The sequence below is a fragment of the Rhodococcus sp. HM1 genome (genome assembly GCF_023218075.1).
Taxonomy (GTDB): domain Bacteria; phylum Actinomycetota; class Actinomycetes; order Mycobacteriales; family Mycobacteriaceae; genus Rhodococcus.
Map to the genome: position 1 here is coordinate 1 of NZ_JALPTB010000015.1, position 57,671 is coordinate 57,671.

Annotated in this window: 54 protein-coding genes and 3 pseudogenes (1 of these 57 running past the window's edge); 34 read left to right on the forward strand and 23 right to left on the reverse strand. The window is 66.0% G+C overall.

Annotated features, from left to right (window positions below):
• From M1M07_RS10450 to M1M07_RS10475, 6 genes and pseudogenes are all read left to right on the forward strand, one after another.
• A pseudogene (locus tag M1M07_RS10450) lies at positions 1–938 on the forward strand (hypothetical protein); the annotation flags it as partial.
• A 372-nt stretch (positions 939–1,310) separates the two neighbouring features.
• Positions 1,311–1,791, forward strand: a pseudogene (locus M1M07_RS10455) (dihydrofolate reductase family protein); the annotation flags it as partial.
• Between the two features lie 767 nt (positions 1,792–2,558).
• Positions 2,559–3,341 (forward strand): ParA family protein, encoded by a 783-nt coding sequence (locus M1M07_RS10460; protein ID WP_044475753.1) that lies wholly within the window; start codon positions 2,559–2,561, stop codon positions 3,339–3,341.
• A 149-nt stretch (positions 3,342–3,490) separates the two neighbouring features.
• A complete protein-coding gene (locus M1M07_RS10465) occupies positions 3,491–3,643 on the forward strand; it encodes a hypothetical protein (protein WP_006933579.1) in 153 nt (50 codons plus the stop codon).
• A gap of 134 nt (positions 3,644–3,777) precedes the next feature.
• Positions 3,778–4,848 (forward strand): DUF2637 domain-containing protein, encoded by a 1,071-nt coding sequence (locus M1M07_RS10470; protein WP_248674089.1) that lies wholly within the window; start codon positions 3,778–3,780, stop codon positions 4,846–4,848.
• A gap of 210 nt (positions 4,849–5,058) precedes the next feature.
• The gene (locus tag M1M07_RS10475; protein ID WP_248674090.1) at positions 5,059–5,259 is read left to right on the forward strand and encodes a hypothetical protein; all 201 of its coding nucleotides are present in this window, start codon (positions 5,059–5,061) and stop codon (positions 5,257–5,259) included.
• A 475-nt stretch (positions 5,260–5,734) separates the two neighbouring features.
• Here M1M07_RS10475 and M1M07_RS10480 read toward each other — a convergent pair whose 3' ends face one another.
• A complete protein-coding gene (locus tag M1M07_RS10480) occupies positions 5,735–6,280 on the reverse strand; it encodes a hypothetical protein (RefSeq protein WP_248674091.1) in 546 nt (181 codons plus the stop codon).
• Here M1M07_RS10480 and M1M07_RS10485 point away from each other — a divergent pair.
• The 7 genes from M1M07_RS10485 (at position 6,268) to M1M07_RS10515 (ending at position 13,250) form a co-directional block, all read left to right on the forward strand.
• A complete protein-coding gene (locus tag M1M07_RS10485) occupies positions 6,268–6,759 on the forward strand; it encodes a hypothetical protein (protein WP_248674092.1) in 492 nt (163 codons plus the stop codon). The genes M1M07_RS10480 and M1M07_RS10485 overlap by 13 nt on opposite strands.
• A gap of 1,023 nt (positions 6,760–7,782) precedes the next feature.
• On the forward strand, positions 7,783–8,304 hold the full coding sequence (locus tag M1M07_RS10490; RefSeq protein ID WP_248674093.1) for a hypothetical protein: 522 nt from the start codon (positions 7,783–7,785) through the stop codon (positions 8,302–8,304).
• Positions 8,305–8,458: 154 nt separating this feature from the next.
• The gene (locus tag M1M07_RS10495) at positions 8,459–8,767 is read left to right on the forward strand and encodes a hypothetical protein (RefSeq protein ID WP_210063347.1); all 309 of its coding nucleotides are present in this window, start codon (positions 8,459–8,461) and stop codon (positions 8,765–8,767) included.
• Between the two features lie 360 nt (positions 8,768–9,127).
• A complete protein-coding gene (locus M1M07_RS10500; protein WP_248674094.1) occupies positions 9,128–9,406 on the forward strand; it encodes a hypothetical protein in 279 nt (92 codons plus the stop codon).
• A 9-nt stretch (positions 9,407–9,415) separates the two neighbouring features.
• Positions 9,416–10,444, forward strand: coding sequence for a YhcG family protein (locus M1M07_RS10505; RefSeq protein WP_248674095.1), 1,029 nt, complete (start codon positions 9,416–9,418; stop codon positions 10,442–10,444).
• Positions 10,445–11,271: 827 nt separating this feature from the next.
• Entirely contained in the window at positions 11,272–12,132 is an 861-nt protein-coding gene (locus M1M07_RS10510; protein WP_248674096.1) for a hypothetical protein, read from the forward strand.
• A gap of 386 nt (positions 12,133–12,518) precedes the next feature.
• Positions 12,519–13,250: an endonuclease/exonuclease/phosphatase family protein gene (locus tag M1M07_RS10515; RefSeq protein ID WP_248674097.1), complete on the forward strand. Its 732-nt coding sequence runs from the start codon at positions 12,519–12,521 to the stop codon at positions 13,248–13,250.
• Positions 13,251–13,422: 172 nt separating this feature from the next.
• Here the strand turns inward: M1M07_RS10515 and M1M07_RS10520 are convergent, their stop codons facing one another.
• A complete protein-coding gene (locus M1M07_RS10520) occupies positions 13,423–13,776 on the reverse strand; it encodes a hypothetical protein (RefSeq protein ID WP_248674098.1) in 354 nt (117 codons plus the stop codon).
• Positions 13,777–14,047: 271 nt separating this feature from the next.
• On the opposite strand from M1M07_RS10520, the gene M1M07_RS10525 reads away from it, so the two are divergent.
• Positions 14,048–14,284 (forward strand): hypothetical protein, encoded by a 237-nt coding sequence (locus tag M1M07_RS10525; RefSeq protein WP_248674099.1) that lies wholly within the window; start codon positions 14,048–14,050, stop codon positions 14,282–14,284.
• Positions 14,285–14,953: 669 nt separating this feature from the next.
• Here the strand turns inward: M1M07_RS10525 and M1M07_RS10530 are convergent.
• The 8 genes from M1M07_RS10530 to M1M07_RS10565 all read right to left on the reverse strand — a co-directional run bounded on the left by M1M07_RS10530 (position 14,954) and on the right by M1M07_RS10565 (position 22,004).
• A complete protein-coding gene (locus M1M07_RS10530) occupies positions 14,954–16,180 on the reverse strand; it encodes a bifunctional 3,4-dihydroxy-2-butanone-4-phosphate synthase/GTP cyclohydrolase II (protein ID WP_248674100.1) in 1,227 nt (408 codons plus the stop codon).
• Positions 16,177–16,629 (reverse strand): flavin reductase family protein, encoded by a 453-nt coding sequence (locus M1M07_RS10535; protein ID WP_248674165.1) that lies wholly within the window; start codon positions 16,627–16,629, stop codon positions 16,177–16,179. The genes M1M07_RS10530 and M1M07_RS10535 overlap by 4 nt, the downstream gene beginning before the upstream one ends.
• Positions 16,630–16,793: 164 nt before the next feature.
• On the reverse strand, positions 16,794–17,342 hold the full coding sequence (locus M1M07_RS10540) for an isochorismatase family protein (RefSeq protein ID WP_248674101.1): 549 nt from the start codon (positions 17,340–17,342) through the stop codon (positions 16,794–16,796).
• Positions 17,343–17,362: 20 nt separating this feature from the next.
• Positions 17,363–17,872, reverse strand: a complete 510-nt coding sequence (locus M1M07_RS10545) for a 3-isopropylmalate dehydratase (RefSeq protein ID WP_248674102.1) — start codon at positions 17,870–17,872, stop codon at positions 17,363–17,365.
• On the reverse strand, positions 17,869–19,116 hold the full coding sequence (locus M1M07_RS10550; RefSeq protein WP_248674166.1) for an aconitase/3-isopropylmalate dehydratase large subunit family protein: 1,248 nt from the start codon (positions 19,114–19,116) through the stop codon (positions 17,869–17,871). Before M1M07_RS10550 ends, M1M07_RS10545 begins: the two co-directional genes overlap by 4 nt.
• 5 nt (positions 19,117–19,121) lie before the next feature.
• Positions 19,122–20,021, reverse strand: a complete 900-nt coding sequence (locus M1M07_RS10555; RefSeq protein WP_248674103.1) for an isocitrate lyase/PEP mutase family protein — start codon at positions 20,019–20,021, stop codon at positions 19,122–19,124.
• Positions 20,018–21,187: an LLM class flavin-dependent oxidoreductase gene (locus M1M07_RS10560; RefSeq protein ID WP_248674104.1), complete on the reverse strand. Its 1,170-nt coding sequence runs from the start codon at positions 21,185–21,187 to the stop codon at positions 20,018–20,020. The genes M1M07_RS10555 and M1M07_RS10560 overlap by 4 nt, the downstream gene beginning before the upstream one ends.
• A gap of 43 nt (positions 21,188–21,230) precedes the next feature.
• A complete protein-coding gene (locus M1M07_RS10565; RefSeq protein ID WP_248674105.1) occupies positions 21,231–22,004 on the reverse strand; it encodes an SDR family NAD(P)-dependent oxidoreductase in 774 nt (257 codons plus the stop codon).
• A gap of 196 nt (positions 22,005–22,200) precedes the next feature.
• On the opposite strand from M1M07_RS10565, the gene M1M07_RS10570 reads away from it, so the two are divergent.
• A complete protein-coding gene (locus M1M07_RS10570) occupies positions 22,201–22,866 on the forward strand; it encodes a GntR family transcriptional regulator (RefSeq protein ID WP_248674106.1) in 666 nt (221 codons plus the stop codon).
• 382 nt (positions 22,867–23,248) lie between these two features.
• A complete protein-coding gene (locus tag M1M07_RS10575) occupies positions 23,249–23,842 on the forward strand; it encodes a hypothetical protein (protein WP_248674107.1) in 594 nt (197 codons plus the stop codon).
• Between the two features lie 98 nt (positions 23,843–23,940).
• Here M1M07_RS10575 and M1M07_RS10580 read toward each other — a convergent pair whose 3' ends face one another.
• The 5 genes from M1M07_RS10580 to M1M07_RS10600 form a co-directional block, all read right to left on the reverse strand.
• A complete protein-coding gene (locus M1M07_RS10580) occupies positions 23,941–24,174 on the reverse strand; it encodes a hypothetical protein (protein ID WP_248674108.1) in 234 nt (77 codons plus the stop codon).
• Between the two features lie 641 nt (positions 24,175–24,815).
• Positions 24,816–25,727 carry a hypothetical protein gene (locus tag M1M07_RS10585; protein ID WP_248674109.1) on the reverse strand — a complete coding sequence of 304 codons (912 nt, stop codon included), beginning with the start codon at positions 25,725–25,727 and terminating at the stop codon, positions 24,816–24,818.
• The gene (locus M1M07_RS10590) at positions 25,724–26,749 is read right to left on the reverse strand and encodes an ATP-binding protein (protein WP_248674110.1); all 1,026 of its coding nucleotides are present in this window, start codon (positions 26,747–26,749) and stop codon (positions 25,724–25,726) included. The genes M1M07_RS10585 and M1M07_RS10590 overlap by 4 nt, the downstream gene beginning before the upstream one ends.
• Positions 26,737–28,767 carry a Mu transposase C-terminal domain-containing protein gene (locus M1M07_RS10595; RefSeq protein ID WP_248674111.1) on the reverse strand — a complete coding sequence of 677 codons (2,031 nt, stop codon included), beginning with the start codon at positions 28,765–28,767 and terminating at the stop codon, positions 26,737–26,739. Before M1M07_RS10595 ends, M1M07_RS10590 begins: the two co-directional genes overlap by 13 nt.
• Before the next feature lie 71 nt (positions 28,768–28,838).
• Positions 28,839–29,468, reverse strand: a complete 630-nt coding sequence (locus tag M1M07_RS10600) for a TnsA-like heteromeric transposase endonuclease subunit (protein ID WP_248674112.1) — start codon at positions 29,466–29,468, stop codon at positions 28,839–28,841.
• 591 nt (positions 29,469–30,059) lie between these two features.
• Here M1M07_RS10600 and M1M07_RS10605 point away from each other — a divergent pair.
• The 7 genes from M1M07_RS10605 (at position 30,060) to M1M07_RS33005 (ending at position 38,589) form a co-directional block, all read left to right on the forward strand.
• Complete coding sequence (locus tag M1M07_RS10605; protein WP_248674113.1) at positions 30,060–30,797, forward strand: TnsA-like heteromeric transposase endonuclease subunit; 738 nt, start codon at positions 30,060–30,062, stop codon at positions 30,795–30,797.
• Positions 30,797–32,908, forward strand: coding sequence for a Mu transposase C-terminal domain-containing protein (locus tag M1M07_RS10610; protein ID WP_248674114.1), 2,112 nt, complete (start codon positions 30,797–30,799; stop codon positions 32,906–32,908). Before M1M07_RS10605 ends, M1M07_RS10610 begins: the two co-directional genes overlap by 1 nt.
• Positions 32,905–33,933 carry a TniB family NTP-binding protein gene (locus M1M07_RS10615; RefSeq protein WP_248674115.1) on the forward strand — a complete coding sequence of 343 codons (1,029 nt, stop codon included), beginning with the start codon at positions 32,905–32,907 and terminating at the stop codon, positions 33,931–33,933. The genes M1M07_RS10610 and M1M07_RS10615 overlap by 4 nt, the downstream gene beginning before the upstream one ends.
• The gene (locus M1M07_RS10620) at positions 33,930–34,910 is read left to right on the forward strand and encodes a TniQ family protein (protein ID WP_248674116.1); all 981 of its coding nucleotides are present in this window, start codon (positions 33,930–33,932) and stop codon (positions 34,908–34,910) included. Before M1M07_RS10615 ends, M1M07_RS10620 begins: the two co-directional genes overlap by 4 nt.
• 77 nt (positions 34,911–34,987) lie before the next feature.
• On the forward strand, positions 34,988–36,172 hold the full coding sequence (locus M1M07_RS10625) for a site-specific integrase (protein WP_248674117.1): 1,185 nt from the start codon (positions 34,988–34,990) through the stop codon (positions 36,170–36,172).
• 4 nt (positions 36,173–36,176) lie between these two features.
• Positions 36,177–37,208: a hypothetical protein gene (locus M1M07_RS10630; protein ID WP_248674118.1), complete on the forward strand. Its 1,032-nt coding sequence runs from the start codon at positions 36,177–36,179 to the stop codon at positions 37,206–37,208.
• A gap of 352 nt (positions 37,209–37,560) precedes the next feature.
• On the forward strand, positions 37,561–38,589 hold the full coding sequence (locus M1M07_RS33005) for an AAA family ATPase (protein WP_248674119.1): 1,029 nt from the start codon (positions 37,561–37,563) through the stop codon (positions 38,587–38,589).
• Between the two features lie 59 nt (positions 38,590–38,648).
• Here M1M07_RS33005 and M1M07_RS10640 read toward each other — a convergent pair whose 3' ends face one another.
• A complete protein-coding gene (locus tag M1M07_RS10640) occupies positions 38,649–39,311 on the reverse strand; it encodes a TetR/AcrR family transcriptional regulator (protein WP_248674120.1) in 663 nt (220 codons plus the stop codon).
• Between the two features lie 449 nt (positions 39,312–39,760).
• On the opposite strand from M1M07_RS10640, the gene M1M07_RS10645 reads away from it, so the two are divergent.
• The 9 genes from M1M07_RS10645 to M1M07_RS10685 are packed head-to-tail and all read left to right on the forward strand — an operon-like array spanning position 39,761 to position 47,597.
• Positions 39,761–40,873, forward strand: a complete 1,113-nt coding sequence (locus tag M1M07_RS10645; protein WP_248674121.1) for a hypothetical protein — start codon at positions 39,761–39,763, stop codon at positions 40,871–40,873.
• Complete coding sequence (locus tag M1M07_RS10650; protein WP_229582175.1) at positions 40,870–42,036, forward strand: thiolase family protein; 1,167 nt, start codon at positions 40,870–40,872, stop codon at positions 42,034–42,036. The genes M1M07_RS10645 and M1M07_RS10650 overlap by 4 nt, the downstream gene beginning before the upstream one ends.
• Positions 42,037–42,081: 45 nt before the next feature.
• A complete protein-coding gene (locus M1M07_RS10655) occupies positions 42,082–42,555 on the forward strand; it encodes a Zn-ribbon domain-containing OB-fold protein (RefSeq protein ID WP_248674122.1) in 474 nt (157 codons plus the stop codon).
• Positions 42,556–42,557: 2 nt separating this feature from the next.
• Positions 42,558–43,025 (forward strand): hypothetical protein, encoded by a 468-nt coding sequence (locus tag M1M07_RS10660; protein WP_248674123.1) that lies wholly within the window; start codon positions 42,558–42,560, stop codon positions 43,023–43,025.
• Complete coding sequence (locus M1M07_RS10665) at positions 43,025–43,444, forward strand: MaoC/PaaZ C-terminal domain-containing protein (protein ID WP_248674124.1); 420 nt, start codon at positions 43,025–43,027, stop codon at positions 43,442–43,444. The genes M1M07_RS10660 and M1M07_RS10665 overlap by 1 nt, the downstream gene beginning before the upstream one ends.
• 43 nt (positions 43,445–43,487) lie before the next feature.
• Positions 43,488–45,011 (forward strand): class I adenylate-forming enzyme family protein, encoded by a 1,524-nt coding sequence (locus tag M1M07_RS10670; protein ID WP_248674125.1) that lies wholly within the window; start codon positions 43,488–43,490, stop codon positions 45,009–45,011.
• Positions 45,008–45,382: a Zn-ribbon domain-containing OB-fold protein gene (locus M1M07_RS10675; protein WP_248674126.1), complete on the forward strand. Its 375-nt coding sequence runs from the start codon at positions 45,008–45,010 to the stop codon at positions 45,380–45,382. Before M1M07_RS10670 ends, M1M07_RS10675 begins: the two co-directional genes overlap by 4 nt.
• 29 nt (positions 45,383–45,411) lie before the next feature.
• Positions 45,412–46,536 (forward strand): thiolase family protein, encoded by a 1,125-nt coding sequence (locus M1M07_RS10680; RefSeq protein WP_248674127.1) that lies wholly within the window; start codon positions 45,412–45,414, stop codon positions 46,534–46,536.
• Between the two features lie 41 nt (positions 46,537–46,577).
• Positions 46,578–47,597 carry a TIGR03617 family F420-dependent LLM class oxidoreductase gene (locus M1M07_RS10685; RefSeq protein ID WP_248674128.1) on the forward strand — a complete coding sequence of 340 codons (1,020 nt, stop codon included), beginning with the start codon at positions 46,578–46,580 and terminating at the stop codon, positions 47,595–47,597.
• A gap of 159 nt (positions 47,598–47,756) precedes the next feature.
• On the opposite strand, the gene M1M07_RS10690 is transcribed toward M1M07_RS10685, so the two are convergent.
• Positions 47,757–48,161 (reverse strand): transposase, encoded by a 405-nt coding sequence (locus M1M07_RS10690; RefSeq protein WP_248674129.1) that lies wholly within the window; start codon positions 48,159–48,161, stop codon positions 47,757–47,759.
• A gap of 187 nt (positions 48,162–48,348) precedes the next feature.
• Positions 48,349–48,591 (reverse strand): hypothetical protein, encoded by a 243-nt coding sequence (locus tag M1M07_RS10695; RefSeq protein WP_248674130.1) that lies wholly within the window; start codon positions 48,589–48,591, stop codon positions 48,349–48,351.
• Positions 48,592–48,677: 86 nt separating this feature from the next.
• On the opposite strand from M1M07_RS10695, the pseudogene M1M07_RS10700 reads away from it, so the two are divergent.
• Positions 48,678–49,117, forward strand: a pseudogene (locus tag M1M07_RS10700) (transposase); the annotation flags it as partial.
• Positions 49,118–49,639: 522 nt separating this feature from the next.
• Positions 49,640–50,671 carry an IS110 family transposase gene (locus M1M07_RS10705; RefSeq protein WP_248674131.1) on the forward strand — a complete coding sequence of 344 codons (1,032 nt, stop codon included), beginning with the start codon at positions 49,640–49,642 and terminating at the stop codon, positions 50,669–50,671.
• Between the two features lie 527 nt (positions 50,672–51,198).
• Here the strand turns inward: M1M07_RS10705 and M1M07_RS10710 are convergent.
• From M1M07_RS10710 to M1M07_RS10730, 5 genes are all read right to left on the reverse strand, one after another.
• Entirely contained in the window at positions 51,199–52,836 is a 1,638-nt protein-coding gene (locus tag M1M07_RS10710) for an NAD(P)/FAD-dependent oxidoreductase (RefSeq protein ID WP_248674132.1), read from the reverse strand.
• Between the two features lie 241 nt (positions 52,837–53,077).
• Positions 53,078–54,109 (reverse strand): NAD(P)-dependent alcohol dehydrogenase, encoded by a 1,032-nt coding sequence (locus M1M07_RS10715; protein WP_248674133.1) that lies wholly within the window; start codon positions 54,107–54,109, stop codon positions 53,078–53,080.
• Between the two features lie 152 nt (positions 54,110–54,261).
• Complete coding sequence (locus tag M1M07_RS10720; RefSeq protein ID WP_248674134.1) at positions 54,262–55,461, reverse strand: acyl-CoA dehydrogenase family protein; 1,200 nt, start codon at positions 55,459–55,461, stop codon at positions 54,262–54,264.
• A gap of 69 nt (positions 55,462–55,530) precedes the next feature.
• A complete protein-coding gene (locus tag M1M07_RS10725; RefSeq protein WP_248674135.1) occupies positions 55,531–56,343 on the reverse strand; it encodes a mycofactocin-coupled SDR family oxidoreductase in 813 nt (270 codons plus the stop codon).
• A gap of 66 nt (positions 56,344–56,409) precedes the next feature.
• A protein-coding gene (locus tag M1M07_RS10730; RefSeq protein WP_248674136.1) for an AMP-binding protein crosses the window boundary here: on the reverse strand, positions 56,410–57,671 show its 3' portion. Its footprint extends 379 nt past the window's final position; only the last 1,262 of its 1,641 coding nucleotides appear in the window; its start codon lies off the right edge, out of view — the gene reads right to left on this strand; its stop codon occupies positions 56,410–56,412.

Genomic DNA, 57,671 nt, shown 5'->3' on the forward strand with positions numbered 1-57,671 from the left:
CCCGGGCACCGGTCGACGACGAACTCGACCGCATCGAGACCGCCATCGGAGCCGACCCCGCGCACTGGGCCCGCCCCGGCGGCGCCAGCGACGAACGCATCCTCTACGCCCTCCTCGCGCTTGCCCGCACCGCGCGCACCCGCGTCCTGGACATCGACTGCCGCCGACTCGCCCAGGCCGCGGCCGTCGACGCCTCCACCGTCTCCCGGCGGCTGCGGGTGCTGGCTCACGAGTCCTGGGTGCGGTGTGTCCGAGCCGGCAGCGGAACCCGTGCCGCCACCTGGCAACTCGAACTTCCCGAACTGGTGGTATCGCTACCGGTTGCAACACAAGGGGAACCCGCCCCCGCTCCGGGGCACCCCTCTGCCTTACTGGACCACCACACGCACGATCTCTGGGCGAACCGGTCCGGGCTGGGTGGGGCAGCTGCTCGTATCCACTGGGCTGCGATTTCGGAAAAACCCATTATTTCCGGAGCGGGCAGAAATTCGATTGAGGTGGCTGCCCTGACGGGGTACAGCCTCGTCACTGTCACTCGTACCCTGTCTATCCTCGCCCGATTGGGCGTGCCCACCGAGGCGCGAGCCGATATCCCCTCTCTCCGAGAGAAACTCGATGACGCGGCTGATCGTGTCGGAGCCGCCGGTGTCGGAGCACAGCGGGTCCGACGTCATCTTTTCGATCGGGAGCTGCACCGTTGGTGGCTCGAAGAGCAGGAATGGCGCTGCCGACGCGGGAAGAAGACCGGCGTACGCCGCACGGTTTCCCTGACCATCGCCCTGCCCATCGACGCGCCCGCTCGGCTGCGGTACGGCCGATTTCCGGTGACCGATACCGGCCGCGCCGACTATCGTGCGGCGCGAGCCGTGGTGACCCGCTTATTCTCCCTGGTCGGGACTCCCCCAACGGAGTCAGGTCAATGCAATGAGGCGGCTTGAACACCCTCAGGCATCTACTTCGTGAGATCGGTACGAGTCCACTTCGGCGATCTGAGCGAGGATGAGCGCAGCCGAGGCCCGCGATTCCACGATTGGAACGATCGCAGGCCCAGTTACGGATTGCCAAGCCGCAGATCGCGCCGGTGACTTGCGAGGACGGTGGCCGCCGCGCAATTACAAACTACGTGCCGGTGCGCCGCCCCGACCTGGTGGCGTGAACAGGGCAAGGACCCCCGACCGCGGGAGGGGGTGACCGATGCACCGCGCAAGGCGGTGACACACGAAGCAAGAGGTCGTTGCAGCGATGAGTCTGCCCCACGCCCGCAGTTTATCTCTGCGACCGAGACATCCCACTTCATTGGGAGCCGAGCCATGGGCCTGATCCACTGTTCGTTACCCTCGACCTCGTCGGGCAAACGCCCGGCGGCCCCGACGAAGACGGAGTGGACTTCCCGTTCGGCGGCCGGCAGGCACCCCTGCTCGTCGAGACCACGGGCGCGCAGATCACTGCCGGCTACCAGAGCACCGACTCCCTGCTGCTCGGTCTGCGGACCTACGACATCTTCGCCGCCTGTTGGCCGTACCAGGACAGCCGGCGAGGACGACGAGATCGCCACACTCTTTAACAGCGTCCCCGAGTACGTGGCCTCCCGCGGCCGGCCAGACCTCTCCTGGTCCGGCTCCGCGCAGCTGTCCAGATCTCGTCGGCGCGGTGCGCGAGATCCGGGACCGGTACGAGCACATCAAGGGCGTCGGGAGCCTGAGCCTGGTTCAGCCGCTCCTGCGCGAGAAACTCTTCGACCGTCTCGACCTCTGGGTGCATCCGATCGTGCTCGGTGTTGGGAAGAAAATGCGCGGCCGCTAGAAGCATGCACGGCACGGCATGCAACGCATGCCGTGCATAGGGATTCATCCGTTGCATGTGACGCATGCAAGCCGCGCTCTGCATGCAAACGATGCGCTGCATGCAAGGGATGCACTCCCATGCGAGCAAGCTCTCCAGGCAGTGCAGGCGAGCACTGCGGTCTTGTGATGCGTTGCATGCATGCCTCGCACGCAGAGCGAGGCATGCATGCAGTGCACGCCTTGCGTGTGACGCGAAGTTTGCATAACGTGCGGCGTGTGCACGAGGCGCATGCCGTGTTGCACGTGCAAACTGTGCAAGGCACGTCTGCACCGCACGACGTGCATGACACGCACTTCTTGCCCCCTTTCGCTGTACCGGATCGCGCCCTCGTGGACTCGCATGCATGCGGTGCGTGCGCGGCGGTGAAAGCATGCAACGCATGCCGTGCATAGGGATTCATCCGTTGCATGTGACGCATGCAAGCCGCGCTCTGCATGCAAACGATGCGCTGCATGCAAGGGATGCACTCCCATGCGAGCAAGCTCTCCAGGCAGTGCAGGCGAGCACTGCGGTCTTGTGATGCGTTGCATGCATGCCTCGCACGCAGAGCGATGCATGCATGCAGTGCACGCCTTGCGTGTGACGCGAAGTTTGCATAACGTGCGGCGTGTGCACGAGGCGCATGCCGTGTTGCACGTGCAAACTGTGCAAGGCACGTCTGCACCGCACGACGTGCATGACACGCACTTCTTGCACTGACCGAAAGGCTTGCAATGCAACCGCGCAAGATCGCTATCGCCAACCAGAAAGGCGGCGTAGGGAAGACCGCAACGGCCCTCGGGCTCGCAAGTGCGGTGTCCGCCAAAGGTGGCAAAGTCCTGATCATCGACGCAGACTCGCAGGGCAACGCAACCAACGGCCTTGGCGTCACCGTCGATGCAGGCATGCTCACCACCTATCACCTGATGAACCGCACGGCGGAAGGAAGTGCCGCGGACGCCGTGGTTGCAACAGAGTGGGAAGGCGTCGACCTCATCCCGGCAGACGAAGAACTAGGCAAGATCGAATCGGACGGATCGAACGATCTCGTGTTCCGCCTGGACGTCGCCTTCGAGGGTCTGGATCTAAGCCCCTACGACATCGTTCTGTTCGACTGCGCGCCCAGTCTCGGCAAAGTGCTGTTCGCGGTCCTTATCGCCGCGGACGGGGTAGTGGCCGTCACCGAGCCAACAATCGACAGCGTGCAAGGCGTTGAGAAACTCGACGAAACCATCCGCACCGTCCGCAAACGCGCAAACCCGAAGCTGGCTTTCGACAAGGTAGTCCTCAGTAGGCGCCGCAACACCGGGGAGCATATCTTTCGTGAGCAGGAACTTCGGGACAGCTACGGCGATCTCGTCGCTCGCACGATCATCCCGGAGTTGGCGGCCCGCCAGGACGCCCACAGCCTCCGTCAGCCCATCCATCAGTTCCGTGGCGGACGCGCTCTTTCCCTCCAGACCGCATACAGCGATCTCCTTACCGAACTCGCGATTCTTTCCGGAGGCACACAGTGACGGCTCAACGGCAACCGGCGATCCGCAAGACTCACCCGGCCGAAGACCTGCCGGAGCGGCCACTCCGGTCAGATGTTGCACCCATTCCATCTCCCGCGGTGCCGGCGTCGACCGTCATAGCGGGGGAGCAGGGACCAGAAGGTCTCACCATGACTCACAACACGCGGATCCGGCCCAGCCTCAAAGCGCGGCTTCGCAGGGGAGTGGACAAGCTCCGCTACGAAACCGGGGATCGGACAATCAGCGAGGCGTCGCTTACCGACAAGGCCCTTGAGGAATACCTCGACAAGCACGGACTGTGACCATTGCATGCACGCTTTGCATGCCTTGCATGCAGTGCGTTGAACGCATGGCTAAGTGCACTGCAGTCAAGCTGGTTTGCGCTGCCTCCAAGACCCGACCGCAACGGCACTCTTAAAGGAAGAACAACTTCGCCATGAAGGACGATCTCGTGCAGAGTGCACGCCGCCGATTGCACTCGAAGACCACGGCCCTGGGTGCTGTTGCAGCGATGACGCTGGTGCTTGCAGCGCTGGCGTTCACCTTGTCGTTCGATGCGTTGCGTCAGCTCACCTTGGAAATCGGCGTGCGCCCGGAACTGGCCTGGATGGCGCCGGTGGCACTCGATGTTGCACAGGCGGCCGCCGCCCTGGCTCTCGTTGCGTTGGGGACCGACGACGAGTTCCGCGGTGCCCGTTTGTACTGCAAGGCCCTGGCCACGGGCACGGTCCTGCTCAGCGTGGCCGGCAACGGCTACCACGCCTTCCGTCTGGCCGGGCAGCGGCACGCGCAGGCCGCGGCCGGTGTCGATGTCGGGTACCAGCCGCAACCGGCTGCCATGGCCGCCTGCATTGCGATGATCGTGCCGCTGCTGTTCCTGGCCCTGTTGCATCTGTTCACCACGATCGTGCGGGCGCTGGCCGTCGAACGCGGCCGCTACAACGAGGCGGTGCACGACGCGCACCTGATGACCCCCCAGGAGCAGCCCGCGAGCACACCCGAGGCATCGGAGGTGCACGACTCTGCAGAGGATGCACCCGTCGGGCACGACGTGCATTACCCCGGTGCACGCGTGCACACCGATGCCTCCGCCGTTGCCGCCGAGCCTGCAACGGTGCAGCCGCAAGGCACCGGGCGCCACGGCGAGGATGCATCGGGGGAGGCCGTCGTGCAGGCCCCGGCTCCTGTCGATGCACCGCCCGAGCCGAACCTTGCGCCGACGTTCGGTGGCTATCGGCAGACGGTCGAGGGCCTGCGCGAGTTCCTGGCCGGGTGCACGCTGCGCAGTGAAGAGAAGGAGGTCGCGGCGATCCTGCTGGACCGCCCGCAGCTGACCTATGCGCAGGTGGCCACCGAGCTGGAGGACACCCCGTCCCCGTCGACGGTGTGCCGGCGCTGGCAGCGCTTCAAGAACGCCGCCTACGCCGAAGGCTTCGAAATCCCGCCGGTGGTGCCGCTTCCGCTCGACGCAGTCACTCCCCGCGAGGAGCAGTTGGTGCCAGTGTGACCAGACTCCACCCGGGGTTGCACGCCAGGCCGTGCGGGTAGGTGCCCGGAGCACCGAACGAACCGTGGGCCGTGGCCCGGCGAGGCGGGTGGAGAACGCAATGACGCCCGGACGGCGCTTCCCCCGCCGTCCGGGCGTCGAGTCCTACTCTAACAGAGCTGTTCGAACATGTGTTCCCATGGGTGGGGAAGTGGTGCGACCATCATGTGTGTGGCTCTGCAGGAGCGAGCGCCGACGATCTGCCCCGTCGGCCATCGCCTGATCCCGAACTGGGTTCTGGTCGGCTGGATCCCGTGCGACTGCACTCTCGGCGCCGGCGGTCACCGTACCTGGACGTGCGGCATCTGCGAGGTCACCATCGGCTCGCCGCCCCATGTCGGCCCGCCGCGGCCGGGAGTGCGGTGGTCCTGAGGGAAGGCGAGTGCCCCGGTGCGTTGGGTGCCGGGGCGCTCACCGGGCAGCGTACGACGCCGGTCCGACATTCCGTCCCGGCGTGTGAGGCAGCGTTGGTTCCGTGGGGCGTTGGTTCTGTGTATTGTCGCCAGGTCGCGCACGGTCCCCTCGGACGTGCGGGGCCCGCGTGCCCCGGCGCTTCACCCCCCGCCGCCGGGGCACCGGCCTACCTGGAGGATGCAGCGCCCCCGGGCGGATGGTGGCTCGCGGGGACGATGATGCCCGGTCGTGTCGAGCACCCGGGCGGCCATATAGGGCGCCGGCCGGTGTCACGGTGACGGTCCGCTCCCGGGTCCCGTGGGCATTCCCGAATACGTGGTGCGGGGCGGTTGGGGGAGTGGCCCGCTATCGTTGAGGGTGTCCTGGCGAAGAGTCAGGAAAGTGAGGCCGGGAGCCCGCACGTTGTGCGTGGTCGCCCGGCCTTTGCGCTTGTCTACCGCACCCGAGCCGCGGTGACCAGCGAGTCGATCGCGCGCCGCAGCTGCCCGTCCGCGGTGTCGGCGTAGGCGATCAGGTCTGCGGCCCCCAGCAACTCGTGCGCGTGCCGGCGGTCCACCATCGCCCGCACCGTCGTGGGCGCCCCGATGTGGGCGAGGGCGCCGGTGAGCACCGCGAGATCCTGTTTGTCCTGGGCACAGGATTCGACCAGGATGCGGCGCGCCCCGAGCTCCGTACTGTGTATCGCCACCGCGGCCGGCAACCGGCCTGGGACCTGCCGGTGCGGGCGACCGGCGATCGGGGCGGTGAACAGGTGGGCCTGCCGGATCTTCCGGTGCGCGAGTGAAGGCCGCCACGATCCGCCGCCGCTTCTCCGGGCGCTCGTCGCGGCGGTGCAAGCGGTCGGCGGTTGTGCGGCCTCGAGCGTCCGCATCGTTGTGCGGGCGGGAGCCGGATCCTCGGAAACCGCCACCACCGCGCAGATCAGATAGTCCTTGGTCTTCGCCTCGTCGACGACGATCTCCCCGGTTGCCCGGCGCACCTTCTTCCTCCGGTATCCGGCCCACGGCATGGTCGCCGATCACCTTCGCCGCTCACCGCGGCCCCCTCCTGCCCACCGCATCCACCGGTGGTCCGCGACCCTGCCCGGTCCGGACGGCTTCCGCCGAGGCCCGCCGCGCCGTGCCGGTGCTGTCGGCACGGCCCACGCACGACCCCTACCTGGCCGGAGCCTCCTCGGCGCGCCTGCCGGAGAATCCGTGCCTGCTCGGCTACCGTCGCGGCAGCTCACGAGTTGAGGGGCGAGAGCGCCCCCGGGTCATCGAGGGGGCGCCCGGCATGGAGACCGACGAACAGCTGCACCAGTGGGCGTGGCAGCTGCGCCACGACGGCCGCGACTGGAGCGAGGTCGCCACCGAACTCGGCTGCACCGAAGACCTCGCCCGCGCCATGGCCGACCGGCACCGCCGCGACATCGAAACCCAGGCTCAGGCCGACCAGTTCTCCCTGTTCGACCTGTAACCCCCGGCCGGATCGGGCACCCCTGGGGGCGGCCATCGCGGCGCCCGGCGGGGCCGTAGACGACGTCGGTACGCTCACCGCCGTCCGCAGTGGAACCGGCGTGTACCGCACCGAGGGGACCGGGTCCGCGCCGATCGGAGAACCCCGCGAGGACGGCCACTCGCTGCGCGGCGCAGCCCGCACGTGCATCACGCCCAGGTCTTTGGACAAAGATCTCCGGGCTGGTCGGGCCGCCGCGGTGCCGCCGACCGCTAGCCCAGTCGCCGGTGCGCAGGAACGTAGCTCCGGCATGTTCTTTCGAGGTAGTGGCCGGCGGACCGCTGCCGCCTCGGGCGCCGATTCGGGCGTTGTAGCGCTATAACGCGGGAGGGCAGGGTGCCATCCCGGTCGTGCGCGCCACTACGGGATACCGGGATCCCCAGCTCCGCTGCGCATTTCCTCGCAGGGTGCCCGATCGTGCAGTCCGGCCTCTGTCGGCGGAGGCCGCCCCGCCCTGGGTGAACGAGACCTGCCGCCGGGCCGTCACCGATCGGCACACCCCAGCGGCATCGGCGCAGCGCGGGGGAGAGGGGCGGCCGGCTACGCCGCCGGCACGGCCGCTGCCGCCCACGCCAGAGGGAAAACGGGGGGTGGCCCGGCGGGGTGCACACGAGCAGCTGCGACCGCGATCCCGCTGCGCGCACCGACGCGCTCCGCCGGCGAGGGTGTCGGCGACATCGGGCGCGGTCCTCGGTGCGCCTGCGGCGCACACCGAATCGAGCTCCGCTGCGCTCCGCCCTGCACAAAGACCCTGATTTGCCCTTCTGGCCTTCCGATTTTGACCGGCGGTCCGCTGCGCGCAACCCCTGGGCGCTACGCGGCCTGACGGCCCGGAAAATTCTCTTCTCCGCTGCGCTCCGGCGAGATTTTTCCGTCCCAGAAGTTGCACTCCACGGCCCTCATGCCGGTCCAAATTCTCCCTGCCAGAAGGGCAAAAGAACAGGCGGACCCGCGCCGGTTCTCACCTCCAGCAGGAAGGTCGCCATGACCCCGTCGCAGACCCCGAGCTTTCCGAGCTTGACCACCCGCACCACCATCCTGATCGCCGGAGCCTCGCAGGAGGTGCGGCTGGATGTGACCAGCGCCCTGACCGCAGCCGCGGCGGTGTTCGCCACCATCGGCGCGGTGCGGATGGTCTTCACCGACCCGGCGGTCGCCCGGGGCCTGGTTGCGGTGCTGCGCCGCCCCGCCACCGGCGGGTTTCTTATGGCACTGCCCGAGCAGTTCCTGCTGCGCCCGGACCGCTTCACGACCGACGAGCATCTGGTGACGGTGAACTGGTCCCAGGTCCCCACCTCCAAAGTCACCGCCGGTGGAGCGTTCGATTCGCAGCGTCGCCGTCACGTCCACTGGGTCGACGTCGAGGCCGGTCCGCTGACCTTCCGGTTCTTCGACAAAGCCGGACACACCGCGTTCGTCGCCGAGCTGGCCCGCACGGTGCAGGTGGCCCGGTCGGTGCTGCTCCCGGCCGACGAGAAGGCCCTCGCCCAGGGCGGTGGCCGCTGACCCCTCCAGCGAATTGTCCACAGTGAGTTGTCCACAGTAGGGCCGGTTCTCCACAGAACCGGCCCTACCGCCTGTGTGCGCCCCGGTCGCGGCCGGGGCGGCCGGGCACACTGGCGTGCACCGAAGCAGTACCGACCAGAAGGAGGACGCGCTCGTGCACACCTGGACTGTCACCTGCGATCCGGCCGTCGCGCAGGCTTCCGGCACCGCCGCCACCGAAGTCGACGCCGTGATCGCCGGCGCCGCCGCATTGCGCCGCCTCCTACGTACCACCCGCCAGCCGGGGCAGGACTCACCCTTCGTGCATCTGAGCATCGACACCCGTCCCCGGATCGGGATCACGGTCGGGGTGGACGGTCCCGGCGCCGTGCTCGAGTGGATCGACGACTACGAACACCAGGCCACGCTGGCGGCCGCGGTCAACGACAGCATCCTGGACCGCACCCACCGCGAGGCGAGCTGACCCCGGATCCCACGCCGACCACGACGAGGACCACACGAGGAGCAGCTACCACCGGCGCGGACACCGAGCCGGCTGCGCGGCGCCCGGTCTCGCTGTTCCGGTCTCGTCGCCTCTCGTGGCCGGCGGCCGTACCGGAGAGCAGCAGAGGACCCCGAGTACTCGACCGGGTCCGGCGCCTTTCGGCGCACCGATGCGTCCGCGGGCCGCGGCTGTCGGACCGGGGTGCCTCGTCTTCTCGCCGGGGCCGCAGGGCGCCGCGTCGGACCACCGTGGGGTGGGGAGGTCGTCCTCGAGGGCGACGGTCGGACGAGGCGCACCGCGCGATGGGGAGGACACCCCTTCCTGAAGGACCTTGCCGCAGTGTCCGACCACGACGGTGGGGGCGCCGACGCGTTCGCAGAAGCGGTCGAGCCGGGTCGCCTCGACGGCGGCCCGGGGGCTGCCGCGCCGGGACGGGTCCTGGAGCGGGGTGAGCAGTTGTCGGTGCAGGTCGTCGAGCTCGGCGGCCGGCTCGCCGATCGCGCGTGCGGTGAACCCGGTCGGCGCCGCGGACCGACTGCGCCCGCCACCCGCCCCGTCCGGGTGAGCGGTTCCGCCGCCCCCGGGAGGGGCCGTGGTGGGGGCGGCGAGGTCCACTAGCGTCGAGGAATGTCCTCCCTCGTCCCGACCGACTACGCCGACACGCTCGAGAGCATCAAGCGGCTCGTGCACCAGGCGCGCTACATCGCCCAACGCCGGGTGAACACCGAACTGCTCCGGCTCTACTGGCAGATCGGCGCGACGATCATCGAGCGACAGAAGACAGCCCCCTGGGGCAGCAAGGTCCTGGCCCGGCTCTCGGCGGATCTGCGCGCCGAGTTCCCCACGGTGAAGGGGTTCTCCCCGGCCAACCTCAAGTACATGCGCCGGTTCGCCGAGGCGTGGCCTGACTCCGACGCAATTGGTCAACGACCCGTTGGCCAATTGCCCTGGGGGCACGTCATCGAGTTGCTCGAAAAGCTCGACGACGCCGAGTTGCGCGACTGGTACAGCGCCAAGGACCTCGCCCACGGCTGGAGTCGGCCCGTGCTGGCCCACCAGATCACCACCGGGCTGCACCTGCGGGAGGGCGCGGCCCCGTCCAACTTCCCGCACGCGCTCGAGCGCCCCGATTCCGAGCTCGCGCAGCAGATCACCAAGGATCCGTTCACCCTCGAGTTCCTCGCCATCGACGGCGACGCCGTCGAGCGAGAGCTCGAGGATCGGCTCGTCGAGCGCATCATCGACACCCTGCGCGAGCTCGGACCCGGGTTCGCGTTCGTCGGCCGCCAGGTCCACTTCGAGGTCGAGGGCGACGACTTCTTCGTCGACCTGCTGTTCTTCCACGTCGAGCAACTCCGGTACGTGGTCATCGAACTCAAGACCACGAAATTCGACCCGCGCGACGCCGGGCAGCTCGGCTTCTACGTCACCCTGGTCGAGGACCGGCTGCGGCGACCGCAGCACCAGCCCACGGTCGGGATGCTGCTGGTCGCCGACAAGAACGAGTCCGTCGTCCGGTACGCCCTCGCCGGCACCACCCAGCCGATCGCCGTCTCCCGCTACGACCTCACCCCCGCCGAGCAGGCCGCGCTCCCCGCCGAGGACGCCCTCACCCGCGCGGTCGCCCTCGAACTCGACGACCACGCCCCGCAGTAGGCGCACCCCCGGCACCACACGTCACGGGGTGGATCCGGTGAGTGAGGAGGGACATTCGTGTCCGACCAGGGGGGCGTGCGGTCCGACAGCGCCCCCGCCGGAGCCGCCACGAGAGCTCCCCCTCACACCGGGGGACAGGACCGGCGACATGGCCCCACGGGGAGTCCCCGCCGGCCGGCTCCGCGCCGTCCCTCCACGGCAGCGGCGTGGTGCACACCTCGCGCCGCCAGGTCGCCACCGCCTCGGCTCAGCAGCAGGGATGCGGGCAGGACGGCATGGCACGGTCGCCCTCGCGCGTCCCACGGCCCAGCCACCACGGCTGCGACCCGATGCCGACCACCGAGGTCTCGAAATCCCACGCCACCAGATGATCCCGCTCAGCCCCGATTCGGACCCCCGCGCTGCCGGCCCGGCGCCGGCCGGCACCAGCCCCCGGAAAGCTCCGCTGCCCGCGATACGACGGGAACGAGCGCCCCCGACCGACGCGGCTCGTCGACCGCCGCCGGCAGCCACTACCCCACGGCACCCGTCGCTCCACACCGCTCTCGGCCATGGCACCGTCTCGACCCCGTCAGCCCAGCAGCCCTCCTCTGCATGTCCCAGCACCGGGGCATCATCTCCGCCACATCCGTGAGAAACGTGCCCTACCCCGGCGCCCGGTCCGGTGAGAAACGCGCCAGCCCCCCCGGCAAGAACCGACAGCCGACTCCCCGGCCTGGCATCAGGTCGGGCAACCCAATCATTCGTACGTATCATATTACGTACGAAACGATACGTTTGAGATAGCATCATGCCAGGGCTCAGGCGGCGATCGGGAGGACGGAGCGATGACCGAGGGCAATAGGGGAGGGCGGCGCCGCGAGTACGCCTCGGACGCGGAGCGGGTCCGGGCCTGGCGGCAACGACAGAAGGAGGCGGCCCGCGCCGAGCGGCTCGAGGCGGCCACCCCGACCGATCCGGCGGCGGCCGTGACCACCCTGGCCGAGGCGGTGCCGCTGCTGCGGCAGGAAACCCAGGCCGCCTTCGAGCGGCTGAGCGAGGTGGCCGCGTCGATCACCGCGGCCACCGCGCTGCTGTCCGACCCGGCCGCGCTCGAGGCACACCTGCGCCGGGTGCAGGCCGACGCCGACAAGGTCCGCGCCGACGCCGGCGCCGAGATCGCCCGGCTGCGGGAGCATCTCGACGCCGCCCTGGACGAGCGCGCCGACGCCGACGCGGCCGCGGCCGCCGCGCTCGCGCAGGCCGACGACGCCGCGACCGCGCTCGCTGCGGCCCGCCGCGACCACCAGAGTGAACTCGACCGCCTGCACGCCGATCACACTGCGGCCGTGGAGGCGTGGACGACCCGGTTCGAGGAGTCGGAGGCGGCGCACCGTCGGCGCACCGCCGAGCTCGAGGCCCTGGTCGAGGAGCAGCGCGACCAGCTCGCCCGGCTCCGCGCCACCGCCGATCAGGCCGCCGCCACCGTCGGTCGGCTCGAATCCGACCTGGTCGCCGCCCGCGCCGACGTCGCCGCCGAGCGGGAGCGCACCGAGGCCGTGCGCGCCGACCTCGCCGGCGCCCGCGCCGAGACCGCCACGGCCCGCGCCCAGGCCGACGCCGCTCGCGAACGCGCCGACGAACTGCGCGCCGAACTGCGCGAGGTGCGCGCCGGGTCCGCGACCTCGGGCTCGACCGAGGCGAGCTGACGGCTGCCCCTCCCGGGGCGGGCCCTTGCGCCCGGCATCGGCGCTGTGGGAACGGGCGAATCGGTGCCCGGCCGGGTGTCGGCGCTGCCGGTCCGACCGGGCCCACAGAGGAGATAGGCTGCCGGCCGCTCGGTCGACGCGGGGAGGACTACAGCGGAGGGGCGCAGGGCCCTCACATCAGCACATCGAATTCTGCAACATACGGAGATGATTAATTCTCCGAATCCTCTCTCCCTGACCTGCGCCCATCAGCACGGGACCGTGCAGCTCGCACCTAGCCACGTCCGAGCGATGGTGCCGGTCCGACGACCCGGCCGTTGCTCCCCGTGAGGGGAGGATTTCGGATGGTCCCCGGGGTAGTGGCCAGGCCCTCGTAGGGTTCCGGCGTGGACAATGTGGACAACACCGAACTCATTGTGGCGACCTGGAACACCATGTGGGCGAGCGGATCGACCTTGCGCGCGGTGCGAGTACGCAGCCGCCTCCGCGAGGTGGATGCGGACCTGCTGGTGGTGACCGAGGGCCAACGCGACCTGCTCCCGGACGGCGGCCATGTCGCCGACGCCGGCACCCACTGGGGGTACGACATCACCTCCCATCCCCAGCGGCGCAAGACACTGCTGTGGTCGCGGTGGCCGCTCACCGAGGTCGCGGCACTGACGACCGGAGCGGGTGCCGGCAGGGTCCTGACCGCACAGACCGCGACCCCGATCGGTGCGGTGAGGGTCGTGGCGGTGTGTATCCCGTGGGCGAGTGCCCATGTGAGCACCGGGCGGCGGGACGCGACGACCTGGTCCGAACATCTCGAATGTTGCGCTCAGATCGAGCAGCTCGCGGCGCAGTTCGATCCGCGGATCCCCACTGTCGTCGCCGGCGATTTCAACCAACGTGTTCCTCGGCGTCGGCAACCGGTCCGGGTGTCCACGCGCCTGAGCGAGGTGCTCGCACGCTGGACGCTGCACACCGGGGGTGAGGTCGAGCACGGCCCGCTGATCGATCACATCGCCTCGGACCTGGACTGCACCACGGTGCGCACCTGGGCGGGCAGCGACGAGGAAGGCCGGTTGAGCGATCACGCCGGGGTGGTGTGCACGTTGCGTCCCGCTGGTGTGGGGTAGGTGCGGCGGCGGTCGAGGAGTCCTTCGACGGGTGGCACGTGCCACCCCGCCGTGCCGCGACGGATCCACCCCGCCGTGCCGCGACGGATCCACGCCGCGGATGCCGCTCACCGAGCGCGTCGTCTCGGGTAGGGGTCGGTGCCGGTCGCGGTCCGAGTGGTCCCGTCAGTCGCTACTTCTTCCGGGTCTTCTTCGCCGCCGATGCCCCGGCGATCAGCAGCACGAGCGAGGAGATCGTCATCAGCCACAGTCCCCACCCGATCTGCAGTCCGAGTCGCTGGCCGACGAACGCGGTGCCGACCGAGGCCACCTCGGAAAGATCGAGCATCGCGATGATCAGGCAGAGGGCTCCGATCAGCGGGCTGGCCCACCGGCGCCCGAACCCCGCGGTGCCCCCGCCTCGAACAATGGAGATCAGGGCGGCAGCTGCGAGTGCTCCCAGGACCAGGGTGACGGCGCCGTCACCTTCGATGCCGTGTGTGGACAACGCCAGAAAGCTCGCCCACGGGCCGACGCTGCCGATCATCACGCCCACACTGGCAACCAGCGAGACAATCACCGCTGGCAGGTAGGACAACCGCGTGCCCGCACCCGTGGGGCTCGCTGCCGGCTCTGGCCGGGGGAGCGGCGCCGCACCCCCACCCGCCCCGGGGGTCGGTGTCGGTGGGCCCACCGGGAAAGCCTCCGTCGGAACGTCCGGCACTCCGGGCGCGCCGGCGGGGGCGGGCATCGTGCGGGTGGACCAGTGCTGTGTGACAACGTCGCCCCGCACCTGACCACCCGCAAGGTGTCGGCGGGTGGCGAAGTGGGCGCAGGCGAACAACGTGGAGATCGCCTACACCCCAACCAACATTTCCTGGATCAACCGGATCGAGGCGCAGTTCACGACGCTGCGGTGTTTCGCCCTCGTCGGCACCGACCACGGCAGGCATCGGGAGCAGGCGTCGATGATCCGTCGTTACATCATCTGGCGCCACAAGCACGCCGAGGACGAGTGGCTACGCGAGATCGTCGACAGGGCAAACGTGGCGTGATGCGGCACCAGCTCTGGCGTTGCACGCGTCGTCCCAGTCCTGCGCTTCGATCGGACTGGTGGTCAGCAGACGGTCGAGAACCACGATCGGCACAGCCAGCAACCATGTCATCGGAGTTACGAACAGTTTGTCAAGCATGGTGTTCAACGCATCGCTCCTTATTGGGGGCCGGCTGGGGCGGTCCGCTCGTCAAGGATTTCGTCCGCACATTCCGTGGCGAGCACACCGTCGTGCCGAGCGTCGAGCACGGCCACGGCCTTCTTCGACTACTGCGGTAAGGCGTTCTCGGGCATGGTCGTAGACAGATTCAGATCGTTTTGTGGGATGCACTTTACGGTGGCCACCGGCTACGACAGGCTCGCCGTGCGGTATCTTGCCACCGTCTACGTCGCCGCCTGCAACCAGTGGCTATGAATCAGCGGGCATTTGAAGCACGCCCTGGGTCTGTCCGTTCTTACAGTCCCTTCCTCTTCTGCTGACTGGGTCGGCGTTATGTGCGGTCGAGAGTTGGTGCATGGGGTTCGGCGTCGTCATGCGCGGTCGGAGTGCGATGGTCGGGTTCCGGACCGCGGGATCGGACGTTCGCGACGCATCTTTGCAAATCCCGTGGTCCGGCTCCGTCAAGTTCGGAAGTACCCGTCCCCGATCAGGTGCGACGTGGAGTAACTGTCAGGGATTGGTCTGGAGTAGGTGTCCGAGACGGTCTCGCTTGGACTGTAGGTAGCGACGGTTGTGGGGTGTTTCCACAGGAGCGTGACTGACACGTTCGACGACGTCGATGCCCCACTGCTGTAGCTCGGTGGTCTTGGTGGGATTGTTTGTGATCAACCGGATTCGCTGAACCTGCAGATCGGTGAGGATTCGAGCGGCGGCTTCATACGACCGTGCGTCGACGGGGAGTCCTTGGACGGTGTTGGCGTCGACGGTGTCCAGTCCCTGGTCCTGAAGCTCGTAAGCCCGGATCTTGTTGACAAGCCCTATCCCGCGGCCTTCGTGTCCTTGCAGGTAGATGAGGAGACCGCAACCGTCTTCCGCTATTGCTGCGAGCGATCGGTCGAGTTGTGTGCCGCAGTCGCATCGGCGGGATTTCAGGACGTCACCGGTCAGGCATTCGCTGTGGACCCGGACCAGCACTCCTCTGTCGGACTGGCCGACCTCTGCGATATCACCCTTGCAGAGAACAACGTGTTCGGTCCCGTCCGCTTCGGACCGATAGGCATGGACTTGGAACTCCCCCCACTGGGTAGGCAAGACCGTGCTTGCGGACCGAGTAACGGATCGTTCGCTGTTTCGCCGGAACTCGACGAGGTCGGCCACGGACAGCAAGGGCAGGCCGTGCACGTCGGCGAAGGCTTTCAGATCGCCGCCCCGACGCATGGTTCCGTCGTCGGCGATGATCTCGGCGATGATGCCCACACCGCTGAGTCCGGCCAGTGTCGTAAGGTCGACAGCGGCTTCGGTATGTCCGGGCCGTTCTAGGACGCCGCCCTCGCGAGCGCGTAGGGGGAACACGTGCCCGGGACGGCGGAGCATGTGGGGCATGGAATGCGGATCTGACAAGGCACGAGCGGTAAGTGCACGGTCGGGTGCACTTACTCCGGTGCCGGCGTCGACATGGTCGACCGTGACGGTGAACGCGGTGTGGTGAGTGTCGGTGTTCTCCCGCACCATGAGGGGAAGCTCAAGCCGATCGGCGCGCGCACCGGACATCGCGGCACAGACGATGCCGGTGGTGTGGCGGACGATGAACGCCATCTGCTCTGACGTGACGAACTCGGCGGCCACGATCAGATCGCCTTCGTTCTCCCGGTCTGCGTCGTCGACGACGATGATCATCTCTCCCTGCCGGAGAGCAGTGATCGCCTCCGCAACTGTGGTCCTGGTGGAACTGATCATGACGTCGCCTCGAGCGGGGCGTGAGTTCCGAAGGCGCGGTTGTGATACGTCAGCGGCGGCGTCTCGGACGTGATCGCGGCGAGCACATGACCGAACACGATTACGTGATCTCCACCGTCGACCAGTTGAAAGACCTCGCATGCAATCCATCCGCTGTCCCCGTGCAGCCTCGGGGAACCTTCGTGCAGCGTCCACGGGACCTGAGCGAACTTGTCGAACCCTTTCTTGGCGAACGTGGTCGCCAGGTTCGACTGGTGCCGGCCGAGGATGTTGACGCCGAAGCAGTTGGATTTGCGGATGATCTGCAGCAGCGTGGACTGGCGGTCGAGGCAGACCAGGACCAGCGGAGGCGTCATCGACAGGGAGACAAAGGCACTGACGGTCGTACCGTGGGGTCTGCCTTCGTCCATCGCGGTGATCACGGACACGGGAGTACACACTCCTGCCATGACGTCTCTGAGCTGTGCGGATGTTGCGTCGATTGTGGTGTTCACTGTTGCTCCCGAGGATTGTGGATACATCGCGGCTCAGGCGGGGTGTGCTGGGCCAGCCTGCGCCGGGTGCCTGTCGTCCGTGTCACCGCGAGGTGGGTTCGAGCCGGCTTGCCAGGGGCTTAAAGCAGCGAGAGCACTTCCTTCAAGACGTCCTGATCGGGCGAAACGGTGAAGTCGCGGATCACGCCGGTGCACAGGCTTGGTACAGATGTCAGGTGGGCGCCTGCCTTCTCGAGCTGCCGCAATGCCGCTTGTTCGGTGCGTGCGCTGAGCCCCCCGCACAGGTCGACGGGGAGGTGCACCTGGTATCCGGCGGCGAGAGCCTCGAGCCCGGTGTGCAGCACGACGATCTCCGTCGCGATGCCCCCCAGCACCAAGATCGGCCGGTTGTTCGCCTCCAGTCGCTTGCGGGTGGTGTCGTCGAGCAGCGCGCACGGCGACAGTCGCGGGAAGCAGGTGTCGGGATGTTCGACGGCGATTTCGGGGATATTGCCGTGTTCGGAGCTGGCGAGCACGGACGAGGTCACCGGGATCTCGAGCAGTCGAGCGACTCGGGCCAGCACACTGGCAGAGCGCGTGATGGTGTCCGGGGCGTTCGTGGCACTCAGCGGCAGATGGTCCGGCTGGATGTCGGCGAACAGGACTTGTAGGTCGGTCGCGGTGTGCATGAAGTGCTCCTGTGATTGGGCTATTGCGTTGTGGAAGGGATGAATCCGTCTGCTGCCAACTTCCCCATCAGACCGTCGGCGGCCAGGATGTCCAAGACGAATGTGGGGAGCGGATCTGTGGTGGTGCGGTAGCCGGTGTCGACGTTTTCGACCGTCCCGGTTGTCAGGTCGATCCTGACGTGGTTGCCGTCGCGGACGTTGCTGGCGATTCCTGGGGCGGTGACCGCAGGGAGCCCGTAGTTGATGCTGTTGCGGTAGAAGAGCGAGTTGAACTCGTCGGCGACCAAAGCGCTGATGCCGAGGAACTTCAGCAGCGCCGCTACGGGCCGGCTCGAGCCGAGGCCGAAGTTGCGGCCTGCCACGAGGATGTCACCGGGTCGGACTTGTTCGGTCCATCCGGGCCGAACGGCGTACAGCACGTGTTGTGCGGCCTCTTCCAGCGGCAAACGCATCGCGAACCCGGGATAAAGGGCATCGGTATCGACCGCATCGCCCAGAACCCAGGCACGACCTTCTATTTGCGTCTTCATCCGACGGTCACCATCCTCGGATCGGTGATGCGGCCGGTCAACGCCGAGGCGGCAACCGTTGCCGGTGAGGCCATGTAGACCGGAGCGTCCGGGCTGCCCATCCGTCCCGTGAAGTTCCGGGTGCTGGCGGTCAGCGCAACTTCTCCTGCACCGACAACCCCCATGTGGTAGCCGAAGCAGGCACCGCACGTGGAGTTGGTGACCACGGCCCCCGCGGAGGACAGGGTTTCCAGGTAGCCGAGTTGGAGCGCTTGCAGATAAACCTTCTGGGAGGCCGGTGTGACGATCAGACGTATCCCATCCGCCACCTTCTTGCCGCGAACGATCTCGGCTGCAATGCGCAGGTCTTCAAGCTGTCCGTTCGCGCAGGATCCGATGAAGCACTGGTCGACGGCGACGGAGTCGGCGAGGTCGGTGACGGGTATCGCGTTGCGACTGACACCGCCGGGAAGGGCGATATGGGGTTCGATCCGGTCGAGATCGATCCTTCGCACATCGTCGTAGTGAGCGTCCGGGTCCGGGTCCGCAGGGGTGTAGGGGCGATCGGTGTGCTCGTCGAGGAACCGGCGGCACACCTCGTCCACCCCGAAGGTGGCGAAATCCGCCGAGATCTCCGCCGCCTGAGTCGCGATCGTGCGGCGGTCGTTCATGGGGATGGTGTGCATGCCCGGACCGCCGAACTCGAGGTTGCGGTTGGTGGCGTCCCCGAATCTGCCGGCGATGTGCAGAAAGACGTCTTTTCCGCTGACCATCGGTGCCATTGCGCCGTAGAAGTCGTAGCGGATGGTCGGTGCGACTGTGAACCACGTCCTGCCGGTGCACATAATCGAGTACATCTCGGCCATGCCCAGGCCTCGGGCGGCGCAGTTGTAGGCGCCGGCTGCGCAGGTGTGCGAGTCGGTGCACGCCAGGATCTCGCCAGGACGAGCCAGTCCATTCTCGGCGATCACTTGGTGGCAGATGCCGTGCCGACCGACGTCGAAGAACCGCTCGATGCCGAATCGCTTCACGAAGGCACGGGCCCGGCGTCCTGCGTCCGCGTCGGTGATCGATGGTGCGGGTACAGCGTGATCGAGAATCACGGCCATTCGGGTGGCATCGGCAATTCGGGTGGGGTCCTGCCACCCCAGGCCGAAGCTCAGGTCGAGCATGACGGCCATGTCGACGTCACAGACGATCGTCTGTCCTGCGGAGACCGAGTCCACGTCTGCGGAACGGGCGAAGATCTTCTCGACCATCGTCATCCCGGTCACGGTTGCTCCCCGAGATTGCTGACACGGAACTTCTCCCCGATCTGGGCCCATTCGCGGAGTCCGACCAGTTCGAAGAAGGCAGTCGGCGACGTACCGGCATCGTCGGCGATGCCTCGCGCCCCTCCGAGCTTCTGCAACTCCTTCTGCATGGCGGTCGTTGCGGCCAGTAAGGGGGTGGTGGGGTGAATGGCAAGGCGGTAGCCCAGAGCGCGCAGCGTCGACTCGTCGACGGAGGGTGTCAACCCGCCGATGACCACGTTGAGGAGAAGTGGTGCTGAGACTTCGGTGGCGATCCGAGCGATTTCCTCGTGGCTGCGGGGGGCTTCGACGAAGATGACGTCAGCGCCGGCTTCGGCGTACCGGTTGGCCCGGGTGATAGCTTCGTCCAACCCCAGCGGTCCTCGGGCGTCGGTACGCGCGATGATCACCAGGTCCGGATCGGTTCGTGCCTCCAACGCGGCGGCCAGACGATCGCAGAACTCGTCTGCTGTGATGAGCTCCTTGTCGGGAAGGTGCCCACACTTCTTGGGGAAGGCCTGGTCTTCGAGCTGGATAGCCGCTACTCCGGCCTGTTCGTACTCCCGGATGGTCCGGGTCACATTGACCACGTTGCCGTAGCCGGTGTCGGCATCGGCAATCAGAGGAATCTCGCCGAGGGTGGTGGCGAGCATGCGGGCCCGATCGACCATTTCGGCAAGGGAGGTCAGCCCGATGTCCGGAAGTCCGAAGCCCGAGGCCGCGACTCCGGCGCCGGTCATGTATGCCGCCGAAAATCTCAGGGCACGCACGGCAGAGGCCGAGATGCCGTCATAGACGCCGGGTGCGGTGATCAGCTCGTCGGTGGCAAGGAGGTGCCGCAGAGTGCGGGCCGGGCTGGTCGTGGTTGAACGGTTCACAGACCCACCGCCGCACGAACGTCACCCTGAGAGGTGCTGTTCTTCACCTCTGCGCGAAGCCCCGCCTCCACGAGCAGGGGCAGGATCTGCTCCTGGTATTGGGCGATGCCTTCGTCGTAGTCGACCCAGCTCAAGGTGCAGCCGTCGAGCCCCGCCCGGGACAGGCCGAGGATCTTGTCGACGATCTGCTCCGGTGTTCCGATCAGAGGCTGCGCCGTGTAACCGGCAACCATGCTTGTCATCGCCGCTCGGGTGCTCATGTCCATCGCTTCGATGTTGGCCGCGGCGACGCCCATCATGTTGGCGGCGCCCTCCCAGTCACCGCGCTGATTGACGTAGTAGTCGAAGTAGTCCTGTGCTTCCTTTTCGGTGTCGGCACAGACGACGTACCCCATGCCCATCACCGCGATTTCGCGGCCGAACTCGCGAGCGGATTGCCGTACCACTTCGGCCTTCTGAGCATGCCCTGCAAGGTCGGGTGCCTGGATGAAGTTGACGTCCGCATGCTCGGCTGCAAAGGCCAATCCCTTACCGCTCGCACCGGCGCTCATGATCAGAGGGCCGGGTGCCTGCACCGGCTGCGGGGAAGAATGAAGGGCCGTTCCGCGGAAGTACGTGCCCTCGTAGTCGAACGTGTCCTCGGACCAGAGCCGCTTGATGATCGACACCCACTCGGCGGCGACGTCGTAGCGCTCGTCGTGCGGACGCTGGGGGATCCCGAACATCGCCAGCTCAGGTTCGTTCCAGCCCGCCACGACGTTGAGGCCGAATCGGCCTCCGCTGATGTGGTCCACGGTGGCTGCCTCCTTCGCGATTCGCAAAGGGTGCGCCGTGGGCACCTGGATGGTAGCGAGCACCTGGAGTCGCTCGGTGACGGCAGCAACAGCAGCGGCCCAGGTGAAGGCTTCGAAGGAACGGTCGTTGAAGTTGATGGCTCCGCCGGGCCCCTTCCAACGCGCTACAGGGACCATGGCATCGAGGCCGGCCGCATCGGCGGCGCGAGCGATTCGTTTGGTCTCGGCCCAGTCGACCTCGACGGTTCCCTCCGCGGAGGTCATCGAGCAACCGGAGCTCACGTTGACGCCGAATACTGCCAATTTGAACGCATTCTCGTTGTTCAGCAGGGGGGCATCGGTGCGGGATGTACTCAAGTCTTTCGTGCTCATTGCAGGCCTTTCCTCAACTCAGGGGCGTGGGGTTTAGACAGGGTTACGACGCGCTCCAGCCGCCGTCCACAGGGACGGCAGCTCCGGTCATGAAGGAGGCGTCGGACGACGCGAGGAAGACGACGACGGCGGCGACTTCGTCCGGAGTGCCCATACGCTTGATCAGTTGCCGGGCCACGAAGACCTCTTCCGCCTCCTTTTCGTGTCCCGGCCCCAGTGCTGCCTCCGCGTAAGTCCATGGCATGGGGGTGTCGATGGTTCCGGGGCACACGGCGTTGACACGGACGCCGTGAGGAGCAAGGTCCGCAGCCAACGCCCAGGTCAAACCGACAACTGCGGCCTTCGACGAGACGTAACTGGCTCCCGAGACCATGCCGACCAGACCGAGGACGGACGACTGATTCACGATCGCGCCCTTGGTGGCGATCAGGTGGGGCAGAGCCTCCTGCACGAGGAAGAACGGAGCGCGGGCGTTGATGCCGTAGATCCGGTCCCAGGCTTCCTCGGTGATCGAGTCGGGAGTACCACTGACCATGATGCCCGCGTTGTTGATCAGGGCATCGAGACGGCCGAACTCTTGGATCGATCGCTCCACCAGGCGAGCGCGGAAGGCGGCGTCGGTGATGTCACCAACCTCGGCCACCACCTTCCCCCCGAGGTGCGTCACCTCCCGGGCCACGTCGAGCAGCCCTTCCGGATCCACGTCGGTGAGGGTCATCGAGACGTTCTCGGCCGCCAACCTCCGTGCGATCGCACGACCGATCCCGCCCGCGGCGCCTGTCACCAGGGCCGATGCGCCTTCTTCGAATCTGCTCATGTTCTCTCCTGTCGGTACGGCTCCGGTCATTCCCAGAGAGGGGACTGCAATCGCCGAACCCGGTAGTTGTGATCCAAGACTCAACGATCGTCCTACGAAATCTAGGGACGTTTTAGTAGGCTGTCAATGGGTAAGTTGAGTCGAGGAAGAAACGTCAACGACCACTGACGCAGCCGATTGCCCCAAGGGGGTAGAGATGACGACGGAGACAGCCAAGCGACCCACCGCGGTCCAACGGGCAGTAGAGGCCATACGCGAGGGCGTACGAGTCGGACGCTTCGTCCCTGGCCAAAGGCTGATAGAACCCGACTTGATGCAGGAGCTGGGCGTTGGACGCAACGCTCTACGAGAGGCCCTGGCCCAGCTCGGCAGCGACGGGTTGGTGAAGCTGGAGCCGCATCGCGGTGCATCGATCCGTCGACTCACCCGCGAAGACGTCGCTCACTTCTATCAGGTGCGGGAAGTCCTCGAAGGTCTCAGCGCTCGACTCGCCGCGCAGAACATCGACGCCCCAGGACATCGCGAACGAGTGCTCTCCGCCATCGACAAGTCCCGTTCGATCGCTGCGGCCGGAGATCAGCCCACCTACTTCGACGAGAACTTCCGATTCCACCGGATCATCGTCGAGCTCAGCGGAAACCCAAGGTTGATCGAGTTGACCGATCGTCTCGAAACGCAGACCTTCCGGCTGCAGTTCCGCTCGGCAAAGTCGAACTTCGTCGACTACTCGATCGCAGAACACGAAGAGATCGCCGAAGCGATTCTGGCGGGAGACGGAAACCAAGCGGAGGATCTGATGCGCGCCCATCTGCGGCACACCTGCAGCGACATACTCAAACTTCCAACTCACGATTTCGCATGACGGGGACTCAGCGGCTGAGCGTGTACGCCCAACGACTCAATTACGGCACGGCCGGTATAACGTCCCCTTCGACGGGTGGCCATTGCGGATGGCCAATTCATCCTGGCGCTGAAAGCACGGGACACCTGACCCGAACTTCCCATAGCCCACCTCGACTTCAAGGGAGTGATCGCCGCGGGAGTGACCGGGACCTTGACTCCTCGGCGCTGCTTGCGACTAGAGATGGGGGATGCTCACCTCGCCCCGTTCGAGCGACGGTGCCAGTCCGACGACCCGGCCGTTGCTCGCCCGCGACGGGAGGACGCCGGATGGTTCCCCGAAGGGGTTACCAGGCCCTCGTGGGGTTCCGGCGTGGACAAGGTGGACAACACCGAACTCACTTGTGGCGACCTGGAACGCCATGTGGGCGAGTGGATCGACCTCGCGGGCGGTGCGAGTACGCCGCCTCCGCGCGGTGGATGCGGACCTGCTGGTGGTGACCGAGGGGCAACGTGACCTGCTCTCGGACGGCGGCCATGTCGCCGACGCCGGCACCCACGGGGGGTACGGCATCACCTCTCATCCCCGCCGGCGCAAGACCTTGCTGTGGTCGCGGTGGCCGCTCACCGAGATGGCGGCGCCGACGACCGGGGCGGGTGCCGGCCGGGGTTCTGACCGCACAGACCGTGACCTCGGTCGGTGCGGTGAGGGTCGTGGCGGTGTGTATCCCGTGGGCGAGTGCCCATGTGAGCACCGGGCGGCGGGACGCGACGACCTCACCCCCGCCGAGCAGGCCGCGCTCCCCGCCGAGGACGCCCTCACCTGCGCGGTCGCCCTCGAGCTCGACCTCAGCCCGCAGGAGGGGAACCCCCAGCGGCAAACCTCACGTGGTGGAGCCGGCGCTGCGCAAACAGAAGATTCGTGTCCGCTGGGGGCGTGCGGTGCGACAGCACCCCACCGGATCCGCCACGAGCAGCTGCCTCCCCGGCGGGGATAGGGGCCGACAACGTGCCTCGTGGGGTTGCCGCCCCGCTTCGCGCGGTTCATCCACGGCATCGGCGTGGCGGACAGACCCGAACGGTCGGGTCGCCGCCTTCAGTTGGTGGTCGGGATCACCGTGAGCGTGCCGGTGTACCCGGCGGTGCTGTTCGAGCCGAACGGGGTGTCGTTGACGACGGCGGCCGACCCCTGTCCGGAGACCTGCTCGAAGGCCATCACCGGGGGGTCCGTCGAGAGATCGATGGTGCCGTTCATCGTGGTCTGACTCGTGCTGGTGGTGGTGGTGGTGAAGGAGTGCTCGCCGGTGAAGGTGACGGTGGATCCCGACACCGTGTAGGTGCCTTCGAGGGGGTCGTTGTCGCCGGTCTGGTAGGTGAAGCGGCCGGAGTCGTAGAAGCTCCATTCTCCGTCCGCAATTCGGTTGTAGGCGTTCGCTTCCCATTGGGGTTGGCCGGCGGTCTGCCGGCCAGCATGTCGCTAGGCGACCAGCTTTGAACTGCGGAAACGCCGTGAAACCGCCATCCGCTCGCTCGAACAGCAGATCCGGCACATTCCGGTGCGTGCGGTTCCGCTCGGAACCGCACAGCCACATCGGCTGCGCCGCGATCCACATCACCTCGATGTCGAAATCGGCCAGCCACAACCGATCCAACTCCAACGGCTCTCGTAGAGGACATGACCGCCGTTGGTGGCCGACCAGAACATCCCCGCATAGTGCCGCCGACGCCGGTGACTCCACCCCCGCCGCACCGGCAGCCCCCGGATCATCCGACGCGGATCCGCCGCAGCGATCGTCGTCGCGACAGGAACACCGGTGTCCTGCACGTACCTGACCTCGACCTCGCTGGTCCGGGGCACTTTCCCCGGGTCCGCCACTGACACGAAATCGAGAAACTGACACCGGCGGTGAGAACCTACATGTCCTTTGCCATTTGATCTGAGGCACGAGAAGGTCGCTCACCTGCGGTGCCTCAGGAATGTGGCAAGACCGCTTGCTGGTGTTCTTGCCAGATTCTTGAGGCAAGTGGACGTCTGCGGGTGCCGGTGGGGTCGGATCGGTAGCGCTGGAGTTCGAGGGCGTGCTGCTGTTGGTTGACCCAGCTGACCAACGGGTCGTCGATGTTGTCGAACCGGATGTCGAGATCGAGGCGACGGCCGACCTCGGTGTAGAACTGGCGCAGTGTGGTCGTGCGGGGTGCGAGCGAGACCGCCTTGCTGGTCCAGGTGTCGGAGATCAGCAGCGCAGTCAGGGCAACTACTTCGGGGTAGTCGGCCATCTCGGTTTCGGGCCAGCCGGGTCGGTCGGGGAAGCAGATCCGCAGGCGGCGATCACGGTGGCTGGTGTGCTCTCCGCTGTCCGTCCAGCGGCGGATGATGCTGGTGGCGTCACGGTAGGCCGCTTCCGCGGCGAGCGTGCCGTGCCGACGGGCCAGGCGCCGATGCGTGCGTTGCGCGGTGAGCAGCTCGGGAATCGGGGTGATGTCGTACTGCGGCGTGCTGTGGCTGCCTCCGATCCAGAGTCTGTGGCGAGGGCAGACGTTGACGTGCCTGTCGGGGTAGACGATGACCGTGTCGAACACGTTGCGGCGGGCCGCGCAGAGTCGACAGAGGGCGCTGGGATAGCGATGTCGCGGTTCGGGTTCGGTCAATCCGCGCAATCTGTCGACCAGGGCGGCCACCGGCCAGCCGGTGACGATCGACAGCCACCGCGGGTCGGGGCGTTTTCCCGTCGTCGACCCGAGGAGGGGCTGCAGATCGGTGACGGTGATGTGGTTGACCGCTGCCAGCCGGCCCAGAAACGAGTGGAGCGCTTCGCCGCGAAATAGCGCGGTGGTGCGAGGAAGTTGTTGTCGAGGAACGAGGTCGAACCAGCGCTCGGTCATCGGTGTGTGCTGCTGGCTCGGCGGGTGGCCGATTCGACGGCGTGGTCGACGCGGACGGTGTCCATCAGGGCCCGGGTGATCTGTTCGGTGCCGTCGAGCACAGCGCGAATGGCGCTGGCGCGGATGAGGTGGCCGAGGCTGCCGATCATGCCGCCGGTGCGTTGGTGCAGGTATTTCGCGGCGGCGACCAGGGTTCCCTGCTGATGACGGTGCAGCCGCAGCGTCGCTTCCAAGCCGCCGACGAGCTGTTTCCACTCGGTGGTGCAGGGAAACGGTGTGGTGTTGATCAGCAGGGAACGGCCGGCGATCTGCTGACCGCGCACACCGGTGAACAACCCGGAGCGTTCGACGTCGATACCCGCGTAGACGAAGGTGGCCGGGAGGTGCTCGGTGAAGTACTTGAGGTGGTCGGACAGGTCCTCGCCGGCGCTGGTGGCCAGGTTCATGTTGTGGATTTCGTCGACCACGACGACGTCGGTGCGGGCGTCGATGAGGACCTGGCACACCGCGTCGGCGATGTCGGTGACGTTCTGCCGGGCGCGCATGGGTGGCAGCCCGAGGAAGCGGGCGAACTCCATGGCGAGCTTGCGTGGTGACCCCTTCGGGGGTGCGGTCACGTAGACGACGGGGATGCGGTTCGTGCCGGGGAACCGCATCTGGGTCCGCAACTCGTGGAACCGGCCCAACTGTTTGATCGCGGTGGTCTTGCCGGTGGCAGCGGGGCCGGAGACGATCAGTCCCCGTCGGGCCCCGATCTCCCGCTGGTTGAGCAGCGTCAGCAGTCGTCCCTCGTTGGTGATCTCGGTGATCGTGGAGGTGGTCACCACGACCAGTTCGGCGTGGTGGGCGATCCTCGCCTCGTCGTAGGCGACCCGTTCACGGTCGTCGAGGCTCTTCCAGTCCTGCTCGGGGAGCAACTCGAACTGCGACGGTTCGGCCTCGATGAACCGTCGCCATCCTTCGAGTGTGGTGGTCGGTTGGCGGCGGTTTTCCAGTTGGCTGACCGGGGTCAAAATGGCCACAATTCGGCTTCCTTCCGCGCATCGAACGTGGGCAGGGCGATGACCGTCGCGCACGGTTCGTCGGGGCCGGTGGCGGCCTCGCCTTGTGCTGTCTCGGCAGGTGAAGTGTCGACGGCTTCCGGTTCGGGATCGGGTTTCGGCCAGGACGGCTCGGTCGTTGCTCGGGTGCGTCCGGTGACCTTGCGATCACGCGGTGAGCGCCGCTCCGTCGAGGCCGCGACCGCTCCGGTCGGTCCCTGCTCGGCGCGGTCGAGCAGCTCGGCGGCGACCTGGGCGATCTCGGCTTCGGTGGCTTTGTCCTGCCCTCGTCGGTCGAGGATCGTTCGAGCGTGTTGCCAGGCCAGATCGCCGAAAGGCGCTGGAGCGGTGCGCAGGTGTGTCCACGTCGCGGTGATCCATCCGCCCTTGTGGTGGTTGCGCACCCAGATGCGGGAGATGTCGTACGGGTCGTGATGGATCTCCCAGCGGCCGGAGTGGGCCGTGATCCCGGAATGCTGGCGCCGATAGGGGTTCAGGGCCCGGGCATCGTAGGTGCGGCGATTGATTCGGATGCCGTAGGTGTTGATCGTGCGCCAGGTCATCGGGAGCAGTTCGATGTAGTCGTCGGCCGAGAGGGGCACCGGCACATAGCCGGCGACCTGCACAAGGGCGGCGTACTTTTCGTTCGGGGTCAGGGCGGTGCCCGGGGTGATGGGATCGCGCAGCCCGTCGTGGGGGCGGTGCTGCCAGACCGCGACCAGCCATTCGTCGAGTAGCGCTTGCAGTTCGGCCATCGACCAGACCGCGGATCGTTCGGCGTTCTTGCCGCGTCGCTCGACCGAGGAGCCGACATAGCCGGCGACGTACTGGGCGAACAAGGTGCTCACCGTCTGCAGGGTGCGTTCGACGACGGGTTTGTCGGTCGGGGTGTCCGGATGCGCCGGCTGCAGGCTGATGCCCAGGGTTCGGCAGGCCGTCCGGAAGGTCTGCGACAAGAACGCCTTGCCGTGGTCGACGACGATCGTCTCCGGAGCGATCACCGGCCGGGCCGCCGCGTCGGCCAGGCGCTGATCGACCTGGGTGAGGGTTCGGTGCGGCAGCACCGACCGGGACATGCGCAGCGCATCGCTCCACCCCGGCCGCATCGGTTCCGGTGTCAATGCTCGGCCCAGCAGCAGTGCCGCATCCACCGCCTTCGTCGTCGGTCGCAGCACCGCGGCCGGGACCGTGCGCGTGGCCAGATCGATCATCCCGGTCAGCTCGACCCGGTCCACCGTGCCGTCGTCGAGGACGACACGCACATCCAGTGGGGTGGAGTCGATCTGCACGATCTCCCCGGGTCGGGAAGTGGTGACCAGGCCGAACGGCCCGTCGGGTTGTTTGGCCAGGGAGCGGCGGGTGCGTGCCGAGCCGAAGGTGTGCTGACCCGCCGACAGGCGGGCCACGAGACGGTAGAAGGTGCGCTGCGCCGGCAGCGCGGGCGCGTCGGGACCATGCAGTTCGGTCAAGAGCTGACCGACGCGGCGATGCAACCGCGCCACGGTGCCGGTGGACCGGTCCGTTTCCCCGGCAATCGCTGTGCGGGTGGCCTCGACGATGCGCGGATCGATCCGGCCCGTCGGAGACATCCGTCGCGCGAAACGTCGGTCGACCAGGCCCCAGAGTCCGTCACGTTCGTAGGCCAGACGCATCCGCTGCACGGTCGCCAGGCTGACCTCGGTCCCCGCAGCGGCCAACTCCCGGACCTTCGCCTGTTCTCGCTGCCGCATCGTCGTGGTCGCCGGGTCATAATCCTTGGTGCCCGCGGCCGTGGGCGCAGCGTCCGGTGGCCGGCCCGTAATCAGCTCGAGGACGTGACGTTCCCACCACCGGACCTGCTCGGCGACCTCGGCCGGCAGGTCGGCCAACCGACCGGAGGGCGGCAGCGGCGCATGGCGCGAGGTCAGCAGCTCGAAACTCGCATCGGCCAGGATCTGCCCGGTCGGGACCGTGGACACCACTCCGGCCACGTCCCGGATGCGGACATCGAACCCGATCACCTCGACCACCTCGTGGTCGCGTCCACCGACCCGGAAAAGACAACCCGGCGCAAGCACGTCGGCTCGGGCGGTCAACGGCCGGGCCCGATCAGCGAGGTGGGCCCGAGCAACTCCGTGTCGGGCAAGGTCACCAGCTTCTGGTGCCAGAGCAGGTGAAACAGGGTCGGCAACACCTCGATCGGATCGCCTGCATCCTCGGCGCCGAGCCAGAGCGGCCGCGGCACGGCGAAGATCTCGGCCAGCCTCGTGGCCAGCCCCGCCCGTCGGCAGCGGAGGTGCCGATAACCCGACAGCCACCGTAGATTCGCCGCCCGCACCCGGTTCATCTCACCGAGTCGGCGGTACTGCCAACCGAGCAACTCGCACACCGCCGCCGTCGTGTCGAACACCATCTGATCCTCGGCGTCGATCCGAGTATCGGCGCGCACGTCCACCACGACCGCTCCGCCGTCACGCAGCCGCAGGAAGTAATCGGGAGTGTGCCGCTTGATTCTCTTCGCTCGCCACGACAACCGAAACGGCTGCGAACCGATCCCCGTCACCTCAGGGCACGAGTCGAAGGCGATCAGCCAGTCCCGCTCCATCCAGGACTCGAACCCGACATGCGAACCCGTCGTCGCCGACCACCACAGGCCGGGAAAGCTCCGCTGCCCCCGATACGACGGGAATCCGCGCACCGGCGGCGCATCTTCGAACCGCACCGTCGCACACGTCAACAACGGAACCTCACACCGCTGTCCGCCCGGGCCCACGAACTCGACTCGATAGTCCTCCCCGGCCCCTACGGCAGCGACACCAGCCAAGGCAACAGCCTCCAGAACACGCAGGTAGGAAACGGTCTGCCTCAACTTAGTGGCAAAAACCCGGCACTTGCCTCAGACACACTGGCAATGCCTCAGCTCAACTGGCAAAGGACACTACAAAAACGGCGAATCGGACGCTTTTCGCGAGCTGGGGGTATGTCACTCCCGGTTTGTGCGGGGTCGGACATGAAAATTCCCATTTACGCAGTTATCTTCGCGAACCCCGAGGTGAGCACACTTTCGGTCGCCGGGACGGTGTCGGCGCCGTCCGGTACCGTGCCCACCCGTGGATATGGAGACCGAACCCGCTCGCGGTACCCGCGACCCCGGCGGGTGTCGGTTCCCGATCGAGGTGGCGGATTCCCATGAGAAGTGGCGGGTCGGTGGCGGGTTCCCACCTGAAGTGGCGAAGATGTTCCGGTGCTGACTGCTTCTGAGCTCCGAGACGATGCGAGTGCCTGGGGTGATTCCTGGGTCGAGGTGGAGTTCGTGACGTTGTCCGGTGACCGGCGGAGGCTGCCGTGGCAGTCGTTTCCGCAGGTCGCCGCGGAGATCGGGGGTCCGGTGCGGTCGTTCTCGTCGTACCGGGGCCAGAAGAACTTCCCCGGCTGGTACTGGTCGGCGACGCTGGGCCGGCGGATCGGGTTCGAGTCGTGGGTGGAGCGGGATCATCTGGTGGCGTTGGATTTCGACCCGGCCGTGTCGGATGTGGTGTCGCAGCCGTTCACGCTGCTGTGGGACGCCGGCACGCGCCGGAAGCGGCGGCACACCCCGGATTTCCTGGTCCGGCTCGACAACGGGCGCACCCTGGTGCTGGATTCCCGGCCGTCCGAGCGGATCAAGGACCGGGATCGGGAAGCGTTCGCGGCGACGGCACGGGCCTGCGGCGATGTCGGCTGGGAGTATGCGGTGTGGGACCGGCTGGACCCGGTGTTGGCGGCGAACCACCGTTGGTTGGGCGGCTACCGGCATCCCCGCTGTTTCGACGAGCCGACGGCGCGGGACCTGCTGCAGGTGTTCGCGTGCCCGCGGCCGCTGCTCGACGGTGCGGAGGCGGCCGGGGATCCGCTGGGCACCTTGCCGGTGCTCTATCACTTGATGTGGCGGCGTTGGCTGCTCGCGGATCTGGCGCTGGTGTTGTCACATCGGACGGTGGTGCGGGTGTCGCCGCACGTGGCGGATCCGGCGAGTGCCTGGTCGGTGACGGTGTCCGAGCAGGCGTGGTGATGAGGTCGCAACGTCCGGTGGTGTCGGTCGGCGACCAGGTCGTGTTCGAGGGCATGGCGCACGCGGTCGTCGCGATCTCGGGTACCAAGATCCGCTTGTTGTCCGAGGCGGGCGAATCGAGCGTGGTGGCGTTGTCGTTCCTGCTGGCAGCGGAGGACTTCGAACTGGTCGGTGCGGCTCCGGCACCGAAGATCGAACCGATCAACTTGCTCGCATCGCTGCCGGAGAAGGTGCTGGAGACGGCCAGGGACTGGGAACGTCACGTGATCGAGGTCGAGACGGGCCGGCTTCCGGACGCTCCGGAGGATTCGGAGCCACGGCGGGGTTACGACCCGACGGTGTTCTCGCTGAAGTCGCGGCAGACGCGAAAGGCCGAGGAGCTGACCGCGGCCGGGCGCAAGACCAGCGCCCGCACGGTCGAGCGGATGCGGCGGCGCTACCGTGAGCAGGGGTTGTGGGGGCTGGTCGACACCCGCTACACCAGGACGGCCGAGCCGACCGGGCAGGTCGACCCGCGGGTGATTGCTGCGGCGACGGCCGTGATCGACGCCCAGACCGGCACGTCGACGGGCACGAAGTCGCGGGTCATCGCGAGGGTGCAGCGGATGCTCGACGACGAGTACGGGCCCGGGGTGGTGCCGATTCCGTCGAGGACGACGTTCTACCGGCTGCTGGAGGTGCTGGCCAAGGGCCGGCACACGTTCGGTTCGGCGCTCACCCGCCGGTCGGTGGCGCACAAGCCCGACAAGGTCTACACCCCGGCCACCGCGGCGCGGCCGGGGGAGCTGGTGCATCTGGACACCACCCCGATCGATGTGATGGCGGTGATGGACAACGGGGTGATCGGTCGTGCCGAGCTCGTGCTGGCCGTCGATATCTCCACCCGCAGCATCTGCGCGGGAGTGCTACGGCCGGTCGGCGCGAAGGCCGTCGATGCTGCGCTGATGCTGGCTCGGATGACCGTTCCCGAGCCGATGCGGCCGGGCTGGGACCAGGCGCTGGCGCTGGCGGCGTCGCGGATTCCGTATCAGCGGCTGGTGGCGCTGGACGCGCGGATGGCGATGGCGGCCGCCAAACCGGTGATCGTCCCGGACACCGTCGTGATCGACCACGGCAAGGTGTTCATGTCGGAGGTGTTCGCCCGCGCCGCGGACACCTTGGGCATCTCGGTGCAGCCCGCGCACGTGCTGACCCCGACCGACAAGGCCATCGTCGAACGCACCTTCGCCTCGATCAATACCCTGTTCTGCCAGCATGTTTCCGGCTACACCGGCCGCGACGTCACCCGACGCGGCACCGACGTCGACGAGCGCGCCACCTGGTCGCTGGCGGATCTGCAGGAGTTGTTCGACGAATGGGTGCTGGCCGGTTGGCAGACCCGCCCCCACGAGGGACTGCGGCACCCCTTCACCCCCACCGAGAACGCGTCACCGAACGATGTCTACGCGGCGCTGATCGCCGCGGCCGGGTATGTCCCGGTCACCTTGACCGGCGAGGACTATATCGAGTTGTTGCCGGCGCAATGGCGCGCCATCGGCGATACCGGTGTTCAGATCGACTACCGCACCTACAACAGCAGCGAGCTGCGGGGTTTCGCCGGTGAATCCTCGGGCATCGTCACCAAGGGCGGCCGCTGGGAAGTCCATTACGACCCCTACGACGTCTCGCGGGTCTGGGTCCGAAACCACCGCGGCAGCGGCTGGATCACTGTCCCGTGGACGCACCGGAACATCGTGCGGCAGCCGTTCGCCGATTTCACCTGGCGCGCAGCACGGAAACTGGCAGCGCAGCGCGGCGTCGACGACGCCAACGAGATGGCGGTCGCGCTGATCCTGGCCGCGCTGCTGCGCCGCGCCGAAGCCGGACCCGACACCACCCGCCGTCCGCTGGCTCGCCATGTGTGCACCCGCGAGATGCCCAACCACCTGCCCGTGGAGGTCACCGAGGTGGGCCGATGGCCCACCGCCCTGCCCGAACCGGCCAGGCCCCCGGCCTTGCCGCCCGCACCGCCGGCCCAGGCGGAATCGGATCCGACGATCGAGGCCGACGCCGAGACCGTGGTGCCGTTCGGGCTGCTCGATGCCTTCGACGAGCAGGAAGGCCGCTGGTGAGCTCCATACATCTCGATGCCCGGCACCCGCTGGCCACCAAGGAGGGCTGGTCGTCGTTCGTCGGCACGGCCCATCCTCAACCACCGCAGATGCTCTCCGGCAGCGATCGTGAGCGGATGGACGAGCTCGAGCGGGAACTCTACGACGAGGCCCGGCAGGACTATCACTCGTCGTTGCTGCTGGTCGCCACTCCCGACATCCGCAAGGTTCTGCACACCGGGCAGAAGCTGATCGTCAACAACCGCGGCAAGCAGCTCGGCCGGCGGGGATTGCTGGTCTCCGGCGGCAGCGGCACCGGAAAATCGACGTCGATCACGCATTTGGGCCGGCGGTTCCAGCTCGACTTCGAACGCCGCAATCCCGGGATCCCCGACCGCATCCCGGTGGTCTACATCGTGATCCCACCCGACGCCGACCCGAAGGCCCTGGCCGGGGAGATGGCGGTGTTCCTGGGACTGCCCGTCGGCCGCCACGACTCCCCACAAGCCCTCGCGCACGCGGTCGCCGCGGTGATGCGCCGGGCCGGCACCCGGCTGGTTCTGGTCGATGAGATCCACCGGTTAGATCTGTCGACAAAGAAGGGAAAAGATGCATCCGACCAGCTGAAATACTTCTTCGACTCGATCTCCGCCACGTTCGTCTACTCCGGTCTGGACCTGGAAGAAACCAACCTGTTCTCCGGGGTCCGGGGCCGGCAGATCGCCGGCCGGTTCATCCCGGTCACCACCGGGCCGTTCTCCTACCACACCGTCGCCGCCAAGAACGACTGGAAGAAACTGGTCGCCACGATGGAGCAGTCACTGCGGCTGCACCACCACACACCCGGAACCCTGATCGCCTGGGCACCCTACCTGCACGCCCGCACCGGCGGCATGATCGGCAGCCTCGATCAGCTGATCTACGAGGCCGCCAACGACGCCATCAGCGACGGCACCGAGAAGATCACCAAAGCCCACCTCGAAGCGGTCATCCTCGACATCGCTGCGGGCAATCAGTACGACCCGCGTCGCAAGCCGCTGTCATGACCGTTCTCGCGCTCTGGCACAAGCCCGCCGTCCCGCTGCCGTTCCGGGTTCGTCCCGTCCGCGGCGAGACGACCCTGTCATTCGTGTTCCGGCTCGCTGCCGCGAACGAACTGGTCAGGCCGACAACATTGCTCCGGTCGATCGGGCACCCGGACAACACCAGCCCTGACCAATTCATGGTCCTCAAGAACTGGGACGCCCAGCTCAACCTCGCCGCCCGAGAACGGCTCGCGATATTCGCCGGCATCCCGCTCGAGCGGCTGGCACGCAGCCTGCCGATGCCGGGCCTGCGGCACGGCACCACCGCCCTCGCCACACCCAGCCTGCATTTCGCCGGTGTCCGCGCAACTACGCGGACGCACTGCCCTCGCTGCGTCGCACAGATTCCCGGCACTCCCGTGATCAGGGTCTACTCGTCGGCGGCCGACAGCTACTGCCGTCGGCATCAGCTCTGGCTCGGGGAGTGCGCCGCCCAGCCGCCGGTGAACCTCAGCTCCGCACCCGAGATCGCGAAAGCGCTCCACCGCCGCGACAAGCTGCTTCGCAGCGACGACGACCCCGACTGGATTTCCAGCCACGTCAATACCGCCCAAGACATCATGCTCGCCTGGCGGTGCAACCCCGATCCGCTCCTGCAACGGCGGCTCACCCGGCGATGGAACGAGCGTGACGCCACGGTCAAGGCCGCCAACCACGCCCACCAGCTGCTGCCGACCCGACTGCTCGTTCTGCCCGAATCGGTGATCCTCGCCGAGATCCTGACCGATCCGACCTGGCGTCGCCGGATCGGGCTCGCGGAGCTGGTCCACGAACAGCGACCGTTCTACCTGCACATCGCCCACCGTCTCGGATTCCGCGGCTGGACCGCAGGCCTGCACACCGCCAACGACCCCCTACGCCGCTGGGTCGACCAACACCAAGCCCAGCACCGAAACACCTACAGATTCACCTCCCGACACCCCGCCCCGGTCCGATGACACACCCAGGACCGCCACGCGCACGAATCGACCACCCCGACCAGAAATCCGCCACTTCAGATGGGAATCAACGACACATGGCAGCACGGACCCCGCATGGCGAGCCGCAGTTCACCGAGGGTCAGCCTCGCCACACCAGACGGGACCTGACAGCGGGGCCCGCGCTGCCGGAGATCGCGCCCGCCGCGGCGGCGCGGATCGCGGAGTCGGTGGCGTCGGCGCGGGCCGCCGGCACCCGCCGCACCTACGCCTCGGCGTGGCGGGCCTTCACCACCTGGTGCGCCCATGAGGGCCATGTCGCGGTGCCGGCGCATCCGGTCACCGTCGCCGCCTACCTGATCGCGTGCGCCGACACCGTCACCGAGGCGGGGGAGCGGGCCTACGCCCCGGCGACCCTGGCGCATCGCCTCGCCGCGATCGCCCACCACCACCGCACCGCCGGGCACCCCAGTCCCACCGGGGACGATCTGGTCCGCCAAGCGATGTCCGGGATCCGCCGCGGCTACGCCACCGCCGGCGACCGTCCCCGTACTCCGCGGGCGCCGCTGCTCACCGCCGACATCGTGGCGATCGTCGACAAAGCTCGCGCCGACTGCCAGGGCTGGGCGGACGAAGTGGTCGAACGCCGTGATGCTGCGATTCTGCTGTTGGGCTTCGCCGGGGCGTTCCGGCGCAGCGAACTCGTGGCGCTGAACTGTGGAGATGTGGCGTTGCACCGGCTCGACGGGCTGCATATCCGCCTGCGTAAATCCAAGACCGATCAGGAGGGACGCGGCACCGTCCGGGCCCTGCCGTTCACGCACGGCCACACCAGTTGTCCGCCGTGCGCGTTCGTGCGGTGGGCGCAGGTGGTCGCCGCCCACGACGCCGGCGGCCGGCCCGCGGTGATCCGGCTGCTGCGGACTGCGGAGCCGTTCGCGGCGCACGTGTGCCGCAGCCCCCGCCCCCGCACCACGTTCGGGGCGCCGTTGCTGCGCGCGATCCGCCGCAACGGCAACCTCTCCGACACCGCGCTGTCGGGGGCGGCGGTGCACCACGCGATCCGCCGCCGCGCCGAACAGGCCGGCTACGACCCCGAGCTCGTGCAGCAGCTCGGTGGGCATTCGCTGCGGGCCGGGTTCGTCACCCAGGCCTTCCGCAACGGCGCGAGCGCGCACGCGATCATGCGCCAGACCGGGCACACCACCCCCGCCATGCTCGAGACCTACGCCCGCGAGCACGCCCCGCTCCTGGGCAACGCTGTCACGAATTTGGGTTTGTAGAACGATGAGTACCTCCCCCGAGCGACTCGGCGACTCCCCGGAAACGGCGTCAGGCCTGCGGATCCCGGGACGGTATCGGCACGACTGGGCGCTGTTCGCCGACTGGTGTATCGCCACCGACCACCGGCCCATCCCCGCGAGTCCGGAGGCGCTCGCACTGTTCCTCCACGAGCACCCCGCCGCGCCCGCGACCCAGCGCCGCTGCGTGTCGGCGATCAACACCGTCCACACCCACCACGGCCACCCGGCGCCGGGGCGCAGCGAAACCGTCCGCCGCCGGCTCGACACCGCCCGCGCCACCCGCCTCGACCGCCTCGCCGCGCTGCTGCACCGGCGCGCCGCGCAGCTGCCCACCACCGGCTGGCCGAGCGGGGTGTTCGGCCGCCGCGACGCCCTCCTGTTGACCCTGGCCGCGACCGGGATGCCGTTCGCCCGGCTCGCTCGGCTGCGCCGCGGCGATCTCACCGTCGACGCCGGCACCTTCGTCGCCACCACGACCGACGGCGAACGGTTCTGCCTGCCCCCGGAGTCCGCCGCCGCGGAGAGCCCGGCGGTGGTGGTGTACCGCAGGTGGGCGGAGGTCCAGGCGTTCCTCGACGCGTACCCGAACACCGACCTGCTCGCCCAGCACCTGACCGACCCGATCGAGGTCGAGCAGGGCGTGCTCACCGACCGGCAGGCCCGGCAGCCCCTGCTGTCCCCGATCGACCGCTGGGGCCACCTGCCTCTGATGCCGCAACCGATGACCGCGCAGTCCCTCGCCGCGATCGTGCGAGACCATCTGTCCGGACGGGCACCGGCCCGCACGCCGCTGCCGCTGCCGCTGCGTAAGCAGAGCGACCGCGACGAGGGGCCGACTGTGCGGATCGAGTCGGAGATCGACCTCGATCCTCACTACTACGAACGCGGAATCGCAGCCCGCCGCCACGCTCAGAACGACCTGGAAGGCCTCACCGACCTCTTCGACGACATCGAGGACCGGACCGACCAACTCCTCGACGAATTGACGTCCCTCCTGGACAACCTGGGACCTTGACTGGAAACCGTCTCGGTCCCAAGAGAGCATTTCGGCGTGAGGTACCTCCGGGGTTCCGCTCGACCACGTGATCTTCCAGGCCAGGTCTATTCGCGCGGCCATGCGTGCACGCTGAGGTATAGATGTCTTTCATGAGTGAGTACGAGACCAAAGGCCGGGCTGGGATGGATCGACTCGAAGCGGTGGGCCGCCGGCTGATCGTCGATGGGTACGTGCGAGGCGATTCGGTGTTGAGCCCCGGTCGGCCGATCTGGTCGCGTGGACACTTTGCGGAGCTGAAAGAGCTCTACATCGATCGCTCGGATGCGAACCCGGACAGGGGCTTTTCGAGAAGCTGTCGGAGCAGTTCCGAGTGGCCAGCGACGGCGCGATCCAGCTTTTTGCCGAGCTGCTCCTGGCCAACGTCCTCCCGCTGTCGAACCACCTGGGCAAAACGAAGGTATCCCATGTTCGGCAGGTGCTCGACATGATGGAGCAGCCGGTCACCGTTCCCTACGAGGTCGTGACAGCGGTGCAGGTGGGTGCCTTCAACGGCGGGACAGCCTTCGGCGTTCGTCGCTGGTCACAACTGCGGCTGCTCATCTACTTCGGCCTGCACGTGAACTCGTTGAATGACGCCGAGCGAGACAAACTCGCCGCGGATCCGCTGGCCTTCCGCGCCGCCTTGGCCGAGGCGCCCTCGCCCAAGGAACCGGCGCAACGTGCTGTTCTCCGCTACCTCACCTTTCCGAAGTACTTCCGACCGATCGTCAACCCCACGCACCGACGCTTGATTCGAGACACCTTCGCGTCGTACCTCTCCCGCCCGGTCTCCGACGATGTCGATGTCGACCTCGACGAGATCACCCGCGCACCGGAGGCGGAGCAGGGCGAGCCGATCGACTACTACACCGACACGTGGAAGTCGATGTGGAAGCCGGTGACGTCCCCCCAGGTTCGTGCGGAGGAAGACGACGCCGACGAAGACGACGATCTGCTCGTGGCAGGTGCAGAGTTCCAGATCGGGGACCCGGATCAAGAGTTGGCGGATTCGCTGCATGTGGATCTCGAGTGGCTCGCCCGGTGTGTGGACCTGCTCCGCGACCGGCCTCAGTTGATCTTCTACGGACCGCCCGGCACCGGAAAGACCTACATCGCGAAGGCCTTGGCGCGGTACCTCGCCGGCGAAGACAACGTCAAGATCGTGCAGTTCCACCCGGCATACAGCTACGAGGACTTCTTCGAGGGCTTCCGTCCCGTGCTGCGGGGCAACGGGCAGGTCGCCTTCGAATCCGAGCGAGGAGATCGCGGCCGCCTGGATCGAGGGAGGAGCGCTGGCAGGAGCAGGACCAGTCCGACCGCGCCCTCGCCGCCCTCACCGCGCTGTTTTGCGGTGTCGTGAATCCCGGCGCCCCGCCTCCGACTGTGAAAAATGATCCTGGACAATACAATACGCTCAAACTATCTGCGGCTCTGGGCGACCTCGTCCGTCTGTGGCATGTCCTCCGTGTCGCTCATCGATACGAAGTCGATGGCGTGGGGTGTGACCCCGAGTACTCGGCACGCGCAATCGCGGAGTGCGACGGCGACTTCTGGTTCATTCAGTGTGCTGGTGAAGCTCAGTATGGAATGAATGGAACCGATTGCGGATCGGACGAGTATTCGCGACAGCTCTGGACTGATTGTCGGGCGTAGGGAGCACAGGGCGTCCTCCCACAAGGCGACGTAGTGTCGTTGTCGCCAGCGAAGCCTCAGCTGGTCGCTTTCGGGTAGATTTCGTGCTTCGCGGACGTATACCTGGCAGAGTGCGCGACGGCGCAGCACCAGCTCCACCTGGTCGTTGATCAGGATTCCTAGCGTGACCTCGGGGTTGGGTGAGAGGGCGAGTGACTGTTCAGCGCTCGACACCAGATGGTCGACTACGCGGTCGAACATTTCGACCAGGATCGCGCCCTTGTTGTCGAAATGCCGATAGATCCCTGAGCCGACGATTCCCGCAGCGGAGCCGATATCGCTCAAACTGACGCTGAGGTAGCCGTGGCGTGCGATGAGTTCGGCGGCAGCATCGAGGATGCGCTCTCGTCTTTCGGGGTCTCGTACGCGCGGGCCCGCATTTTTCGGCACTGGTGTGGCTCCTCTTCTCATCTGCCTGCCGCTGGGTGCGGCAGGTGCTGTGCCGGCCGGTGCCGCCAGCGGCACACCCTGCGGTCGTCCGGGTCGGTGTCTTGCCGGCAATTGTAGATGCACGGATCACTAACGTCACCCCTCAAGGGGGATCACGACGTAAACGCCCAGGAAAAAATGCTTGTTTACAAATGTGCGCCCCGATCCTATAGTCGCTAGTGAAAGCTCAATCACTAATGATGTGCGGTGCCGCTACGACCACGTCCATTCGGGTAGGTACCCACGAGTCGGCCGATCGGCCGGCGGCGATCCGGCCGAGATAGCACGAGTTACGGCTTCCACACCCACCGTGCCGATCGAGAAGACGGCCGCTCGTCGAACGCACATCGATCGAGAATGCGAGGCAAAGATGACGAAAATGCAGAGCCCAGCAGGAAGGGCCGGTACCGATGAACGATGACCTCTATGTAGTAGGCGCAGCCTGGTCGGACGTCTCGGACGACACCGATCTCCAACTCGACGAAGCCGTTTTCGCCAGCTGTTCGGAGGCGCTTCGAAACGCCGGCATCCGCAGGCACCAGGTCGGCTTCTCGGTGACCAGTTCCCTGGACCTCTACGACGCACGGTCGATCTCGAATGCGTTGACCGCTCCCGCCGCGGCGGCCTACCTCGGTGACGAGGTGCGGGTGGAGGGGGACGTCAGTAACTCGATCATGCTGGCCTCGGCCACCCTTGCTTCCGGCAGCGTTGACTTCGCCATCGTCGTGGCAGTGCACGTTCCAGAGATCGGAAGCGTCGCGGAACAGGATGTGGCCAAGCTTCGCGAGCACGTCAGCAGCTACACCTTCGACTCTCACCTCGATCGACCGGTGGGGATGACCTCCAACGTCACCCTGGGTCTGCATGCCGCGTCGCTACTCGATGACGGGGCTGTCGACTGGGCCGAAATGACCGAGCGAACCGCCGGCGACATCAACCGCGGCGCCCGACGATCGCGACCGCGCCGAGGCCCCGTTTCCGCCGCCGATGTTGCACAATCCCCGATGGCGGTGGCGCCGCTGACCCAACTGATGCTGCCGGCCTCATCAGCAGGTGTCGGAGCCCTGATTCTGGGACTCGGTGTGTCGGCCAGGCGCTGCCCGCAACCCTTGGCGCGTCTGACCGGCTGGGGTACGGCGACGAGCCGTAACAGCTCGGATCCGCGATGGCTGTCCGATCCGTCGGAGGCCGCCCGCACCGCCCGAGAACGGGCGTATGCGAGAGCCGATATCACCGACCCGGCGTCTCAGGTGGGATCGGTGGAAATGACAGACCTGAGCCCGGCACTGAGCCCCAGCTTGCTCAAAGCTCTGGACCTCGAGTCACTGCCCGGAGACCGGGTCAACCCCTCAGGCGGAGTGCGCAGCAATTACCCGGGCATTGCGAACGGAATGCTCCGCGTAATCGAGGCGACCGACAATCTCGCCTCCGGCATAGAGGGTGCCGCTGTGGTGCACGCCGCGGACGATTTGTGTGGGCTCGTGACCTCGACGAGCAATGTTCTCGTATTGGAGGCACCGTGAAGGATCATGCAGTAATCAGCGGCGTCGGCCTCACCAAGGCCACCTCACCGCGGCGTCAGACGATGTCGAAGTACGAGCTGTGCCGGTTGGCCGTCGACCGAGCGATCGAACATTCGGGTGTTTCCCGCGGAGAGATCGACACAGTCATCATCGGTGACATCGCCGGGTTCGAGGCATCGAGTGTGTCGGCCAAGACGATCGCCCCTCATCTCGGACTCTCGCCCATGACGACCGTCATCCCGATTTCGACGGGCGGCACGTCGGGCGGTCACCTGCCCAACCAGGCGGCCACCTTGATCAAGGCGGGGTTCGCCGAGCGGGTGCTGTGCGTCGCGCCGAATACGTTCGACGGCCCGGTCGATCTGCAAGCTGTGATCAACACGAACTCTCCGATGATCATGGAGCAGCCGCTCGGGATGGGCGCCTCGCATATGGGTGCGTTCTTTCCAGCCGCGTACCAGGAGACATACGGGATCAGCGACGAGGATCTGATGCTGATCGCGAAGAAGAACCGCGCAGATGCCGACTTCAATCCGTACGCGCACGTAAACAGCACTCTCGATGACAAGCATGCAGATCGGATGATCTCCACCCCCCTGCGCCTGGGTATGACGTGCCCGGTGTCCTCGGGAGCGATTGCGCTGGTCGTGACCGCAGAGAGCCTTGCGCGGGCAGAATCGCCGAATCCACTGGTGCGCATCTCCGCACACGGTTCCATCAGCGACGGCTACCTCGGCGGTAAGCGTCGCGATTTCTCCAAGTTCGAGGTCGTCGAAATCATGGCCCGCCGGGCGTACCGAGAGGCCCAGATCCTGAACCCGTTCGACGATTTCGATGTCGCCGAGCTGTTCAATCCGTTGGCGCCGATGGAGTACATGATGATGGAGGCTTTCGGGCTCTGCGAGTACGGGACGGCGCCGACGCTGGTCAAGGATGGAGCCACGCAATTCGGCGGAGCGCTGCCGGTGAACCTGTCGGGCGGCATCGTTTGCACGAACCCCGGGCTCGCGGGTCAGATCGCCCCTGTCGCCCACGTGGCCCTGCAGCTGATGGACCAATCGGTTACCCGCCAGGTCGAGGGCGCGAAGCGAGGCCTCGCACACAGCGCCGGCGGCACCTTCTTCCAGTTCCACACGGTAACCGTTATGGAGCAAGTTGCCTGACGTGAGGCACGCAAGCAACTTCACTTCACACCAAAGGATGACACGATGACTCAAACCACCACCTCCGACACCCTGATCCACGACGTCCACTGGGAGATCGACTACAAGGTTCGACTCGGACAGGCTTGGACCCGCTTCATGCGGGGCCTGCAGAACAAGGAACTGTGGGCCACCCGCACCAAGGACGGCGCACGCACGTACCTGCCTCCGCAGACCTACGACGAGGCGACCTTCGAACCGATCACCGAGTGGGTGCAGGTCGAGCCGGTAGGAACTCTGCGCGCGTCGACGATCGTTTACCAGGGCTTCGAAGGCGGCCCGACCGCGCCGTACGCCGTCGGAGCGATCGAGATCGACGGCACCGATTCCCTTCTCATGCACTTCATCGGCGGAGTCGATCTGACCGATCCCGATGCGGCGCGCGCCCAGCTGCGCTCCGGGACGCGGGTACGTGCGGTGTGGGCCGACGAACGTAATGCGGAGATCACGGACATCGCCCATTTCGCGGTCGAGGGCTGATCATGCTCGCGGACGAGGGTGTCTTGCTGCTTCCGGACCTTCACGAGCTTCGTGAGCGTCTTGTCGGGCTGCGCTTTCCCGACGGAGTAACCGCAGTCCGCGAGCATGAAGCGTGGTTGGGCCACGAAGCCATGCTGGCTCCGGACGTCGACGGAGACCACCTACATCCTTTGTGGCCCCTCATCGTCGGTATGCGGGGGATGGGCACCAGTGTCTCCGAGCTGTGTGAGCTGGTCGGGAAGAGACCCGACGACGCCATCATGTTCGGCGAGCTCGAGATCAACCAAATCACGCCACTCGTAGTGGCGATGGTGTACACGGTGCGCGGCGAGATTCGCGACGTGGTTCGCCGCACGGGCAGACGGGCGGGGGTCTTCGACGTCGTCACCTTCGAGCTCGAGCTGTGCCCACCGTCCGGAGCGGTGGCGGCGACGGTAACCAATTCCTTTGTGTTCGTCAGGAGGACGTGATGTCGACTGTCCGCGTCGGAACCGAGATTCCCCCGGTCCGCGTACGAGTCGAAGCGGAGCCGATGAAAGTCTTCACGCTGATCACCGACGACCCCAACCCCATTCACTGGAATCCGGACGCGGTCCGGGCCGCCGGCTTGGGGGAGCAAGTGATCAACCAAGGAGGACTCAATGTCGGCTACGTCCTCAATGCAGTAACCGCTTGGACGGGCTCTCGCAGCAGCATCGTCGGCACTCGAGTGCGATTTCTCGGAAACGCATTCGCCGGAGACGACCTCGTCGCCGGCGGAGAGGTGGCCGATGTGGACGAAGCCACGACGCCTCCCATCGCCACGTTGAATGTGTGGCTTCGCAGAACAGACGGTGCCGAACTGGTGGCCGGAACTGTCACCGTCCGTCTCCCCGATCCTCGAAAGTGAGACCCCCATGCGTCAATCCTTACGCGACGCGTTCGATCACTCGTTGAAGCTGAATGCGGACACGGTCGCGATCGAGTTCGATGAGCAGCGCATCACGTACGCCGAACTCGACCACTGGGCGGCCGCGGTCGCTGCGCAACTGTCCGGGCTCGGCGTCGGTCCTGGTGATCCGGTCGCGATCTACCTGCACAACTGCCCGGCGTTTTTCGCCGTCGATATCGCGATCGCTCGCCTCGGCGCGGTGAAGGTTCCCCTCAATTACATGCTGCCGATCGGAACGATCGGACACTGCCTGCGCTCGGCCCGCGTCCAGGTCATGGTGACCGGCACACGGTTGGCCGAAGCGGCACGTTCGGCCGCGGCGGATCTACCGGACCTGATCGTGCTCGAAGCAACCGAAGACAAGCTCGCGGCTGCGGTGTCCACGAGTGTCCTGGTCGGACAGCCGGATCCAGATGCCCAGATCGCGCCGGTACCTGCCCAGGGTAATGCGGTGACACCGGAAAGCCCTGCCGCTCTGTACTTCACCGGTGGTACCACCGGTCTGCCGAAGGGGGTTCTGCACAGTCAGCAATCGACCCTGGCGCTTCACTACGCGCAACTTCTCGAAGCAGAAATTCTGCAGGACGAGCGGCTGCTGTTGATGACACCGCTCGCCCACGCGGCAGGTCTGTTCGGTCAATCCGCACTCATTCGAGGCGCGACAATCGTGTTGACAGACGGATTCGACGCCGAGTCCACGGCACAACTGTTGACAGAGGCCGGCATCACCTGGGTCTTCCTTGTCCCCACGATGATCTATCGACTGATCGATGTTCTCGAGGGAACTGAGCGGGACCTGTCGCTGCGCACCATCGTCTACGGTGCGGCGCCGATCGCCCCCTCGCGTTTGGAGCAGGCGTTGGCGGTGTTCGGGCAGGTCTTCGTGCAGCTCTACGGGCAGACGGAGTCGCCGAACTGGGGGACCCGGCTGGCGAAGAAGGACCACGACGTGGCCCGTCCTCATCTGCTCGGTTCGTGCGGCCAGGCCTCGATCATGGCCGATGTCAAGATCGTCGATGATTCCGGTCGGTCGCTGGGACCGAACGAAACCGGTGAGATCTGTCTACGCACTCCTTACCTTCTCGATCGGTATGTCGACGCCCCTGAGGCAACCAGCGAGAAGTTCTTGGACGGGTGGATCAGAACCGGCGACATCGGAACGCTCGACTCAGCCGGCTATCTGTATCTCCTCGACCGTAAATCCGACATGGTGATATCCGGGGGAATGAACGTGTACTGCCGCGAAGTCGAAGATGTACTGACCACCCATCCGTCAATCAAGGACGTGGCAGTAATCGGTATTCCACATCCGGACTGGGGTGAGTCCGTCCACGCCGTGGTGGTACCGGGTGATCGCTTCGACGCGCAGGAAGTCATCGAGTGGACCCGGGGTCGGCTGGCTGCGTACGCACGTCCGAAAACCATCGAGGTCGTCGATTCCCTTCCTGAGACACCGTTCGGGAAGGTCGACAAGAAGGTTCTACGCGCACCCCACTGGGCCGATCAAGTGCGGGCGATCGGATGAACACGCCCGCACTCGGTCCCGACCCGCGACCACAACTGAGTCCCGATTCACCAACACCGAAAATCAAGGGGTGGATCTGCGAGAAATGCCATCATCCACTCGCGTTACCCGCCCCCTGGTGTCCGCTGTGCCACGGCGCTCTCCACGATGCGCAGTGGGGGCCGTCAGGACAGGTCTGGTCCTCGACCGTGCTTCGGGTTCCGCTCCCGGGCAGGACACCGCCTCTGATGCTTGCCTATGTGGATCTGGATGACGGTCCGCGTGTCCTGGGGCACGTTTCGAGCGAGACCGTTGAGCGATTGCATGTGGGTGAGCGCGTCACGCTTGTCGGCGCGTCGCCCGACGGCGATCTGCTGTTCGTCACCGAATGAGTTGAGACCTAACAGGAAGGATCCACGCTGTGGACGCATTCATCAGGGGTGTAGGCACCTCGCTCTTCGGTAAACAACCCGAGCTCACCGCATCGGAACTGATCTGGACGGCTGTGACGGAGGCGCTGTCAGACGCCGAGCTCGAGCTGCCCGAAGCCGTCTATGTCGGTACGTGCTTCGGCGAGCCCGGCATTGCGCAGCGCGCGCTGCACCGCATGGGCATCACCGGATTGCCTATCACTGTTATGGAAAACGCTTGTGCAAGTTCGACACATGCGTTTCACGAGGCAAGTTCGGCAGTGGACTCCGGTCGATACTCCAACGTGCTTGTCGTCGGTGTCGAACACCTGACGTCGCGCTTTTCCGGTGCAATTCCGGTGGATCCCCGCGATTTCGAGGGCAGGGCAGGCCTCGGTCTTCCCGCACTGTATGCGATGTCGGCTGCCCGGTACCAAGACCGGTACGGTGTCACGCCCGAACAGCTCGCGGCGATCTCGGTGAAGAACCACGCACACGGAATGCACAATCCCCGTGCCCAACACCGCGCTCCCGTCACGATCGAGCAGGTACTGAAGTCACGGATGATCTCCGATCCGCTGACGCTTCTGCAGTGCTGTGCGATCGCGGACGGCGCCGGAGCAGTCGTCATCGGCAACACCAGACGCTCCTCGCGAGATATCAAGGTCCGCGGAAGTGCTATGCAAACCGGTGGACTGTGGAACCACGCAACCGAGAACGTGTGGGGCCACGATCTGATCGCGGCCACCGCAGCCAGTGCCTATGATGCAGCGGGAGTGCAGATCGAGGACATCGACGTCATCGAACTTCACGATGCTTTCACCATCGGTGAGATCGTCACGACCGAAGCCCTCGGCATGGCGCCGCTCGGTGAAGGGGCATCGTTGGCCACCGGTGGTCACACGGCACTCGGCGGAGCACAACCTGTCAATCCGTCCGGTGGACTGCTGTCGCGAGGTCACCCGCTCGGTGCCACCGGGACCGCGCAGGTCGCCGAACTCGTGTGGCAACTACGCGGGGAGGCGGGCGAGCGGCAGGTACCCGGCGCGCGACTGGGCCTGTTGGAGACGATGGGCGGCGGAGCCGGTGGTGTCGACGGCAATGCCTGCGTCGTCTCGGTGCTCGAGGGCAACTGAGACTGCGCGGCCATGGATCAGAGACTCCGGAGAACCGACACGTGATATTCGACGCGATGCTGCCCGACACCGTCGACAGCGCAGAGGACAGTGCCGTACAGGAACGTGCGGGATTTGGGACGACGTGGACGACCGAGACGTCCCAGGATCCGTTCATTCACCTCACTCTCGCCGCCGAGCGAACGTCGACAATCGGTCTCGGCACTGCGGTTGCCATCGCTTTCGCGCGAAATCCGATGTCGACCGCGCTGACCGCGAACCACCTGCATCAGGTTTCCGGTGGAAGGCTCCTGCTCGGCTTGGGTACCCAGGTCAAGGCGCATATCGAACGGCGCTTCAGCATGCCGTGGAGCCATCCGGCAGCAAGGATGCGTGAATACGTACTGGCGCTGAGGGCGATCTGGAACTGCTGGAATTCGGGAGAGGCGCTCGTCTTCGACGGGCGTTTCTACCAGCATTCACTCATGCCGCCGCTCTTCGATCCCGGCCCCAACCCCTTCGGCGCGCCCCCGGTATACGTCGCAGGAGTGGGCGAACGCATGGCTGCCGTGGCCGGTGAAGTTGCCGACGGGTTCCTGGCCCCGCCGTTGGCGACGGCCGCCTATCTCCGACAGGTGCTGCTCCCTGCCGTAGCAGTGGGAAGTGCGCGATCGAACGATGTGGTGACCTCGACCTTCCAAACCTGTGCGATGCCGTTGGTCGCAACCGGTTGTGGTCCGGCCGAGCTGGATGCAGCGATCGAGGCGACACGCGCGCGCCTCGCGTTCTATGCGTCGACGCCGGCGTACCGCACCATTCTGCAATTGCATGGATGGGCCCACGTAAGTGAGCAGTTGGGCGACTGCGCCAAGCGGCACGAGTGGTCGGCGATGCCGCAGTTCATTACCGACACGATGCTCGATACGTTCGCTACCGTGGCGTCCCCGGGAGAGGTCACGACGGCTCTCCGTAAGCGATACGAGGGGATAGCCGACCGAGTCATCATGTACCCCGTGCAACCGTGGTCGGCTGCGTTGACTGCTGAGGTGCTTCGATCGTCGAGTCGAGCAGACTCGAACTGACGGTAGAGATACAGGAAAGCCCCGAGTTGGCTCATTTCGTTAGACGATATGAGGGGTTGGGCTGGGGCCTCACTGACCGGAAAATGATTTGGGGAGTGGGCGCACGACGGTAGCGGGTGAACGGTCCCCGCTGTTGCTGATTGTGGATGTGGGATCGGTTCAGGCCGCGGGTTCGAGGCTGACGGTGTACCCGAGCACGGCGAGCTGGCGGATGTGGTCACGGATCCTTCGCTGGGTGTTGATCTTGCTGGTGTAGTAGTCGACTCCGAGGTCGTGGAAGCGGGCGGTGGGGTCGACGAGCAGGTGCCAGACGGTGACGAGGATGGAGCGTGCGATGGCGACGAGCGCTGTGAGCTTGCCGCGGCGTTTGACCAATCGCCGGTAGCGTTCTCCGAGGAAGGTGTCGGTGCGGGCAGCCGCTGCGGCGGCCTCGCCGAGAGCTCCCTCAAGGTAGGGATTGCCCCTGCCGGGCGTGCCGGAGCGTATTTTGGGGCCGGACTGGACCGTGCACGGGCAGATCTTGGTCCAGGACACCAGGTGTGCGGGCGTGGGGAAGCGGGTCATGTCCAGGCCGATCTCGGCGACGATGACCTGCGCCCGAGGGTCCGATGCCCGGGATTTCGTCGAGACGCTCGAGCGCGGTGAGCCCGGCGGCGATGCGGCATGGAGAACCTGCGTCGCTCGGGCCGGTGACGGGGGTGTCCGTAGCGCTGTCCGGGTCGGGCACCATCGTGGCCATCGTCGCGAGCAGTTATTCGATGCGAGTGGTCAGGGTGGCGATCTGGTCGGACAACGCGTCGATCTGATCGAGCAGTATCCGGGCCAGTTCGGCGTGATGGTCGTCGAACCGGCCGGTCAGCGACTCGACGAGGGCGGCCTTCTTGGTTCGCATCCGTCCGCGGGCCAGCTCGGCGAGCCGGCGCGGATCGCGCTCGCCGCCGATCAGGGCCTCGAGCATGTCCCTCACCGAGCGGGAGTCGATGCTCGACGCCACCGACGACACCTTGATCAGGGGCGTCCTCGAGCAGTTTCTCGAGCCGCTGCCAGTGCCGGGTGCGTTCCCTGGTCAGATCGATCCGCAGCCCGGTGGTAACCCGGCTCGGGTGCCTGCGCGGAGTGTCCACACTGACCGCGTTCGGGTTGGCCGTCGAGATCGGCGACTGGACGCGCCTGACCGGCCGCTCGATCGGCGCCTACCTGGGACTGGTGCCCAGCGAATCCTCGTCGGGCGCGATACGGTCACAAGGAGCGATCGCCAAGACCGGCAACGGGCACGCGCGTCGGCTGCTGATCCAGGCCGCCTGGCAACACCGTCGCCCATATCGTCCCGGGGTGGCTCTGCGGCGGCGATGGGACCACGCCTTCCCGGCCGCCCGGGCCCGTGGTCAGCAGGGTAACCGGCGCCTGCACGCGCGGTGGAACGACTTCGAGCATCGGCGTAAGCGGCCGGCGGTGGCCACACCGCGATTGCCCGGGAACTCGCCGGTTGGTGCTGGTCACTGGCCGTCCTCGACGACTGAGACGGGGGACGCCACGAGCATTCCTCGAGGCCCCGATCCTGATCGTCACTCGCCGGGCGGCAAGGTCGGATCTCCTCGCTGCGCTGCGGAGACTCCGCCTTGCTTCTCTGCCTCGTGACGATCCGGCAGGCCCGGGACCGAGGAATACCCACGGCGCCCGACAGACGTCCGGATGATCCTGCGTGGTGGTGACGGCAGCGCCTGGGAGTGACCCGCGAGCGACCTATGAGCAATCCTCAACTCCGCGTTGGGATCACGCTCGCCATTAGACCCGCGAACCACTCCAGCCGAACAGTCCGTCCTGCGGTAACCAACCCGTATATCAGAGTGACCACGCGTCGATACCGACACGCTCGCCACCACCGCCCCGGTCATTCGGTCAAATGAAGCGGCGTCCGCGACGACGGTCGTGGGCGCCGCTCCTCCCTGCCCTCTTGATGCGATGAAGGGGCGGGGCCTCCCGCTCCCGTGGTTCCCGGCGAATGCTGGGGGTGTCACATCCACACGACATAGGAGGCCCCTATGAGCGAGTATGACGGAAAACAGTTCGTCGGGATCGATCTACATCGGCAACGCTCGGTGATCGTCCGACAATCCGACACCGGCGAGCAACTCTCCACGGTGCGGATCATCAACGACCCAGCCTCGCTGGTCGCACAGCTCGGGAAAGCCGGAGAACACCCGGAGGTGGTGCTCGAGGCCACCTACGGCTGGTACTGGGCGGTAGACGCACTGCAGGCAGCCGGCGCACGCGTCCACCTTGCACACCCGTTGGGTGTCAAAGGATTTCGATACCGTCGCGTGAAGAACGACGTCCGTGACGCGTCAGATCTGGCAGACCTACTACGGATGAACCGCCTGCCCGAGGCGTGGATCGCGCCTCCTCCGGTGCGGGAGTTGCGCGAGTTGGTGCGCTACCGGGCAAAGCTGGTCGCGATCCGTTCAGGTCTCAAGGCGCAGGTGCACGCAGTGCTCGCCAAGGAAGGACTGCTGATCCCCGTCTCGGACGTCTTCGGGATCGACGGCCGCAGGCGGCTGGCGAAGATCCCGCTCGGCGCGGCCTACGCGCAACGGGTCATCTCACTGCTCGAGCTGATCGACACCCTCGACACCCACGAGGCACGTTTCACGACGGCGATCGCCGACCAACTGCGGGGCCATGTCGGCTACCGCGTCATTCAGCAGCTGCCCGGCGTCGGCCCGGTCCTCGGTGCGGTGTTCGTCGCTGAAATAGGAGACGCCCAACGGTTTTCGGGGCCCGACCGGTTGTGTTCGTGGGCGGGACTGACCCCGCGCCACCACGAGTCCGACACCGTCGTTCGGCGAGGACACATCACCAAGCAGGGCAGCAAACTGGTCCGCTGGGCGGCGGTCGAGGCCATCCAGCACCAACCGACCGGCACGAAGATCTCCGCCGATCGTGCACGCATCGAGGCCCGCCGCGGCAAGAACATCGCCAAGGTCGCCGCGGCCCGCAAGCTGCTCACCCTCGTCTACTACGGGCTGCGCGACGAAAACATCCGCGCTCTGGCCCACCAGCGGACGGCGGCGTGAGCACCCCGGACGCAGCACACGCGCGGCCGCTAGTTTGTCTGACCCCCGCATCGCGGCGTGGTCGTGCCGCTTGATTGGCCCCGTGTGTTGCCACCGCACCGCTCCATGTCCGCCCCATCGGGGCCGGACGAAGGGATGACCGGCTGCCGAGGAATTCGGCCCTGCCCCAAACCCATACGCATCACATTGGAGACGTTGCCACTACACGCAACTGCATACCGCCACCCCCCCGACTCTCGCATCAGTGTGCGCCGTTCCGGGCCACGGTCAAGATCGTTCGTCCTCGCTGCGCTGCGGGCGCTGCATCTTGACCGACGTGCCCTTGTCCGGCGCTGTCCACATGGAGGCCGGAACGGGCTTGAATGGCCGGAACGGCCTGAATAGCACCCTTGACAGCCCCCACCCCTTCAGGGATGACAAACTCGGTTCCATATCAGGTCGAACTGACGGTAGAGATACAGGAAAGCTCCTGGTAGGTCAGCGAGGTCTACCTCCCTACCTACCAGGAGCTCACGCATCGTCAGGTCCTACGAAAGCCTGAATCCTTCGTAGCCCTTCTCTGCTGCGGCGAGGCAAGCTTCGTTGTAGGCTTTTGCACCGCCCAGGAAGAACACTGGAGCATTCGCCTTCCCCGGAATGTTCGCGCCGACAAAGTAGTTGTTTCGTCCCTTCGGTACCACAGTGGCGTTCATGAGTTCTTCGAGAAGCTCGCCCCATCGTTCCACGGCTTCGGGCTCGGCTTCGATCCGAGAGATGCCTTCAGCGCGAGCATGTTCCAGGGTATCTCCGATCCACTTGGTCATTCCTTCCATGATCACGGGACCGTTCGCGAACGGGGCGTGCGGACCGAAGATCATGAACATGTTGGGGAAACCATCCACCGCCAGACCCAGGTAGGTCTTGGCGCCGTCCTTCCATTTGTTCTCGACCGATGTGCCATCGGCTCCTCGAATATCGATCCGGGTGATAGAGCCGGTCGCGGCGTCGAAGCCCGTCGCGAAGATGATGACGTCTGCCTCGTACTCCTTGTCCCCGACCTGCACACCCTTGGCCGTTATGCGCGAGATCGGCTCCTCGCTTACATCGACGAGCTTTACGTTCCCTCGGTTGAATGCTTCGTAGTAGAAATGTCCGAGAGGGGGACGTTTTCCGACGAAGGGGTAGTCCTTGGGGCAGAGGAGCTCTGCGGTATCGGGGTCCTCGACAATTGTGCGAATCTTGTTCCGGATGAACTCGGAGGCTATCTCGTTCGAGTTCTCGTCGAGAAAAATGTCATCGAACGTCTCGAATACGAACTTGAACCCGCCGGATTCCCATCCCCATTCGAGAATCTTCTGGTGCTCTTCGGGGGTGACGTCGGCCGCGGTTCTCCCGGCCATATTCAGAGGGAATCCGAAGAACTGATTGCGGGACTTCTCCCAGATGGCGTCGTAGTTGACACGAATCGCGTGCCGTTCCTCGTCGGTCAGCACGTAATTGCGTGCAGGCAGGACGTAATTCGGGGTGCGCTGAAAGACGGTGAGTTCCTCCGCGACATGCGCGGCGATCGGAATCAGTTGCACAGCTGTGGCGCCGGTCCCGATAACGGCAACACGCTTGCCGGTGAGGTCTATGCCCTCTTCCGGCCAGCGTGCCGTCATCGCCCATTCGCCTTCGAATTCGTCCAGGCCGGCAAAATCCGGCCTGTACGCAGCGGAGAGGGGTCCTACGGCGCTGATCAAGTAGCGCGACGTGAGCTTTTCGCCGCTGTCGGTGGTGGTGTTCCACACGTTCAGTTGGGCGTCATGTTCTGCGGAGACGACCTTGGTGTTGAACTGGATGTCTTTGCGCAGGTCGAATCGATCTGCGACGTGCTTGAGATACGCCAGCGCCTCCGGCTGGCGGGTGAATCGCTCCGACCAGTCCCATTCGTTCATGAGTTCCTTGGAGAACGAATAGGCGTAGACCCATGATTCGCTGTCCGTACGGGCCCCGGGATACCTGTTCCAGTACCATGTTCCGCCGACTTCCGGGGCCTCTTCGATAACACGCGCCGAGAACCCACGCTGACGGAGTTCGTGAAGCATGAGCAAGCCGGCGAACCCTGCGCCGATCACAATTGCGTCGTAGTCGAGATCGCGAGTCTCCGCTGCAGATCGAGAAGCGGTAGTGTGTGTCGCCGTCATGTCTGGCACTCCTTTTTGATGTTGATGGCCGAGTCGGTTGAATCGGTCGATCGAGGGCGTTCTTGTTCTCGAATCGACTGCGGGGATAATCGACGACATCGGCACCATTTGATTCTGCGCCGCACATTGGTTCGTCGGTTCCCGATTTGATGTAGGAATTAACGATAACTCGTTGTCGGACTCGAATTATGTCGCAATATGGGACGCCTCCGGTGTGCGATCGGTACGAGTGCGGCCAGGGCTATGGAACGACGACAGCGCGACCCAGCAATTCTCCACGAGAAAGCCGCTCGTAGACCCCCGGAGCCTCTTCGAGTGAGTGGATCTCGACCTCGACTTTCAGTCGCCCGGAGTGAGCCAGATCGACGACTTCCCATAGTTCGGATCGACTGCCCCAGAATGCATTCCGCACGCTGGCTTCGAACGGAAGGCGCCGGTAGCCGACGGGAAGAGTGCCGTGCCCGACGCCGAGGATCACGATGTCGGTGTAAGTTGCAGCGACTGCGCCGGCAAGACCTACTGTTTCCTGCGATCCGACGAAATCGAATACTGCCGTGGCGCCACGCCCGCACGTGAGGTCGGCGATCGCTGCTCGAGCGTCCGTGTCGCCGATTATGGCGTGATCAGCGCCGACGTCACGCGCCAGCCGCAGTTTGTCCTCGGTTATGTCCACCGCAACGACAGTCGCAGCACCGAGCGCGCGGATGATCTGTATTGCCAGGTGACCCAGGCCGCCGGCGCCGATGACAACGGCAACGCTTCCTGCGCCGAGGCGAGGTGCCGATCGCTTGACCGCGCTGTACGAGGTCAAGCCTGCGTCTGTCAGTGCTACCGCCTGGACCGGGTCCAATGTGCCCAGCGGGACGAGGTGACGCTCGTTGTCGACCAGCAGGAATTCTGCCAGTGCTCCGTCGACGGCGATACCCGGCGGCCTTACTCCGGAAGGATCCGTGCAATAGTTTTCTCGGCCCTCCGAGCAGTAGCGGCACAATCCGCATCCCCACGGTCCATAAACGAGGACGGGCGTACCGATGGCGAAGTGGTTCGCGCCCTCACCTGTGGCCGCCACGACACCCGCGGCCTCGTGGCCGAGGGTCAAAGGCAGAGGACCGTAGCGATATTCGTCGGCAGTGGCCGACATGATATGGAGGTCGGAGTGGCACAGGCCTGCCGCAGTGACCTGGATGAGGACCTGTCCCGCGCCCGGTGTGGGAGTGGGTACTTCGACGATCTCCGGTGGCTCGCCGAGGTTGATGTACTGCAAAGCTCTCACGTCGGGTATTCCTCTCGGAATCTATGACATCTCGCGTTCGTCCTGAACCAGCGAGATCCTTGCAGTGCAGAACTGTCGTGGTTTCCTCGTCGGCTCGACAACGGTGGTTGCCGAGCCGACGAAGGTTCCGGTTGCGTGCGTCGAAGGTGAAGCTAATAGGATCTGGGCAGATCCAGGGTGTGCTGCGCGACGTAGTTCAGCACCATTTCTGTCGATACAGGGGCGATCTGCTGCAGCCGGACAATTCCCCACAAGTCTGCGAGTCCGAATTCGTAGGCCAGACCGTTGCCCCCATGCACTTGAATTGCGGTATCGAGCGAATTGTATCCGGCCTTGGAGGCAAGGTACTTGGCCATATTCGCCTGCTCACCAGCCGGCAGCCCGGCATCGAACAACTCGGCGGCCTTTCGTGCCATCAAACGGGCAGCTTCCAGTTCGATAGCCGCAACCGCAATGGGATGCTGGACTGCTTGGTACGAGCCGATCGGGGTGTCGCCCCATACCGTCCTCTGCTTCACGTACGAACAGGCCTTGTCCAGCGCGTAGCGCGCGATCCCCGTACTGATCGCCGCGCTGAGCACACGTTCCGGGTTCAGGCCGTCAAACAGTGGGACAAGACCGCGATCGACCTCGCCGACGAGTCGGTCGTTCTCCAGCTCCACGTTGTCGAAGAAGAGCGAGAACTGGCGTTCCGGAGCGCCCAATGCCGTTGCGATCGGTTCCTTGGTCAGTCCCGGAACGTCGGTTTCGACGATGAACAGGGAGACTTTCCCTTTACCGGTCGTCGAGTCCTGTCCTGTTCGTGCAACGAGCAGGAAATAGTCGGAGTGATCGATTCCGGAAATGTAGTACTTCGCCCCGCGCACACGCCATCCTCGATCGCTTCGAGTGGCTGTGGTCGTAATATTGTGTGAGTTCGACCCGGCGTCCGGTTCCGTGAGCGCGAACGCGAACTTGATCTCGCCCGAGGCAATTCCGGGAAGATACGTTTCCTGCTGCTGCCGGGTTCCGTGACGCGTCAAGGCGCTGCCTGCGATCCCTTGAGAAAGCACCATAGCCAACTCCGGACATCCGCCCGCGGACATTTCTTCGAGCACGATCGCGAGGTGGCTCAATCCCACACCACCTCCGCCGAACTCTTCCGGGATATTCAATCCCAGGAAACCTTGGCGCCCGAGCTCGTCCCACAGCTCCTGCATGGGCTCACCCGTCAGGGACTTCTTCCTGTAGTACTCATGCCCGTATTTCGCGACGATCCCGGCAACCGTCGACCGAAGGAGAGTCTCCTCGTCCGAAAGTGCAAGAGGCATAGCCGCCGGCAAGGCTTGGTCGATCAGTTCTGTTGTATCCATGAACACACCTCGATGTCGGTACGGCCGGGCTTTGCCGGCCTTGCTGTTGCTCGCTATAGGCCGGGTTCGTCAGTAGTTGGTCCACCCGGCGTCGACCGGTAGCGCCACCCCGGTGATGTGCTCCGAGTCGTCGGACGCGAGGAACACCGCGGTCTTCGCGACTGTCTCCGGGGGAACCCAACCGGCGGGCAACAGTGAACGGTCGGTGGAGAAGAAGCGAGGGGTGTACTCGAGGGACTTCTCGACGGTCCCGCCCTTCTGCGTCATATCGGTTGCGATGGCTCCAGGGCAGATTGCGTTGACCCGGATCGAGTGCTCACCCAGTTCCCAGGCCAGGGTCTTCATCAGACCGACCACACCGTGCTTGGCGGCCGTGTAAGCGGGAGCGCATGGTTGAGCTTTGAGGCCGTTGACGGAAGCGGTCAAGATGACCGAACCACCCTGCTGACCTTCGATGATGCGGGGGACGAATGCTTTGGCGACCTTCCACGCGCCGGTGAGGTTGACGTCGATACTCTCCTGCCACGACGCTTCATCCAACGCCCACGTGCTCTCCCCGATGGTCCAGATGCCGTGGTTGATCACCAGGATGTCGATTCGTCCGTACGTCGACATCACTCGCTCCGCCAACGCTTCGAGTTCGGTCAGGTCGCGGGCGTCGACTTTCGCGGACAGGCATTCCTGGCCTTCGTTGCGCACGAGCTCAGCAGTTTCGTCCAGCTGTTCGGCCGTCGCGCCGGGGTGCAGCGGCGTCTTCAGAGGTTCGCAGATGTCGAACGCCACGACCGTGGCGCCTTCACGGGCCATGGCCACCGCGTGAGCACGACCCTGTCCGCGGGCAGCCCCCGAAATAACTGCGACTTTTCCTTCGAGCTTGCTCATGTCATCTCCTCGATGTTCGGCGATCGCCCGATCGCGACGGTGGATTTCACGGTGGAACGGACTGGGTTAGTCGAGCTCCTGGTATTTGCCTGCCGACCATGCGTCCCGGATGGCGAACTTTTGGATCTTGCCGGACAGTGTCTGCGGGAAGTCGGAGGCGGCGTACCATTTCGCCGGGATCTTGTATCCGGTCAGCCTCGTGCGTAGGAAGGTGTCGAGTTCAGCGGCGCTTGTGTTCGCTCCTGGCACGAGTTTTACGAAAGCCGCCGCAACTTCGCCGTAGTACTCGTCGGGTACACCGACGACAGCAACGTCGGCAATCGCGTCGTGCTTGTAGAGCTCGTCTTCGATTTCGCGAGGGAAGATGTTTTCGCCCCCGCGGATGATCATGTCTTTTGCGCGGCCTTCGACCCGGATGTAGCCTCGTTGGTCCATGGAGCACAGATCCTGAGTATTCATCCACCCGCCCTCGCTGAACGCGGCGGCAGTGCCCTCCGAGTTGTCGAAATACCCGACCATCGTGTGGTATCCGCGGGTGAGTAGCTCGCCCACTTCGCCGCGTCGGCGGGTCGACCCGTCGACCGGATCGACGATCTTTATCTCGATCCCCGGCAGGGGACGTCCGCAGGATCGAGCTTTGTCTTCGGCAGAATCGTCTGTGGTTGTCATGGTGATGACGCCGCTGGCCTCGGTCTGCCCGAACACGATGGTGAAATCGACGCCGAGTTTGCTTTCGATCTGCCGAACCATCTCTGCCGGCACCGGCGCACCACCTGAGGAGATCGACTTCAAAGAGCTGAGGTCTGCGGTTTCGAAGGCGGGATCACGCATGAGGGCCAGGATCATGGTGGGTACCGGATTCATGATCGTCACCCGTTCCTCTTCGATGAGCCGAAGGGCCGCCCCTGCGTCGAAGTTGATCAGGGGGACGAGCGTGCCTGCCAACCCGAGTGTTCCCATGCCCGCGTACACGCAGCCTCCGACGTGGAACATCGGCAGCACGGCGAGCCAGACTGCTCCGGGTTGTCCACCGGCACGAAGCGCGGCTTGGTACCCGTCGTTGACGACGCCGCGGTGGGTCAACATGGCACCTTTGGGGCGGCCTGTGGTTCCGGAGGTGTACTGGATCTGAGCGGGACTCGCAGGATCGACCTCAGGAAGTTTGGTCGACCGGTCGCCCGATGCCAAGAACGTATCCCATTCGCCGAAACTGATGATGTCCACCGGCCGATCGAGCTTGCCGACTGTCCGTCCGGCGATCTCGAGCATGGGGCTACCGCGAAATTCGGGATGGACGAGGCACGCCACGGCGCGCGACTGTCGCAGAC

What these genes read in the sequence shown, in the direction of transcription:
- M1M07_RS10460 (WP_044475753.1), top strand. Translation starts at nt 2,559, where the DNA reads ATGCAACCGCGCAAGATCGCTATCGCCAACCAGAAAGGCGGCGTAGGG.
- M1M07_RS10465 (WP_006933579.1), top strand. Translation starts at nt 3,491, where the DNA reads ATGACTCACAACACGCGGATCCGGCCCAGCCTCAAAGCGCGGCTTCGC.
- M1M07_RS10470 (WP_248674089.1), top strand. Translation starts at nt 3,778, where the DNA reads ATGAAGGACGATCTCGTGCAGAGTGCACGCCGCCGATTGCACTCGAAG.
- M1M07_RS10490 (WP_248674093.1), top strand. Translation starts at nt 7,783, where the DNA reads ATGACCCCGTCGCAGACCCCGAGCTTTCCGAGCTTGACCACCCGCACC.
- M1M07_RS10505 (WP_248674095.1), top strand. Translation starts at nt 9,416, where the DNA reads ATGTCCTCCCTCGTCCCGACCGACTACGCCGACACGCTCGAGAGCATC.
- M1M07_RS10510 (WP_248674096.1), top strand. Translation starts at nt 11,272, where the DNA reads ATGACCGAGGGCAATAGGGGAGGGCGGCGCCGCGAGTACGCCTCGGAC.
- M1M07_RS10520 (WP_248674098.1), bottom strand. Translation starts at nt 13,776, where the DNA reads ATGATCGGCAGCGTCGGCCCGTGGGCGAGCTTTCTGGCGTTGTCCACA.
- M1M07_RS10530 (WP_248674100.1), bottom strand. Translation starts at nt 16,180, where the DNA reads ATGATCAGTTCCACCAGGACCACAGTTGCGGAGGCGATCACTGCTCTC.
- M1M07_RS10535 (WP_248674165.1), bottom strand. Translation starts at nt 16,629, where the DNA reads ATGGCAGGAGTGTGTACTCCCGTGTCCGTGATCACCGCGATGGACGAA.
- M1M07_RS10540 (WP_248674101.1), bottom strand. Translation starts at nt 17,342, where the DNA reads ATGCACACCGCGACCGACCTACAAGTCCTGTTCGCCGACATCCAGCCG.
- M1M07_RS10545 (WP_248674102.1), bottom strand. Translation starts at nt 17,872, where the DNA reads ATGAAGACGCAAATAGAAGGTCGTGCCTGGGTTCTGGGCGATGCGGTC.
- M1M07_RS10550 (WP_248674166.1), bottom strand. Translation starts at nt 19,116, where the DNA reads ATGACGATGGTCGAGAAGATCTTCGCCCGTTCCGCAGACGTGGACTCG.
- M1M07_RS10560 (WP_248674104.1), bottom strand. Translation starts at nt 21,187, where the DNA reads ATGAGCACGAAAGACTTGAGTACATCCCGCACCGATGCCCCCCTGCTG.
- M1M07_RS10565 (WP_248674105.1), bottom strand. Translation starts at nt 22,004, where the DNA reads ATGAGCAGATTCGAAGAAGGCGCATCGGCCCTGGTGACAGGCGCCGCG.
- M1M07_RS10570 (WP_248674106.1), top strand. Translation starts at nt 22,201, where the DNA reads ATGACGACGGAGACAGCCAAGCGACCCACCGCGGTCCAACGGGCAGTA.
- M1M07_RS10585 (WP_248674109.1), bottom strand. Translation starts at nt 25,727, where the DNA reads ATGACCGAGCGCTGGTTCGACCTCGTTCCTCGACAACAACTTCCTCGC.
- M1M07_RS10610 (WP_248674114.1), top strand. Translation starts at nt 30,797, where the DNA reads ATGAGGTCGCAACGTCCGGTGGTGTCGGTCGGCGACCAGGTCGTGTTC.
- M1M07_RS10620 (WP_248674116.1), top strand. Translation starts at nt 33,930, where the DNA reads ATGACCGTTCTCGCGCTCTGGCACAAGCCCGCCGTCCCGCTGCCGTTC.
- M1M07_RS10625 (WP_248674117.1), top strand. Translation starts at nt 34,988, where the DNA reads ATGGCAGCACGGACCCCGCATGGCGAGCCGCAGTTCACCGAGGGTCAG.
- M1M07_RS10630 (WP_248674118.1), top strand. Translation starts at nt 36,177, where the DNA reads ATGAGTACCTCCCCCGAGCGACTCGGCGACTCCCCGGAAACGGCGTCA.
- M1M07_RS10645 (WP_248674121.1), top strand. Translation starts at nt 39,761, where the DNA reads ATGAACGATGACCTCTATGTAGTAGGCGCAGCCTGGTCGGACGTCTCG.
- M1M07_RS10655 (WP_248674122.1), top strand. Translation starts at nt 42,082, where the DNA reads ATGACTCAAACCACCACCTCCGACACCCTGATCCACGACGTCCACTGG.
- M1M07_RS10660 (WP_248674123.1), top strand. Translation starts at nt 42,558, where the DNA reads ATGCTCGCGGACGAGGGTGTCTTGCTGCTTCCGGACCTTCACGAGCTT.
- M1M07_RS10665 (WP_248674124.1), top strand. Translation starts at nt 43,025, where the DNA reads ATGTCGACTGTCCGCGTCGGAACCGAGATTCCCCCGGTCCGCGTACGA.
- M1M07_RS10675 (WP_248674126.1), top strand. Translation starts at nt 45,008, where the DNA reads ATGAACACGCCCGCACTCGGTCCCGACCCGCGACCACAACTGAGTCCC.
- M1M07_RS10690 (WP_248674129.1), bottom strand. Translation starts at nt 48,161, where the DNA reads ATGACCCGCTTCCCCACGCCCGCACACCTGGTGTCCTGGACCAAGATC.
- M1M07_RS10705 (WP_248674131.1), top strand. Translation starts at nt 49,640, where the DNA reads ATGAGCGAGTATGACGGAAAACAGTTCGTCGGGATCGATCTACATCGG.
- M1M07_RS10710 (WP_248674132.1), bottom strand. Translation starts at nt 52,836, where the DNA reads ATGACGGCGACACACACTACCGCTTCTCGATCTGCAGCGGAGACTCGC.
- M1M07_RS10720 (WP_248674134.1), bottom strand. Translation starts at nt 55,461, where the DNA reads ATGGATACAACAGAACTGATCGACCAAGCCTTGCCGGCGGCTATGCCT.
- M1M07_RS10725 (WP_248674135.1), bottom strand. Translation starts at nt 56,343, where the DNA reads ATGAGCAAGCTCGAAGGAAAAGTCGCAGTTATTTCGGGGGCTGCCCGC.